The following is a 57,242-nucleotide window of genomic DNA, read 5'->3' as shown; positions in this document are numbered from 1 at the left end:
ATCGAGTATGCCAAGACCCTGTTCCCTTCCATCAAGGAAGTCTCCTGTGAATCGGATCCCCAACACTTGGACAGCCCCGGCTTTAAACAGCTCAAGGGATTGGTTGACCGCATGTCCATCGGGGTGCAGAGCTTTAATGATGACATCCTCAAGATGACAGACAGGTTGGAAAAGTTCGGCACCGGCCAGCAAACATTCGACAAGATCATGGCTGCCAAAGAGCTGTTTCCTATTATCAATGTCGATTTGATCTTCGGTTTCCGCGGTCAGACAGACGAAGTGATCCAGCATGACTTGGATATGGCTTCCAGACTGGATCCACGCCAAATCACCACTTATCCCCTGATGATCACCCACCAGACCCGCAAGAGCGTCAAAGGGAAACTGGCTGCGCCTCAGGCCGATATGGCCAACCAGTACCGGATGATCCTCAATACCCTCAATGGCCAGTACAACCAGTTGTCGGCCTGGGCCTTTGGTAAGGCCAACGATGAGGGCTTTGACGAGTACGTTATCGACTACGACGAATATCTGGGTGTGGGTTCAGGCTCATTCAGTTTCCTCAACGATACCCTGCATGTGAATACTTTCTCGCTGCGCAAGTATCAGGAGCGGATCGCCAGCGGCAAGATGGGTGTTGAGCAGCAAAAGCAGTACAGCAAGAAAGATGTGATGCAGTATCGTTTCCTGCTGGGGATGTTCTCCGGTCGTCTGTCGCGCAAGTATTTCCGCGACACCTTCGGCGTTAATCTGGACACAGCCCTGTTCAAGGAGATGAGCTCGATGAAGCTGATTGGCGCCATCAAGAATGATCCCAGCAACCCGGATGAGCTGATCATTACAGACAACGGCAAGATGATGGGTCTGCTGATGATGAAAGAGTTTTATGCCGGTATGGATAATGTCCGGGCGCAGCTGCGTAAGCCGCTGAAGCCTTGTGATATGTAATCTTTGGTTCAATGAATGATAAAAATCCGCCTCAGGGCGGATTTTTTATTGCGCAATAACGCTTCTGCCGTCGGCTAGTCGCCTTGACTGCGATTACCGGGATAACGGGGGTAGTCGTCGCTAATCTCCAGCCAGGCGGGTTTGTCGGCGCAGTAGATATGATATCTGGGTGCCACCCTGTCTGGGTCATCCAAAGAAGCAATACTCAAGCTGATAAATTCGGGATGGTCGAGACTGCGATAACTCAGGCTGGTGCCACAGTTGGGGCAAAAGCCGCGGCGGACCTTGGCCGAAGAGGCATATTCCCGCACGGCTTCACCCTGCCAAGTGAGTTGCTCCAGCTTGAAGTCCATCCAACTGCCCACCAGAGCCCCTGTGCTCTTACGGCATTGACTGCAGTAACAGTGGTCGGCATCGAACGGTTCACCCTCGAGGTGATAACGTATGGCGCCGCACAGGCAGCCTCCCTGTAACTCATCCTGCTGCTTCATCGCTCGACTCCTGGATAGCTTATTGTCAGGGCCTATCTGGCGCGATAGACGGGATAAGCCTGGTAAGCCTTGTCATAGTAAGGGCTGCGCTCGTAGAACCAACGTAACCTGGCCTTGGCATCGGCGGCAAAGGCCGGGTCTTTGAGCGCCTGGTCAAATTCGGCCTGGAGCGCTTTGGAGTTGGCCAGCATCTGTTGTGCCAAAGGTTCAACCGCGTAGTCCTCAATATACTCGGTGCGGGTGAATATGGTGTTGAACAGGCCCCACTGCAGCAATGAGTCGGGCGATTGCGGCTCCAGCAGTATCATCGCCAGATCGCCAAGCGGCTGCTCAGTGCTTATTTTGACGGTACCGGTGGGCAAGGTGAGTTCAACCTTTTCCAGTTTGGCTTTGGCACTGACTCTCTGGCGGCCTTCATAGTCACTGGCGGCAAACTGGGGTTCGCTGAGGCGATACTGTTGCAGCTTCAGTGTTTGAGGTTGCTCCAGGCGGCTCATACGAATGCCGTGCAGCGATAGCTTGGCAATCGCCTCCTGCCACTGGGGCGGAATATAGTAAGCGGCCGGGCGGCTGACACGGATATCCGCCTCTGTGTTGCCTATTACCGGCAGGTTGGGATAAAGCTTGGGCTCGCCGGTCCAGCGCACCACCTGTTTGCCCGAAATAGGGCTCTGTTCCAGTTGATAGTCTATGCCTTTGAAATCCCAGCCCTGCTCCTGCTTTTGTGACTTCCAGGTCAGGGTCACCAGCCGTGGATAGCGGTACTTGTCTTTCTCTATCGCTGCGCGCAGCTTGGTCGCTTTGGCCCCCACAGTCTTGAGGGTTTGCTCCAGCATCACATAAGTGCCCAGTACCCGTTGCCGAAACGGCTTGAGGCTGTGGTTTTCAATCAATATGGTCGGCAGGTGTCTGGCATCGCCGTAACCGTTGGAGTAGCGGGCCGAGGCATTCCACAGTGACATGCCCTTGCTCAAATCGGTATTGTCCAAGGCGAAGACCAGAGGCCCCGGGATATGACCTGCCTGGGTCAGCGCCTGTTCTATCGCCGGGCGATATTCCTGCTGCAGCCAGTTGTAGCCTGCGGGGCTCAGCCCCTGAGACAGGTTGTAACCAAAGGTCACATCATATTGGTAGTCGATACCGTCGGTGACATGCACATCGATATACAGCTGCGGCTGCCAGTCGTTGATGGCGGTCAGCATGTGTTGCATCTCCATGCTGTCGGCCTTGGCGTAGTCACGATTGAGGTTGATGTTTTGGCTGGTGGTTCGCCAGCCCATGTTCAGTGGGCCACGTTGATTAACCCGGTTGCTTTGGCTGGAGCGCTCGTGCGCATCGACACTGAAAATCGGCACAAACAGCAGGTTGACCTGTTCCAACAGCTCGGCCTTGTCGCCGACTATGATATCCCGCAATAACATCATGCCGGCATCTTTGCCGTCAATTTCACCCGAGTGGATCCCGGCTTGCACCAGAACATTGGGCTTGTGGTTACGTCTCAGCTGTGCCGGGGTGGCAGCACCTTCGGCGCTGGCTACTATCATCCAGATATCCCGCCCCTGGGGGCTCTTGCCCAGGCTCACCTTGTTAAGCTTGTTGCTTTGGGTCATCAGCCTATCCAGCCAGGCAAAGGTCTGCTGATAGCTTGGGCTTTCAATACCGCCGGATTGCTCAAAAGGCGTGGCCCAGCCGTCGTCGGCTGGACGCATTAAGGCCTCGCTGGCACCACTCCAGGGTTTGAGCGGCGGCAAAATGGCATCATTGATATAGGTGTTGGCTTGGGTGGCTGGTTCGGCAAGTGCGGCGCCGGGTAGCGTCGCGACAGCGAGCCAGAGCAGGGACAGCATGCGCATGAAAGGCTCCGGATACAGGATAATTGTTATTGTTGAAGCGCTCTATCTTTCACCAATTTGTCGAGTCCTGCAAGTCACCCGGAGTGACTCTCCCTTTCTGTTGTGGTTATAGCAATGAAAGCAAACTGCACCTCCCTAAATTTTGTTTTGTCAAAGTAATGTCAAAAAACGGCACTCAAGGGCAGTAATTTACATATTTGCAATCCAGTCTGAATAAATACCCAATCTCGCTTCTTAAGTTATTTTCTGTGTTGTAATTTCTTAACTGAGCTAATTAAAAATAATTTTATATTTATACCAGTTTTTATTAGCTGCTGGATAAATAACTTATATAAGTAAAGTAGTACTTTAATGTGGCAGCCATTTAAATTATCAATAGTGCTTTTGGCGTTCACTTTAATAAGTTCTGATTAAGTCGTTTTATTCTTGGAGAACAGTGTTGATGAGAGGCTTATCCAATATATTGATAGTTTCGGCAGTGGCTTTACCCCTGGGGTGCGCTTCTGCGGCAGAGGTGATTACCCTGGATGGTCAGTCACTCAAGATAGCGCAGCTACTGCAGCTGAAAGATAAACAAGTGCAGGTGGCTCTCAGCAAAGAAGCGCGAAAGACAATTCATGCAAGCCATGAACTCCTGATAGATTCTGCCCGTAAAGGCACGCCCGTATACGGGCTCACAGTTGGGGTGGGCAAGAACAAGGATACCCCGGTATTTGGTAAAGACGGTTCCCTGAGCGCCGAAGCTCGCAAACAGTCGGAAGACTTTAACCGCAATATGCTGTTTACCCACTCGGCGGCCAGTGGCCAACCCATAGCGCCGGAAACCGTGAAAATGGCGATGACGATCCGCCTGAATCAGATAGCCACGGGGCATGTGGGTGTGCAGCCGGACGTGGCCCGCATTTACCAGGAGTTTATCAACGAAGACATTATCCCCGTGGTGCCGGAAGATGGCTCTGTGGGGTTGAGTGATATCCTGTTGGCCTCACACATAGGCGCCGCCATGATGGGCGAGTGGGATGTGTTCTACAAAGGCCAGCGGATGTCTGCCGCCAAGGCGATGAAGCAGGCCGGGATCAAGCCGCTGGTGCCCTTTGGCAAGGACTCACTCTCGATTCTGTCCAACAACGCCCTGGCAACGGCACAGGTGGTCAACGCCATTGGTGATGCCCGCCAGATCATTCAATTCTCTCCCAGACTCATTGCCGCGGCCCTTGAGGGGATCAACGGCAATATCAGCCCTCTGCTACCTCATACCCTGGCGGCCAGACCTATGCCGAATGTCGAGAAGGTAGGTCAAGAGATTTTGGCCAATCTGGAGGGGGGATATCTATTCCAGCGTGACGAGAAGCGGCCGTTGCAGGATGCGCTATCCTATCGTGGTGCTCACTGGCCTGTGGCCCATGCCATGTCTCAGTTGCAGCAGTTGGAAACCTTGGTGAATATTCAGATTAACAGCTCTGATGATAATCCTACGGTTTACATCAATGCCAAACCCGGACGTTACGCCGATGCCCCTCAAGTGGCACAGTATTTTACCCAAGGGACGGTATCTGGGGCGATTAACTCCTCGGCCAACTTCGATACCATCCAATTGGCGTCCCAGACCGAGGCCTTTATCAATGCCATGGCGCAGTTGGGCAAATACTCCAGTAATCGCCAGATCAAGTTGATTGACCCTTACTTCACGGGTTTGCCAAGAGCCTTGGTCGACCCTGATGATGCCAATGGTCAGGCTTTCTATACCCTGCAGAATGGCTTCACCGCCCTGTTTGTCGAGATAGCCCATGCGGCCAATCCCGTGTCCTTCTATGGTATAGCCAACCAAGGCGGTATCGAGGATAACTTCAGCAACTACTTCCAGGCCGGCAAGAATCTCAGCAAGGTGGTGGATGGCGTGGCACGCATCTATGGCTTTGAGCTGATGCAGGTGGCCCAGGCGATGGACCTGCAGAAGAAAGTGAACCACAGGCAGTTGTCACCCCAGAATGAACAACTGTTAAAGGCGCTGCGCAAACAGGTGGCTTACTACGACAAGGACAGGTTGTTTACCCCGGATGTCGAGGCCTCGACTCAGTTCCTGATGAAGTTCTAAGAAAACCAAGCCCCGGTAGGATTAACCACCGGGGCTCTTTGTTTAGGGAATCGGGAATAGCCTTTGCTCACTGGGTTTTCGAGCCACACTCGCGGCTTGGACATGTCGTCTCGGCGGAAATGCTCCAGGCTCCGGAGAAGTCATTGTAGATAAATCTCTGCTCTGAACCGCGGGCGCTGAAGTGCACCACGAACGGAGTGAATTGGGGCACACCTGCCTGCGCCGCCAGTTGAGTAATGGCCAACTGGGCTATAGGTGAGTCTGGCTCTCCCAATTCAGCCAGCTGTTCTGTACTGAGTTCCAGATGTCTGGGGCTGTCACTGAGTGAGGCGTTTTGAACTACCTTGGCTATGGGGATCTCATGCAGCCTGGCATTCAGCCGTGAATAGGCAGCATATTGCGCAACCCTCTGTTGCAGCGCCGCTTCGCTCACCCCCAGGCTCTTGGCCATATTGGCTCTACGCGCCTGAACCAGCTCCCTGAGTTCGCTTCGTTGTTGACTGGAAAGAGCCGAGAAGGTCATTCCGGCCCCCAGAGTTTGACTGTAAGTGGCAGAAGACAGTATCGGCTCGCCCAGTGTCTTGTCACCGGCCATCAGCCGGTTCAGTTCGGCGGAGAAGTGAAGATAGGCTTGCGGATCTTGAAAGCCAAAATATTCCGCATGGGCTTCAATGCGTTGCAGCGTACCCGAGACGGGTTCTGCGATTGTGGCAGATGAAATGTAACCTGCTGAAAAGCATGCTAATAATATCCATTTGTTCATCTTGTATATCCTTATACTTTACTGAGTACGAATATAATTAACAGCCTTGGCTTTCAGGGTCAACGGTTTCATTGCTCGGAAATTCAGCGGCAGACAGACAGGGGTTCAGTGAGCTCGAGGCCACTATCGCTGCCATTGGCGGCAGGCATGCGCTATAAACAGCGGCTCGAAGCTGGCCTTATCAGCATAGAGGAGGTGACGTGAAAATAACGTCAAAAACTCCGTAGTTTTTACATGGGGTTACATTTTTGCAGCCTATTCTAAATATCTGTTTCAACTGTCTTTGTTCAATTCGTAGCCTGAGTTATGTTGGCTTTGATTCTTATTCTTGAGGAGTAATCGCATGAGTACAGTATTGAATCAGGCTGCACTCACGGAAACACAGAGCAGTTTCAGACAAGTACTGCAAACCGTCGGCCCGCTGATCGCCAGGCTGGGGTTCCAGGGGTTCTGGTTTCAGGGGCTGCCAAGCAATGCCAGGGAGTATTTGGAACACCCGGAAAATCAAGGCTTGTTCGCCCCAGTGTGGCTGCGAAGGCCAATAGCCTCACTGGCTTCCTCCGGTAGGATAGCGACCCTGCAACAGTACTATCTGGAACATTTTGCCCGCAGCGACAGTAACTTTGCCGAGTCTTTAAGCGCAGATAAAGCCTGGCGGTATCGCTGGCAAGAGCACGACCCGGTAAAAACTCTGTTTGCCAAACATGGTTACGACACTGTTCTGAGCTTTCCTGTCCCCAGCTATGCCAACCCGACCTGGTTTGGTCGTTTCATATTGCTGGCATCGGGCCGTCCCGAGCCGGATCCGGAACGGGTACAGCAGACCCTGATCTTGGTGCAAAGTCTGCTGTTTGAACATGACAGACAGAGGTTCAACCCCTTTCTGCAGAGCCGGATCTTCAAGGCCAATGCCAGAAAAGTGCTGCGAATGGCCGCAACCGGACTACAAAATCATGAGATCTCTGATCGACTGCACATTAGTGTTCGTGGGGTTGAATACCATATGGAGTCAATGCGCAAGAAACTGGGTGCCAGCAACAGGGCAAATCTGATCCATCTGGCCCATCAATTTGAGTTGATCTGACATGTTAATTCTGCTGGTCGAAGATAATCGTCTGTTGGCAAACAATATTATTCAGTACCTGGCGATAAAAGGCATTGAATGTGACTATGCCGAAACCCTGGCTCAGGCCAATGAACTGCTGAGACAGCAGCATTTCGATGTGGTGGTGCTGGATCTTAACTTGCCCGACGGGGACGGTGTGCGAGCATGCCAGGGCTGGAAGGCTCAGTGTATGACCACGCCGGTGATCATGCTGACCGCCCGCAGCGGTTTGGATGATAGGTTGAGCGGCTTCGATGCCGGCGCCGATGATTATCTGATCAAACCCTTCGCCATGGAGGAGCTGGTGGCCCGCCTAAGAGTCGTGGCTCAGCGCCGTCCGGCACCACCAAGATTACAACTGGGTGAGCTGGAGATGGACTTTGGCAAACACGAGGCCTATCGCCAAGGGCAGTTGTTGTCCCTGAGCCGCACCGGCTGGCAGATACTGGCCTTGCTGGCTCGCCGCAGCCCGGAAACCGTGGAGCGGGAAGAGATAGAGCGTATGCTCTGGCCCGACTGCCCACCTGACAGCGACAGCCTGCGCAGCCATCTGCATCTGTTGCGGCGGGTGGTGGATAAGCCGTTCGACAGTCAACTGATCTACACCATTCGCGGGGTAGGACTCTGCCTGAGGAGTGACTGAAGATGATGCCCAAGTTCAGCCTCAAGCGCAGCTATCAAATTTACGGGCTTATTTTTCTGGCGGTCACTCTGGCCATCAATAGCATCATCCCCCTTTGCATGATGTGCACCGGCATGTTTTCCATGCATGAGATCACTCTGCGTAACGCAGGGCAGGCGGCTGAAGCGGTGTTCCTTCAGGGCAGCACAGAGCTGGATACCGACAACATCAGTGTGTTTGCCGACTGGCAGCGGGTACCGGATAAGATCAAAGCTATCAATGACTTTCAGCCTCCCACTGCAGAAACGGGTATTCGTTATCAGCATCTTGATGGCCCCTATATCGATGCCCTGAGTGTGCATTACACGGCTTCAGGCCAGCCGCTGTATCTATGGCTACATTATGATGCCACCCATGATCTTGTTTTTGCGCCCAAGAACATGACCGCCATTTTATTGCTGATAGTGATGACCTTCGGGGTGGTGGCCAGCCTGGCGTTTCATATGCAAAAGCAAGTGATCACCCCGGTGCACAAAATCAGTCAGGCGATCAAACAGCACGACTGGCAAAGCATGAATGGCTTCAGTTTTCCCAAACAAGGCTATGCCGAGCTGCAATCGATAGTGGATGCGCTCAATACTTCGCTGCAGCAGCTACAAAAGGCCCAGCAGCGGGAACTCAACTTCCTGCGTTTTGCCAGCCACGAGCTGCGCACTCCTGTGGCTATCTGCCAGTCATCCTTTGAGCTGCTCACCTTGCAAAAGGGCAAGTTGACCGGGCCAGTACTGGCTGCCAGCCAGGCGACGGCGCAGATGAAGTCCATCATAGAAACCCTGTTGTGGCTCACCAACAAGAGCAGCACTCGGCTGGAAAAACAGCGCTTGGCTCCGGCCGAGTTGTTGCAGCAGCTGGCAACTGAGCAGGAGCACGCCCAAGGCAAGCAGGGGGTTATTCAATTGGATTGTGACGATACCCAACTACTGGTGCTGAAAGAGCCTCTGTGCATCATGCTCAATAATCTGCTGCGCAATGCGCTCGAGCATGGCACTGGCGAGGTCAAGGTGGAGCAGCGGGGCAAGTGCATCCGAGTCAGCAACTCAAGCTTACAGGATGGCATGGGAGGTTTTGGTCTGGGGCTGATGTTGGTCAAGCGACTGGCGAAACAGCTGGGTTGGCAGTTCAAGGAATATCGGCCACCGCAGATGTTTATTGCCGAGATAGAAATTACAGATTAAAGGAAAGTGTGAGCTTAGGCTTATATTTATAGATTGGCTATTAATATTTTAAAAAGAGATGGCTTGGTCTGTCTCTTTTTAATTTGTTTGACGGAATTTTCACTTAACTTGTGGTCTCCTGTTATCTACTTCCTTAAACCACAGAGTTTATTTTTTTAAGGATTGTAATCGACCAAGATCACAGCTGCTATTGGTGGCAATTAATTATTATTTTCTCGTCCAATTCATGTGTTTAAAGTTTTCAATTACTTGGCATTGTATTTGTCTGAGGAAATATTATGAGCTCAAAATGGTTGTTGAGTGGGGTGGTACTGGCTATGGCATTTTCTGCCAATGTGCAGGCCGATGTAACCAAAACAAGTCTGGATCTTGGTTATAAGTTTTATACCAGTGATACCAAGGATGATAACCCTGGCGTCTTTAACCAACCCTTTCTCAAGCTGAATCATTTGGGTTTGGCCGATTGGGGCAGTTATTTCGCCAATATCAAGCTGGAAAACCCGGGTGAAGTCGCGGAAAACCAGAAGAATGAAGATGGTAAAACCACTTTAAAATCATTGGCAATCATAGAGCATAAGCTGGGTGAAAGCGGTTTTAACTTTTGGGCCCAGAACTTTATCTCTGCCAGTGAGACTCTGGTCGAAGACAACCTGTATCTGGGGGTTACGCACAACAGTAAGTTTGGCGATTTGGCGCTGAACTACGGGGTTGGTTTCAACTATACCTTTGGTCATTTCTCACCAACAGATGAGAACTTCAATGACATTTCAGGTTATGCCCTGGTGCTCAATGCCAAATACCCGCTGAGTTTTGCCGGATTGAAGCACAACTTGTCCGTCAACTACGAAGCGCAGATAGACAGGGATGAAGACCACCAAAAGCTGTTCAGTTACGACAGCTATGGGCACCAGATCATTCTGGGTTGGCAGACCCAATTTACCGATGCCTTCTACGGCAAGTTGCACCTGACTCAGTACGACAGTTGGGGTGCACAGTACAACGACGGTATCGAGTATGGGTTGGCTTTTGGATACCAGTTTTAACAATGGAGCCAGGCTCCCTTTTTTAATCGACAGGAACTGAATATGCAGTTGAACAAATCCGTTTTGGGCGTGGCCGTATCCACTGCCGTGGTGATTACCGGCTGTCAGGTGACCCATGAGATCATCAAGAGTCAGGGGACTGCCCAGGGCAAGCATGGTGAGATCCAGGTAGAAACCAGCATTCAGGATGGCCGTATTGTGGCTATCGATGTGCTGAAGCAGAAAGAAAACCCTGTGTTGGCCGCCGCCGCATTCAAAGATGTGAAACAGGCCATCATAGACAACAACTCTGTAGATGTTGACGGGGTTTCCGGTGCGACCGTGACTTCCAATGCCCTCAAAAAAGCCGTGGCTGCCAGTGTTGAAGCCGCAGGTGTGACTCTGGTTGCCGCCACGGCCACCGCCAAGCATGGTGAAGCCCTGACGCCGGCCGAATACACCTATGATGTGGTTGTGATAGGTTCTGGTGGTGCCGGTTTCAGTGCCGGTCTGGAGGCCATGGAAGCCGGTGCTTCTGCCGTCATCATCGAAAAGATGCCCATCATAGGTGGTAACTCGCTGATCTCCGGCGCCGAGATGAACGTAGCCGGTAGCTGGGTACAGAAGAGCATGGGAATTACCGACTCCAAAGAGCTGTTTATCCAGGACACACTCAAAGGGGGCGACTTCAAGGGTGATCCTGAGATGGTCAAGGTGATGGTAGACAATGCCGTCGATGCCGCCGAATGGCTGCGTGACTATGTCAAGGTTGAGTACTACCCCAACCAGCTGTTCCAGTTTGGTGGTCACAGCGTCAAGCGCGCCCTGATCCCGAAAGGCCACACGGGTGCCGAAGTGATTGGCAAATTTGCCAAGAAGGCCGAAGAAGTCGGTCTGCCTATTCACACCAACACTACCGCCGAGCGTCTGCTGATGGACAACAATGGTCGGGTCGTCGGTGTTGAAGCGACCAAAAACGGCAAGAAGATCACTTATCATGCCAAGCGCGGTGTTGTTGTCGCTACCGGTGGTTTCTCTGCCAACGTGGCCATGCGTAAGCAATACAACCCAGAGCTGGATGAGCGTTACGGTACTACGGGTATTGCAGGTGGTACAGGTGACGGTATTGTCATGGGTGAGAAGATCCACGCCGACACCCGCAACCTGGGCTATATCCAAACCTATCCTATCTGTAACCCAGAGACTGGCGCAATTGCCCTGATCGCCGACTCCCGTTTCTTCGGTGCGATTCTGGTCAACCAAAACGGTGAGCGCTTTGTGGAAGAGTTGGAACGTCGCGACGTGATCTCCCATGCGATTCTGGAACAACCCGGTCGTTACACCTATGTGCTGTGGAACAAGGACATCGACGATGTGGCCGGTACCATTGGTATGCACCAAGGTGAATACAAAGACTTCACCAGCCGTGGTCTGATGTATGAAGTGAACAGCATTGAAGAAGCCGCCAAGGTGTTCAACATTCCGCTGGAAAACCTCAAGAAGACCATCAAGGATGTGAACCACTATGCGAAAACCGGTAAGGATGAAGCCTTCAATCACAGAGCCGGGCTGGTGGACTTGAGCAAGGGCCCATACTGGATCCTGAAAGCTACGCCATCGGTACACCACACCATGGGTGGTCTGGTAACAGATACCAAGACCCACGTACTGAATGAACAAGGCAAGGTGATCCCAGGTCTGTTTGCCGCCGGTGAAGTGACAGGTTTGACTCACGGTACCAACCGCCTGGGTGGCAACGCCTATACAGACATCATTGTCTTTGGCCGTATCGCCGGTCAGCAGGCTGCCGCCAACTAAGCCTCCGAGCTACTCATAATCTCCCCTGAAAACAAAAACGGCCCGCAAGGGCCGTTTTTTTTATCACCAATCTCTGGGGGAGATGGCTTGTTCGATATCCAGACTGTCGAAGCCATAAGCACGGCTGATGATGTAAAACTCATCGGCGAGGCAATCCCGGGCGACTGTCTCCAGTTCACTGCCGTTGGCTTCAAACTCATCTTGCAGCTCATTGATGGCCAGGGTAGCGGCGTGAGTCAGTTGCAGCAAGGCGCCTTCATCCTCGGGCTTAAGGGCTTCTATCTCGCTGCACAGTTGCAGCAATACGCCTTTGAGTTTATCAACCAGAAAATCCGGAAAATAGCCGTCCAGATACATAGGTGCCAACAATTGCCGCTGCTGGATGACGGGGTTGGTAACAGACATTAGTCTTCCTCATTACTTGCTCAATTGGCCTGCGCCAGTTGTTTCAGATGTTGATACAGGGAATCGCTGAAGCTTTGCTCGTAGGTGAGTCGCAATTGCTGCCTGCCGGCATCGAAATCAAAGGCGCGGTAAATATTCACTTCAATGAGTTGGTCACCTTGGATCAGATATTGGCTGGGCAGAACCTTGTCGGCCAGCTCTGGATTGTCCAGCAGCTCTGTGATCTGCAACAAAGGCGCACCACTCGGGCTTTGGATTAGCTGCCACTCGTAGCTTTCAGGGGTATCGCCAAAGTTCAGCGTGAAACGCTGCTCGCCATCCAGGGTAATTTCATCCTCTGTTGCTATAGGCCAGAAGAGGGTAATCAGCGCCCTGGAGTCGAGATCTTCGGCGTTGGCAACCGGCATCTCCCAGGAAACAAACTCTTCATTCCGGCACATTACATCGGCTTGCTGCGCCGTCCAGATGCGGTAAACCTGCCCAGGCCATTCTAGCTTGGCCAACTGCAGCGCGGCCGGGGTACCTGCCAGCAAGGTTTGCCAGTCTTCGGCGCCGGCCTGGTACTTGTCCACCTGCATAGTGATTGGTACCTGAGTACCATCATAGAAGGTATGTAGTTGATTGCCTTCGATAACCGGCGCGCTTGGGCTATAGCCCTGATCCTTGCGATCAGCATTTATCCAGCGCTCCATTTGAGTATTCCAGCACTCGTTGGCGACCTCATCTCCCAGAGTGACATCCTGGGCCAGGACCTTGCCTTGGTTGACACTTCCGGTCAGAAACTTGGAGGGGTCGCCATATTGCAGGGTGAACACCTCCGATCCGCCAGTCAGCCCCAGATCAAGCAGATGAGCTTGCTCATCATCTTCCATCAAGCCATTGAGTACTATCACCCAATCATTGTCGTTCATGGTTTTGTCATCAAGAGGTTCCAGGTAACCCAGGGCAACCATGGCGCTGTTTACCTTGTTACGCACCTCTTGGGGATCTGTGGCCAGGAATGTCTCCGCTGTTTGACCACTGGCGGCGATCAACTGTCGCAGCTCATTCAGGGTCATGGCGAGGGTCTGCTCGGCCGCCAGAATGGCCTCATGATTGCCTTCACCGAGTAGCTTTTCTATCTGAGCTTCAGTCAAAGCGTGAATGTGCTGCAGTAACCAAAATGCCTCGGCAAAGGCCGGCGCTGCTGTGACTTCGGCAGCAAGCTGGTAAGGGTTCTCGCTCTCCGGGGCGAACAGCTGGGAATATAGCTGCCTGAGTTCCTGAAGCAGGTTATCGCGCTGGGCGTCACCAATGCCCGCTTGCAACATCTGCTGTAAACGACTGAATTCCAAATGGGTCACTAGGTTGATGGTACCCGTATGCTGGTTCAGGGCAAAGAGCACCAGACTACCGTCATCAGCAGTCTGGGCAGCGACACTCTGCTTGTTGTGTTGCTGTTTGGCTGAGGTATTGTCACTGGCCTGCGGTAACCAGCTGGCCAGCAGATAATAGTCGGGCGTTGGGTCATCGCTGCGCCAATCGAGCTGATACTTGCCATCGTTGTCGGCAGTTGTTGTGGGCTCATCAGCATCGCAAGACAGGTTACGATTGAGATCGGCGCAGACATCGGCCCCCGGCACAGCACCCAAATAACTAACCTGGCCCTGAACACTAATATCAGTCGTAACAGGTGGTTGATTGTCATCTGAATCGGAGCCGCCACAGGCAGAGAGCAGCGTAGCACTGAGTGCTACCGACAGGAGGGAAAGTTTACGCATATTGATTCATCCTTGAGTTAAGTTCGTCAAAACGGGTTAAGGCAACTTGGAAAGAAACCAGCCTTTATCGGTTTGGAGAAATTTGCAGCTGACAGAAGAACGGTAGTTTTCTCCTTCTATCAGTAGCTTAACCCGCGCTTCCTGAAGCGCACCTTTCTGTTGCTTGCTTTTGCTGGGTTCGCTGTAACTCACATCTTGGGGCGTAATAGTGCCGAGAGTCTTATCTTGATACCAACGCTTGTGTGAACGGGCCAGTATTTGGGCCGCATGCTCTTGTTCCTTGGCACTCGCTTCGTAGGGCATTAGTGCCACAAAGGCTTGTACATCCTGGTTTTTGATGATTTCAAAACTATCCAAGCACTGTTGAGTCAGCTTCTCATTTGGTTTGGCCGCCACTGGCAGCGTGAAAAGGGTTACTCCAAGTGAAAGATATGCAAATGGAATTTTCATTGTTCAACTCCTTGAAACAGGGAAGAGCCTTACGGCTCTTCCCTTGATTTTATTCCTGCTGCAGATTGCGCAACGGCTGATATTGACTACGAGCCTTCTGTTGGGGAGTTCCGACTTCGACCTGGAATTGTTTGACGCTATCTTTCAATAGGTCACGGCCTTCCAATTCATCCCCCGAGACAGAGAGAACATCGCCTTCAAACTGGATGTAATAGGTGCCTATCTCATCTTCAGCCCGGATCCCTACCAGTTTTACTGTGTGGGTGCCTGAGGTAAGCGGTATTGATAAGGGGCCAACCTGGCGTTGCGGGCTACTGCCATCGGTCAGTACTTTATCATCGACAACCAGTTTAAAGATATCGTCGTTGAAGTTGCCGTTATCACCGAAAGTGATTTCCAGTAGATGGGGTACTTCAAACTTGAGTCCATTGCTGAGCTCGTTATCTACTTCCACAGTGACATTACCCGAGACAACATTATTGGGGACTTTCACCGTTAGTTTCCCTGGCTCGACCTTGTTGATAAAGGCAACGATACGTTCACCATTCTTACCGGCGAATGTGACTCTATTATTTGCTTTGGTTTGGCTGAATCCCAAGCCTTCGATGACGACTAAGTCACCGGGTTGGCCGCTACTTGCTTTCAAACGTATGATCTCAAGGCCATCACCAATCTTGATTTTTACAGGTGACTCAGCGCGCTGCCCTCTGTGCTCAACAGCAACGGCGATAGGACCGACAGCGTTTTTCAACATAGAGCCTGGAACGCTTATTTTCAGCAGAGTGCCATCCTCGGAGACAGATTCATATTCACGCTCTTCATAAGCATTGTTGCCCTCATCTTTCAGTTCGGTTAAGGGTTCTTCATCAAACCAATACCAACGTTCGTTAATGCCAAACCCTGTGCCGATGATAGACAACGGCTTGTCTATAGGCTCGGCTTTCATAATGGCAGGGTCTATGTCGACAATTTGCATCCCCCAAGTGAGGGTAAAGTCAGACTTCACCGGTACGCCGACCATATCTGTAATGGTCTTGAGCTGGTCGATCAGTATGTCTGCTACCTGGGCGCCAGTTTTTATCGCTTCCATTTGGCCAATAAAAGGAGCCCATTTGCGTAACGCGGCTCCGGCAGCCAAGGCTGCCAGGTCTTCGGGCTTTACTCCCATACTTTGCAGCACTGCTGTAGTGATGGGGCCCAATTTGCCTCTATTGGCAGGATCGTAGAAGACTTCTATTTCATTTTTATAGAATTCTATCGCAAGCTGTTCCAGGAAGTTGGCAAGGTCGGTTCCAGTAACATTGTCATCCTTATAAAGTTTTTCAGTTTCCTCTATCAGCTTGGGTGAGTACTGGATCACTAACTTGGTGATGACCACGGGGTCGAATCCTGCCGGTTCATAACCTACCCCGATTAAAATAAGGTCAAAAAACTTAAGCAAGATACCGTCTATGACGGTGCGAATTGCCAAGTATTGGCGAGCTTTGAGGTTGGCCTCATCATAGGCAGACTGATTACGAAAGCTAAATGGTGAAGGCCCCAAAGGAGTATCTACACCCGGAGCGAGAACTTGGTAAAGGCAATCTTGATAGGGACAAACATTGTAGTACTGATCTTTGGACCAAAACTCCAGACCAAAGTATGTTCCAGATTGCGGTCCTATTATATTGCCATCCCAAGCTGATTGAGCGTGCTTGCGCAGCGGACTATCCAGCTTGGACTCATCATACTGTCCATTTTCACCCAGAGGGATAATCATGGTACTCAAATAAAGCCGGGTACGATTTTGCAGCTCTGAGCAGCCATCGTACTGGAGTTTGTTTTTCTGTTCTTTGGTGATCTCGCTGTTATTGGGACAGCTTGGATCCGACGGTAGCCAATTATCGAGGAAGTTAGTGGCCGCAAGACTATAGTCAAAGTAAGCCGTACCATAATTGGTGATGTTTGGTTTAATGCTTCCGGTTGCTGAAGCCCGCTTGACCATGGCCATAGCCATTGGAGAAGCATTGAATGACTGGGCTTTGGCTGTCTTGCCAACCTGGTTCTGACTATAGCGCTGATATATCTTGTTGCTGTTGCTTATTAGCAACAGGTTTGTTGCTTGAGATAATTGCTCCAGTGCCATTGGAGAACTTTGCAGCATGCCAGCGAAGTGTTCCTGCAGTTCTATGAACTCAGGATAAGTCACTATGGTGTCGCGAAAATTAACCAACGAAGCTTGTGGGATCTTGTCAACGCCAATAAAGTCCAGCACGTACTTAAAAGTCGTACTGTTTATATCCAATGTCAGTTGTTGTTCGCCTGGTAACAAGTAACTGTTTAGATAAACATATCCCTGACTATTATCTGCAGTAGGAACAAAGGCTGTGACAGGAGTCAGCCGATTCTTAAAGACTTTAATGTTTGCCCGACCGTTGTAATCCAGTGTCGTTGTGGTATTCAGCAGTGTTTCTACACGTACTCCTAAGGGATCAACACCGCCTACAGAGGTGAGGGTAACTTCTGCTTCTTTGAGTACATAGTATTGTACTTGGTTGCTCTGTCCCTGGGCATTGTTGATTTGCAGCGTACCGTCGACAAGTCCTGTTGGGACGTTCACTCTCGCAGAATGGGCTGTATTTGAAATGACCTCTAAAGGTATTCCATTGGCTGTCACTGTGATATTGCCATTTAGGCTGTCACCATAGAGAGTCACCTGGGCGTTTTCGTCAAGCATCACTGCGCCGGCTGTGCTGATAACCGGGGTGCCTGCAGGCTGAAGTTTCAAGGCTCTCGCATTGGTGCGCAGAGCACCATCAGAGACAAAAACTTCACTGGCACCTTTGGGCAGTACTGTAGTGATAAGACCTGAGGCTTGAGTTAAAGGTAAGTTGATTGGAGGTAAGCCTTCCCGGGTGATAACCAAAAAGTGTTGACCGGCAGATAAGGGAGAATCCAATTCTACGTTCAGTGTATCGCCTTCGCGGAAAAACCTGACTTTGGTATCGTTATGGACTGTATAGGCCTGCCCCAGGATAGCTACGGAGCTGATACTGACGGCGGTCAGCCTGTCCTGATCATTGATATCCAGGACGCCATCATTGTCATCGTCCAAGTCCAGAAAATCAGGGACTCCATCAAGATCTCTGTCCAAAGGGTGCTTGGGATTGTCGCCGGCCTCAATGGCATCAGCGATGCCATTGCCATCGGAATCCAAATCGAGGAAGTTCCCCTGGCCATCGCCGTCTGCATCGGCGCCACCCTCAAATCCATCACTCAGGCCATCACCATCACTATCTGTGTCATACCAGTTGGGAATACCATCGCCATCTGGATCAAAGTCATCGGCTGCTAAACCATACAGATACTCCAGAGTATCGGGTATACCATCTTGGTCTGAGTCATCACTCTCTGGATCCATGCCCAATGCCAGTTCTTGCTGGTCATAAACTCCATCACTGTCACGATCAGCAAAAATACGGGCGCTGTAGCTGAAGCTAGGACGGCCATCAAAGTTAATATCGTTGATGCCAATGTGATAAAGGCCATCTTTGAGAATTTCAACGCTGATAGCGACTTTCTTGAGCACAGGATCTATTTCCAACTCACCAAAGTTGAGTGCATTACCCTGAGCATCAGAAAAGTAGATATTGGGTTTGAAATCCGGATCCTCATAGCTGAGCATCAAGGTATAGAATTGACCGGCTTCTCCTTCAAAGGAAAACAGATCGCCATTGTCTGATTTTTGAGAAATGGCTCCTCGCACCGTAAATGGGGGAGCCATTCCTGCCTGGGTTGCGATTGAGGGGTTATCGTTGGGTTCTTGCTCAATAATTTGAGGAAATTGATGTTTTGTTGGATCAAAAGGGTAATCATCCCTCTCATCCAGAATACCGTCATTGTCCTCATCACGTATTTCCCAGCTACCTTCATGGCTGGGTGGGTCAACCGGGTCTGGGTCAGTTGGATCCGTCGGGTCGGTTGGATCTGTTGGGTCAGTTGGAACTTCCTGACCCGGGCCTTCATCTGGCTCTAGCTCACCATTACAACCACCGGTCAGCATTATCCCGGCTATCAGCAGAGCCAGGTAAGTTTTTTTGGACATGATTTACTTCCCTATAAGTGTTGGTTACATCCTGAAAGGAGTTTGCATACGCATAAGGCCATCAGAGACCATAGCAAGATAAATATCCCCGGTAGCTCGGCTGAGCAGATTGCACTCCAGTTGCTCCTTGCTGGGCATGTATAGTGGCGAACTGACAATCTCTCTGAGTACATAGTTGGCAAAGGGAACGATTAACTTTTGGCACCAGCGAACTTCTATTTGTAGAAGATTCGCATCCTGGATGTTCAGTTGTCGGTTATTCCCAAGGTTTTGTAACGCCGGATTACGGTACATAAGGTTATTGTTGGGGATTTCATAGAGGCTCTTGCCCTGGTAGGTGGACCTTACTTTAAAGCGATCGAAGACCTTCTTATCCGGGCTGAGAATGGTTATCTTGGCTTGGGTTGTCACCGCAATCCTGGCTTTGGCTAACGCTCCCAAGGTACCTGTCAGGCTGGGATCCTGATTGTAAAGGGGCATCATACCTTCGCTCAGCCCTTTACGTATGGCACTCAAACTACCGTGATTGAGGGCTCCTGAGCGCACGGCTTTGACGGTTGCAGCATCCAAGGTGCTCTTGGCGGAATAGATAAATCCCCATTGAACGAGCAACATCATGGCAACCAATACCAGTGGCATCAGAAAGGGCAGAGCGAGGTTAAACTCCATCATCGCTTGGCCTGTTTGCGATGTTAACCGTTTCATCTCGCGGCCTGCTCCGGGCTGGGTTCACGTTGCAGTTCGTAGATGGCTTGGAGCAACGCTTTTATTTGCCTATGAACCACAGAACTAGTGTCACCATGCTGTTGGGCTATTTCCAATACCTGAGCAGATTGTTTCAAGCGTACCAGGCTCATGTTATACCAAGCTTTTTGATTGTCTGGCTCAAGCTCAATGCAACGTTGATAGGCCGCTATGGCAGCATCTTGACGTCCGGTTCGGGTATAAATGTTGCCCAGACGAAACCAACCGGGGGCGTAATTGGGAACAGATCTCAACACTTCGAGGTACAGACTTTCGGCCTGATCCATCATCGCCAGCTTGTAGGCATGTTCAGCTCTGGCTTGTATCTCCATGATAGCCTGGTTGCCCTGGTGCTGTGTTTGAGAAGCGCACCCTTGCATAATCAACATCAGGGTGCACATAAGCGTGATTAGGAACTTTTCCATCTGAGTGTTTCTCCTTCATGGATTTGGGCCTTGGCTGCTGTTCCATTTACCAGCTCAAGTGTGTGATGGGCGCCATGGCAAAAACTGCTGCGCCAGGGTTTGAGTTCGGAAACCACTTTGAGGACTGTGTGCTGGGCATCCAGATACACTATGTCCAGCGGATAACGCATTCCTATAGTGTGTACCGAGCTGCAGGGGCTGATTAACATTCCCTGAGAAGGTGTTAATTTTGGCCTTCCCAGTAACCCTCTTAGACGCAGCCAGGGATTGTTGGCCAGAAACACTTGCCCTAATTCATAGCCTGAGGCTGTAATAAGTGTCTTGGTTTCCATCTTCATAGCTCGTACATAAACTTCATAACTATCGGGAAAAGAAGAATCATGAAGGTGACAGGGAAGATGAACACTATGAGTGGGAATACCAGCTTTACTGGAGCCTCCAGGGCTTTCTTTTCGGCACGTTGGAAACGTTCTACTCGGCGCTGGTCTGCTTGAATTCTAAGTGTTTTACCCAGGCTTGCTCCGGTTCTTTCTGCTTGAGCCAAGGCACTTACCAAGCTGTTGATTTCGGTTATTTGTACCCGTTCGGCCATATTCCTAAAAGACTGAGCTCTGGACATCCCGGCGCGCATATCGCGGATAACCTTTTCAATTTCAATTTTTAAAGGCCCTTCTGGACCGCGTTCAACCGCTTGGGTCAGCGCACCAGTCATATTCAAACCGGCTTCGATGGACATGGTCAGATAGTCCAGATACACAGGTAGCACTTTAACAATGTCTAGCTGACGCTTCTTACGCAGATCGTTCAGTGTCATCACGGGGAGGAAATAGCCAACAATGGCAGCAAAGAGCAGGTAGCGGCTGTTGACCTCTCCCAGCATCGCGGTTGCTGCCAGCATCAGTCCCACTGCAAATAGCGTGCTGAGGATCCTGATGGCGAAGTATTGCTCGGCACTCATGATGTATGACAGGCCGGATATCTGTAGTTTCTTGGAAACCCGTTCCAGATAGTCGACACTGAGCTTCTCACTGATGTAGAAAGCCAATACTTGCACCAGTGGCCAAATTATTTTTAACCCTGGTGAAAGCGGATCCATGAACTCCCTGTTATCGGGAGGAACCCGGCGATAAATCCTTGCGCAACTGATAATGGTGAAGCCCAAAGCACAGGCGTAGCAGAGGATGATCAGATTAATCATGATTGCGGCTCCTACTACACATCGATAGTGACTATCTTACGAATGGATATGTAACCGCAGAACAGCATCAATACGACGACTGCGATGGTGAGCCAGCCCAAGGGCTCGGTAAAAATGCGTCCCATGGCATCCGGCTCCATGTGATTGAGTACTACCCCGATAAACACTGGTAGCAAGGTCATCACTAATCCCTGAAGCTTACCTTGTGATGTTAGCGCGTCTATCTTGCCTTCCATCTCCAGCTTTTTTCGCAGTGTACTGGACAGCCTTGACAGTACTTCAGCCAGGTTTCCCCCTACTTCTCGGGATATTTGCATACCGGCAATCACTAACTGAAATTCGGGTTCAGGAATTCGAGCATACATGTTGTTCAGAGCGGTATTGAACTCTACCCCCAAGCGTTGCTCCCGCAGAAACAACTGAAATTCCTGCCGTATGGGGGCATCCATTTCCTCAGCCATAAATTCAATGGCTGAGGTGGTATTGGCGCCGGACTGCATTGAAGAGGCGATCATATTAAGTGCATCAGGCAACTGTTCGACAAACTTACGTTGGCGACGCTTACGTAGATAGCGATATGCAAAGCGTGGCAGCAGAGCCAATATTATGCTGAGGACAATACCCAGTATCAAAGAACCAAACAGCAACCAAACTAGAAATGGCACTGATACCAAAGTAATAATGTTCATCAAAAACAGTTGCTGCGGTTCGATGAACATGAACATATCGGCAAGGTTTGTACTGGCTGATGTGGTGAATTTGTCCTGATATTCTCTGGCCCAATTAGACGACAGGTGCCTCAATGACCACACCAGCAGCACCGCACTGATACCAATGCAACCTATGATGAACAACGGACTACTCATGGCGAGACTCCCGCTCAAAAATATCCAGTTTGACCTTGATACCTTGTTGCCTTAAGCGCTCATAAAACTCCGGGACAGAACCGGTTGCCGTATAGTAACCCTGTACTTTGCCGTGCTCGTTGAAACCCGTCTGTTGAAAACGGAATATCTCCGAGAGTTGCACTATGGAGCCTTCAATGCCGGTAACCTCGCAAATGCTGGTAACGCGACGAGAACCATCGGCGAAACGTGATTGCTGGACTATGATATTGACGGCTGAAGATATCTGTTCACGAATGGCTTGTACCGGTAATTCCATGCCAGCCATCATCACCATGACTTCCAGCCTTGAGATACAGTCTCGTGGTGAGTTTGAGTGGGCTGTAGTCAGCGAGCCGTCATGCCCCGTATTCATGGCCTGAAGCATGTCCAGTGCCTCACCTCCACGGCATTCACCGATAACGACTCTGTCAGGACGCATCCGAAGACAGTTTTTGACCAGATCACGGATCTCTATGGCGCCTTTACCTTCCTGGTTGGCTGGACGAGCTTCCAGTGAAACCAGATTTGGTTGATAGAGTTGCAACTCGGCGGCATCTTCAACTGTGATAATGCGTTCGCTTTCCGGAATAAAGTTGGAGAGAACATTCAACAGGGTTGTTTTCCCTGAACCTGTACCACCAGAGATAACGACATTTCGCTTCTGCTTAACCGCAATCTCCAGAAAGTCAGCCATTGCCTGACTCATAGAACCAAAGCGCACCAGATCACTACAGTTCAGTCGCTGCTGCATAAATTTACGTATGGTGATGCATGGGCCTTTAAGAGCCAAAGGTGGTATTACTGCATTAACCCGGGAACCATCTTTAAGACGCGCATCCACCATGGGTGAGCTTTCATCTATGCGTCTGCCTATTGGTGTAACTATTCGCTCTATGGCGCCCAATACGGCCTGATCATCTGAAAAGGCAACGTCTGAAAGAAACAGCTGGCCGGCTTTTTCATAAAAGATCTGATCATGACTATTAACCATGATTTCAGACACTTCAGGGTCTGCAACCAAGCCTTCCAAGGGGCCAAGCCCTATGGTTTCATCCAGAACTTCTTCTATTAGAGAGTTGACTTCAATCTCTGCAGGAAGCTGCATTTGGCTAATGATTTGCTGGATAAGAGACTCACTCTGCTGGCGTAGCTCCTGGTCGCTCATCTCGTTGACGTTGACCCTGCGAAGATCCATCTGTTTCAGCAGTTCTCTGTGTACCCGTCGGCGCCACTCATTTCTGAATTGAATATGATCCAGCTTGGCATTGGTCATAGCCAGTGGTTTCATGTTCCTAGTGCTTTCAACGTCTGCAACCTGCTTGTCAGCAGGATTCTCCGGTGGGCATTCTGCTGACGAATCTTTATTGTCGAACTGGTATTCGGGATCTTGATTAATCACGCGAAGCTGATAATCCCCTACCTGTATCCTGTCTGTTGTCTTGAGTGGACCGAAACGCTGCCGCTTTTCGTCATTCACCCTGATACCGGTGCGGCTCTTGTTGTCTTCCACGAAGATGCCTTCTTCATCCTGTATGAGCGTGGCGTGCAAGCGTGAAACTTTGAATCCTCTCAAGACGATAAGGTTGTCTGGATCTTTGCCTATTTGGCACTGGGAATGAATACATTGAAACTCACCGACCCGGGTACCTTTATTGGTGCTCACCATAATACTGAACATATACCGCTCCTAGTCCAGGATGTAGAAGGCTTCTAGCTGGTCAGCTTCTGCCGCCAGTTCTTTACCCCGGGCCAACTGTGCTTCGTGCTCTTCATGACCCGGATAAACTATTGTAGGGGTAACGAAAATAACCAGTTCGGTCTTGTTTTCCCTAAAATTACGTGACTTGAATAGTTCTCCCAGGATGGGAATATCACCAAGCAGTGGAAAACGGGAAACGGACTTTGACATTTCGCTGTTGACCAGCCCTGAAATCACCATGGTTTCTTTGTTTTTGACGTTGATTACGGACTCTGCTTTACGGGTGAGTAGGCCGGGAACATCATCAATAGCAACTGAAGGGTCAATCGCACTGACTTCGGCTCGCACTCGGCTAATGATGTTTTGATGTTCGTCCACCTCAGGTTCGATATCCAACTTGATCCCATATTCCTTGAATTCTACGGTGACGACGCCCAGGGCTGAGGTCATAGGAATGGGGAACTCGCCTCCGGCCAGGAAGCTGGCAGCCTCACCACTTCGAGTGGTGAGGTTGGGTTGCGCCAGCATGCGGGCATCCCCCTTTTCGGCCATCAACTGAATCTTGGATCCAATTCCGGTAACTATGCCGAAATAACTCCATCCTCTGGTATCCAGAACACCAATGCTGTCTGAAATAGCCTCACTGATGGTGCCGACATAATTGCCAGGAGATGTCACACTGAAAATGGGGTTGGCAGTAAAGGCTTTAGCTGCACCAAAGGCTGGGCCTGACATAACTGAATCCCATTGAATACCAATGTTGTTAAGACGAGATTTATTGAACTCGACTATCTGCACCTGCATTTTCACCATGGGAACCATGTCCGGGGCATATTGTTTGAACTCAACAAGTGAAATCAGGTTTGGGTGACTGGCCAGTATTTTTTCAACGACGCCTTTATGTTTCTCATCGACTTCTCCCTGAACGACCAGTAGCTCATTGGATTGAGTCACGCTTAGCTTGGGGAAAGAAGCCAGTAGGTGCTGGATATTCTGGATGCTGGTCAGTTGGTTTTTGGCATAAACAGTGACACTGCGCTTGATGAGTTTCCCATTTTTTTGCCACAGCTGAAGGTCTGAGACACCTTCAGACTCACCTATTAACAATACTCCTTTATCATCAATGACTTTGGCACTGAGAATTGCACCATTTCCGACCACAACGCGTTCAACATTGTTGACCTTATAGAGCTCCACTGCGCCGACATAAAGCGAGAGAGGAGGGTTGTTATGGGCAAAGGTCTGCCATGGCAACAGCAAGGCTGCCAGAAAGAGGATGAAACTTCTCATAATGCGGTTCTTGTCTCTTGTTGGGTGATTTGCAGCTTAGGCTCGGCTACATCTGGATTTGGGTATTCTTGATATTGGGTTTGAACGCCGCCGCCACCGACAATAATCTCTACCAGGCGACTATTGTCAGAAGCTGATTTTTCAAATATTTCATCCTGATAAAGGGAAGCAAACTCCAGTGGCAAAGTTTCCTGTTGATTACGCAATAGAGTGACAAATGAACCTTTGTTGCGGGCCAAGGACACCCTGGCTGCATCATCCACGGATAAAGCCAAGGTCACAGTATTGTAGGAGGCGGGATCTTCAAATAGGGTGTCTGCCAGTTCATCAGGTACTTCCTGGCTGCGTCTGCCGGTTGCCAATACAGTGACGTCTTCCAGAAGTAGCTGTAACTTCTTGCGATTGTTGTTGTTGTCACCCAGCGGTTCGTCATACGCCAACAATAGATCGATATGATCAGATGGAACCAACATTCCGGCCGTTGAGTTAATGACATCAATCTCGATAGTCACTGCACGTTGGCCTTCATCAAGCATGTCGGAAAATTTACTGACACCATGGCCGGGTACATAAGCAGTAAGCAGGGGTCTGCCGGGAGCCATCGGGTGTAATAGCATCTTGCCGACCACCTCACCGAATTGACTGGGATGGTAGGCTTCCAAGGGGACTATATCGGCTCGTATTTGCCGTACGGTCATATTCTGCTCAGAAATGATCATACCTTTTTCAAGAGGTTGATTGGCTACAAGCACGTCAGCCATCACGACATCACTGTCACTGAGTTCAGCTCTGAGCTCGGCTTCCCGCTGCTCGAAATATGATTTGGTTGCAAAGGCTGCGACACCACCCAAGGCGATGGCAACCAGCAGCAGGATCCAGTTAAAGTCTATCGATTTCAGTTTCATCTTTTGTCTCAATACTAAAGAGGTAATGCAGGCAGTGATTTGGCATAGGCGAATGCGGTATACCAAGCTCTGAGAGCCTCCAGGCACAGCTCGACCACATTCTGGTCGCCTTGAGATTCTATTGGGGTCAAGAGTGCGGCGACCAAGGCTCCGCACACCACGAGATACTCAAAGCTTGCTTGTCCTTTTTGGTTTTTGTTTAACACCTTAAATCCCTTCCATAACTTGGTTAGCGACCACGTAAACCAAGCCATTTTTTCGGTTTATGCTAATGTCCAGAGTGTTGCTTCCCTGGGTGAGCATCAGGGTGCCGATTTCGCTATCCAGATAGGTACCAACTTCGCTCCAACCCTGACGTTGAAAGTGACGTTGGTAATAATGGAAGGTATCTGCCAGTGTGCGGTTGCTGTTGAAAACCAAGGTTCGGCCACTCTTGAAGAGATCCTTTGAACTGACATCAGACAACACAGTGCTACCGCTCGGCATTGGAAATGCCAACTTACTATGGACTGGGCTACCGGGATCTTTACTTATGCCTATGTAAGCTAGAACACCATCAAAGTCTTTCCTTATTCGGGCCGTTAACAGGAAAGGTGGTTGCAAGCTATTGATGATGTAGTCCTGGCCAAACATCTGTTCATCAAAGCGTTCACTTTTGCCCTGCCATTGGCGTTTGAAGAAGGCTGCGGTCATCATCTGATTGCTTTTATCCCGCATCACCCAAGTTGCCATGGGAGTGCCTTGATAAACCATTTCTTCAGCTACCACTTCCACGGTGGCGGAATCGGGAAACTGTATTTCAGGCCATTCAGCGGCCAGCAGAGGAAGGCTGAGAAACCAACAGCCCAAAAGGAGTTGTTTCATAGTTAACCTCCACATCCTTTAGAACCATAATTACAAAGACGGTTGGCAGGCAGTACTTCAGTTTCCACATGGCCCAGTTTCAGGGAGTTGGGGTGCAGTTCTTTACCAAAGGGAATGAAGCTGGCAACCTTTTGGGCGGTTCTCACCCAACTGACATCTGCGTAGTTGGTTGGTACCAGGCGTTCGGCTCTACGACGCAGATGCTCAGGGCCAGCTGCATTCCATCCTGAGGCGAGTAAGGCGCTGTTGCCCTTATAAGTCAGCTGCATACTGTCGAATGGCTCGAGGTGCATCTGTACCAGGTCAGTTTCCACGCGAGTGCGGTAGAACTGATCTTGCTCAAGGGAGAAGCCGGTATAGGCCAGCACCCCAAGTGCTTTGCCTATCAAAGAGTTCACCGTACCCGGTATCTTGGAGCTCGGCTCGGCGAAGCTTAGACGGTTCTTTCCTTCCCCCTTATCCTTGATCAAGCCAGATAGAGAACCATCATGGCGAGTCTGGTGTTTCAGCAAGGGGTGAACATTCTGTTCCCAGTTCCATTGTTTAGGTGGACGACTATCTATTACCTGGCCTTTTCCTTGATAAAAGCGCCATGGGAGTTGGGCTGATAACTGTTGTTCCGTTTTTTTTGCCAGGAAAATTCCCTTGCCAGTGACCATACGTGACGGTGCCTGCTCCTTCCATACCGTGCGTTCCCAAGCAGCATATTGAGCCGCCTGATTAGCTCTGTGTTGGACCCCGGTTATTTTTGAGACGAAAGGTAGCAACAGTAGCAATGGGATTATCACAAAGCTCATCCCTATGATTGATTCAGCCAGGGCCTGGCCCCGTTGTCGATGAATGAACTGCATTAGAGTAACCTTGTCAGAGCCTGAACTGCGGCCCTCTCCCCTTGAGTAGATTGGCTCAGGCGCACTTGCCAGAATGGGTTATAGAGGTTGCCGTACTCATGCTTACTATCTTTTCTGGCCCAGGCAGAACCTGATTTCATCAGATCTCTCGGCCGCGAGTAGTAGACTTGTGCCGCGGCCAATGCGGTCATTCTGTCACCCAGCATTTTTTCATTGGTCGCAGGGTCAACCATGTCCCCTCCGAGAGGTACGCTGTTGCTGGTTCTCACTTTGTCTTGTTTTTTGGATACCACGACCAGAATATTGCTGGTTTCACTTTTCCCTTTTGCGGAATTCGACAGGGAATAGAAAGGTTGTACGCCATCATAGCTGCCACGGGTCACTTGATCGGCGGCTGCAAAGTTGGATGCGCTTCTATTATGTCCTCTGCTGCTTCCCCAGTAAGTTCTATCGTTCAACCTGCTGAGAATGGCTCTATTGTCGGACACGGTTCCACCCCAACCGGCAGGAATTTCTCTGGTACGCCATTTGCAGCGCCAACGTTTACATCTGAACTTGGAAAAGTGCACACTCAAGGTATCCATGGATGTCCATGATTCTGGACGATTCCCGTTGCTGACAAGCTCGCTGCCGCCGGCTTTATAAGTCTTGGCTTTGATCGGAAAAAAGTGGAATGACCAAGGGAAAGGCAGTTTGTAGGTGCGTTTGTTGCTGAAAGGATCTCGGGATTTAAGAGTGACACCTATAAAGTCCTTATACTGACTGCCACCCTTATTTCTGTTTTGTCTTTTTTGAAGAGTTTGAAAGTCTACCCATACATTCTTTAGATCTTGTATCAATAGCGGGTTTTGCATCAAATCCATACGAGCATTTGGATCATTGGCTTTGACTATATCGCCAGCGCTATCGAACGCTGCCGTTACCCCTGCATAGTGCATGGATTGCTGAGCGATACTTATGGCTTTAAGTACGGTATTTTCTACATTGACCAGTACTTTGATGGCAGGCTGCACACCTTGATTCAGCCCCTTTACCACTTGCGCGATACCGTTGACCACTTGGCCAACGTAGGGAACTGCACACAATACCCGGCAAGCATTCTGTGAAAATACTTCAGCCATATTGAACCAAGACGAAAGGCCAACGAGTTGGGCTACTGCTACCTGATTGGCAACCGCAGCTCTATTGGTGTACGCCTTGAAATTCATGTCCCTGGCAGCAAGAGTGGCAACACTGTAGGCTGTATTATCTGCGGTATTTTGTAATTTAGTGCCCTTGATATTCAGTTGGGACACATTGAAACTAAAGAGGATTACCATTAGTGCAAATGCCATAAGAATCAATGACATTATCATGGCTTGCCCCTGTTGACGGGAAGGCATCATTCCTTTGCTCCTGCCTGCTCTCTTGTCTTGGTATTGGTTTAGTCGATTCCGCTGTCGCCACCGCCTTGACCTGAACCACCGGCAGCCTTATTGGCCCCTTCGTTATAGTTGCTCAGGTTGTAGTTGCTATCGGCTGTATTGCTGGCATCGTCGGCAGCTGTCTTGGCATTGGATATTTGTCCAGAGGAGTCTTGCCCCGAAACTTCACTTGAAAGTCCGGCGACTTGGTTGCGTATTGTTTTTCCAAAAAAACTGTATACGCCAATTGCAGTAATCGCGATCAGAGCCACTATGATGATATATTCCGTCATCCCTTGGCCCATCTGTTTATTAGATGCCATGAGTTAATCCTTTAACGAATGAGAAGGGGAATCACCAGACGTATTCCCCATTTTATAGGTAAGAGAGGTATTAATTACCGCCTGAACCACCAGAAGAACCACCCTCCGCAGCCTTATTTGCAGCAGCGTTATAGTTACCCAAGTTATAATCACCGTTGGCAACAGTAGAGGTTGTCCCCGCAGCAGTTTTGGCAGCACCAATCTGAGCTGACGAATCAACACCAGACATCTCTGTTGCCAGACCAGCCACTTGATTTCGAATGGTTTTACCGAAGAAGCTGTATACGCCAATGGCGGAGACAGCAATAAGCGCTACTATAATGATATATTCGGTCATACCTTGACCGCGAATTTTACCCTTGTACATTATCACTCCTTGATGCATTTGCTTGAGACAAAATTGTCGCGTAATTTTCCCGTTACATATTAGTCATAACAATTACCCAAAAGTGTATATTTGTATCGTCGTACGGTAACTGGTTATACCCTTATTTTTATATGGGAATTGTTTAATGATTAATCAGGAGTGAGCAACTTAAAGTATATATATGACAGTAATAAGACAGGCTGATTAACTTGATAACTCAACTGATGCTGATACTAAGTTAATGCCTAATGGATGATGAAACGATTAATGTATTGTGGCTCTTAGGTTTGGTATTGAACATATAATTCTCGGAAAAGAAAACGGCTCCTTAATGGAGCCGTTTTTATCATCAACTGTCGTTAGCAGGCCTTAGGGCCAGCGGCCTTGATGGCATCAGACACCTGATACTTGGCGAAGTTGCTTTGGAAGGATTCTGCCAGCTGCTTGGCGTACTTGGCATATTCTTCCTTATCGGTCCAAGTGTTGACCGGATTCAGCAACGTGCTGTCGACGCCGGGGACGGCAACCGGGATATCCAGGTTCAACTGCTCGATATGTTCGGTCGGCACTTCTTTGAGTTCACCGCTGACGATGGCATCAACAATGGCGCGGGTGACCGGAATGTCGAAACGCTTACCCACGCCGTAAGGGCCACCGGTCCAGCCTGTGTTCACCAGGTAAACCTGGCTGCCGAAGGCTTGGATACGCTTCATCAGCAGTTCGGCGTATACCCCGGCAGGGCGAGGGAAGAAGGGGGCACCGAAACAGGTGGAGAAGGTTGACTGAATCGCGGCGGTTGAGCCCACTTCGGTGGAACCCACCTTGGCGGTATAACCTGAGAGGAAGTGATAGGCCGCCTGCTCCTTGCTGAGTTTGGCTACCGGGGGCAGGACGCCGGAAACGTCACAGGTGAGGAACACCACGGCGTGCGGCTCGTTGCCACGGTTGTCTTCCTTGCGCTGGGCGATGTGCTCCAGTGGGTAAGCGGCACGGGTGTTTTCGGTCAGGCTGGCATCCTTGTAGTCGGGCACGCGCTGCGCGTCCAGTACCACGTTTTCCAGCACAGTACCAAAGCGAATGGCATCCCAGATCACCGGCTCATTCTTCTGGCTGAGATCGATACACTTGGCATAACAGCCACCTTCAATATTGAAGACGCCGCCTTCGGCCCAGCCGTGCTCGTCATCACCGATAAGGAAGCGCTTGGGATCGGCAGACAGTGTGGTCTTGCCTGTGCCTGAGAGGCCGAAGAAGAGGGTAGTGTCACCATCTTTACCGACGTTGGCCGAGCAGTGCATCGGCAGTACGTCTCTAGCCGGCAGCAGGAAGTTCTGTACCGAGAACATGGATTTTTTCATTTCACCGGCATAGCGCATACCGGCCAGCAGTACCTTACGCTCGGCGAAGTTGATGATGACTGTGCCGTCTGAGTTGGTGCCATCGCGCTCGGGTGAGCAGACAAAGCCTGGGGCATTGATAATCTGCCACTCGGGTTTCTGGCTCTGGTTATAGTGCTCTGGCACGATAAACAGGTTACGGGCAAACAATTGGTGCCAAGCGTATTCAGTCGTGACTCTGATAGGCAGGTAGTGATCGGCGTCGGCGCCGACTTCCAGCTCAGAGACAAATACTTGCTTGTCGGCCATATAGGCCTCGACCCTTTCCCATAGGGCAGCAAATTTTTGCGGTTCAAACGCTTGGTTGACCGCGCCCCACTCGATATCGGCCTCGGTACCCGGCTCCTTGACAATAAAACGGTCGGCGGGTGAACGGCCGGTGCGCTCGCCGGTCTGGGCCACCAGGGCGCCGTTGGCTGTCAGAGTGCCTTCGCCGCGCAGAATAGCCTGCTCGACCAGTTGGGCACTGCTGAGATTGAGTTGGATGCGGTTTGCTTCTGCCGCCATAAGTAAGGTCTCCATCTATTGTGAGGTCTGGTATGGTCCCGGTCTGCTGCCGGGTTGGCGCGATTGTAACTTAAGCGCTGGCTGAAGTGTGAGCAAGATCTGGAAAATGGTGAAAAAAAGAGGGCGATCACTCGCCCTCTTGAAAAACGACAGATTTATCGCCCCATTATTGGGGAGTATCCGGTGCCTGAGCGTTGGCAAAGATGGCTTCGATATCGATAGCGTCGAAGCGATAGTGGCTGTTGCAGTATTCACAGCCCATCTCCACCAGGCCTTTTTCCTGGATAATGGCGTCTATCTCTTCTTTTGCCAGGGTGCGGATGGCTGCAGCGCTGCGCTCTCGGGAGCAGGTACACTTGAAGCTGACGCTCACCGGATCGAACAGCCGCACCTGCTCCTGATGGTAGAGGCGATGCAAGACTTCGGTGGCCGGCAGGCTGAACAGTTCTTCGGCCTTAATAGTCGCAGTCAGCTGAGTCAGGTGTTCAAACTCGGTATTTTCACTCTGCTCACTCGGCAATACTTGCAGCAGCATACCGGCGGCATGTTCGCCATCGGCAAATAACCAGATGCCAGTGGGCAATTGCTCAGATTGGGCAAAGTAGCTCTCCAGACATTCGGCGATGCTGGGCTTATCCAGAGCCACTACGCCCTGATAACGCTCACCTTCTGTCGGGGTAAGGGTGATAACCATATAGCCTTGACCAAAGAGCTGTTCCAGTGGCGTATCGGCGGCAATCTCGCCCTGCCAACGGGCAACGCCCCTCAATTCCTGACGGTTGTTACCATTGATCACTGCCAGTGACACGGGGCCGCCCTGACCCTGGAGTTGCACACTGATATCTCCTTCAAATTTCAGGGTGGCTGTCAGCAACGAGGTGGCGGCCAGCAATTCACCCAGCAGTACCTTAAGGCGCTCCGGGTAATCGTGGGTGTTAACTATCTGGCGGTAGCTATCACTGAGCTGGGCCAGTTCACCCCTTACATCGGCGTTATCAAACAGATAGCGATGGAGAGTATCTTGGTTCATTGGGTTTCTCACAGTTAATTCAGGTCTCGCGGAAGCGGATGATTTGCCGCCGCTGTTTCTTGTCCGGCTTGGTATCGGGCGCCGGATTATGCAGTATGTTGAGCCTTCTGGCTTCAGCATTACTTTCCCGCTTTTGTATGCTCTGCGGTGTTTCTTCGTACAGGCTCTGGGCGATAGCTGCCCCCTGACGGACACCGGAAACTTTTTTTATGACGATCTCTTTTTCGTCATATCCCTGGCGTAACCTAATGCGCGCACCGACTTCTGCCAGTTTGCTGGATTTGGTCCTTTGGCCGTTGTAATGTACTTTACCGCCGTTGATCATCTCTTTGGCCAGGGCGCGGGTCTTGTAAAAACGCGCTGCCCAGAGCCATTTATCGAGCCGGATCGCCTCGGCGTTGTCATTGCTATTGGCCATGGATACTCCTGTCATAAATGAAAAAGGGGATGAGCTCACAACTCGGGGATAAATCCCTTGTCCAAGCCGTCGATACGGGGTTAAACAGTGGAGCGCTTCACACCCTTTCCAGGCGCGCAAAGGTAGCATAATCGTACAATTTTCGCCAATCTACTCCCTGTTATGGTCTTGTTGCAAACAAGAGTGTGGGTTAGCATGGCGAAGGGTTCAGTCACTATCATAATCAGAACAGAGACCTGATTAGAGGGTCCGGAAAATATGGATTTATTGGATAAGATTATCGCCAAGACGGGCAGCATACCGCAAAAACCCGCCAGCTCTGCCGTGTTTTGGCTACTGATGCTGTTGGTTCTGTATTTGATGGCACAGATCAGCTGGAAGCTGATCCCAACAGGTAAACCGACAGCCAACTGGACACCAACCCCGGTTTCTGGCACCCAATCCCAGAATGTCGATATCGGCACTATCAACGGCTTGGCACTATTCGGCAAGAAAGATGCCAGCAGCACCAAGCCCAAGTCTGAGCCTGCCGCCGAAATGATCACAGATGCCCCAAAAACTTCACTGTCGATTTTGTTGACCGGGGTGGTGGCATCCAGTGCCGAGCAGAAAGGCCTGGCTATTATTGAGTCTCAAGGCAGTCAGGAAACCTACAGCCTGGGCGACAAGATCAAGGGTACCTCGGCATCGCTGAAAGAGGTGTATGCCGACCGCATCATTATTACCAATGCCGGCCGTTACGAGACTCTGATGCTCGACGGTCTGCAATATACCACTCAGTCACAAGCCAACGCCCAACTGCAACAGGCCCGCAGTGGTGGTGATGTGACCAAGGTTGACCGCCGTGATGCCGATATTGGCCGCGAGTTGGTGGCCTCCCGCGATGAGTTGCTGGCCGATCCCAGCAAGATTACCGATTACCTGGCGATCTCTCCGGTACAAAAGGATGGTGAAGTACAAGGGTACAGACTCAACCCGGGTAAAGATGCCGGATTATTCAAGGATGCCGGGTTCCAGCCCAATGACCTGGCAAAATCCATCAATGGTTATGATTTAACTGATATGAGCCAGGCGCTGGAGGTGATGGGCCAGCTGCCGGATCTGACCGAGGTCTCTGTGATGGTAGAGCGCGAAGGTCAGTTGGTTGAAATCATGTTCAGTTTGCCGCAATAAAGCAGGTTTAGGGGAAAGTACAATAATGAACAACAAACGGATTCGAACCAAGCTTATCGCTGGTCTGGTAGCCACAGCGGCCTTGCTGACCCAACAAAGCGCTTGGTCTGAGCAATATGCGGCGAACTTTAAAGGCACTGATATTCAGGAGTTTATCAACATAGTTGGTAAGAACCTCAATAAGACCATCATTGTCGATCCTACTATTCGCGGCAAAATCAATGTCCGCAGCTATGACATGCTCAACGATGAGCAATATTACCAGTTCTTCCTCAACGTGTTGCAGGTCTACGGTTATGCCGTGGTCGAGCTGGAAAACAATGTCATCAAGGTAATTAAAGACAAAGACGCCAAGACCTCTTCCATTCGGGTTGCCGATGACAATACCCCGGGACTTGGCGATGAGATGGTGACCCGCATTGTGGCGCTGTACAACACAGAAGCCAAACAGTTGGCGCCTTTGCTGCGTCAGCTCAATGACAACGCCGGTGGCGGCAACGTGGTCAACTATGATCCTTCCAACGTTTTGATGATCACCGGCCGCGCCAATGTGGTCAACAAGCTGGTGGAGATTGTACGCCGGGTGGACAAACAGGGTGACACCGAAGTGCAGGTGGTGCCTTTGGAATACGCCTCTGCCGGTGAAATGGTACGTATTATAGATACCCTCTATCGCGCTAGTGCCAACCAGGCACAACTGCCGGGCCAGGCGCCCAAAGTGGTGGCCGACGAGCGTATCAACGCCGTGGTGGTCAGTGGCGATGAACGCAGCCGTCAGCGGGTGGTGGAGCTTATTCATCGTCTCGACGCCGAGCAGGCCAGCACGGGTAACACCAAGGTGCGTTATCTACGTTATGCCAAGGCCGAAGACCTGGTGGAAGTCCTGACCGGCTTTGCCCAAAAACTGGAAGGTAAAGACGGTGCCGCACCAGCCCCCGGCAGCGCCGGTGGCAAACGCCGCAACGAAATCAATATCATGGCCCATGAAGACACCAATGCTTTGGTGATCAGCGCCGAGCCGGATCAGATGCGCACCCTGGAGAGTGTGATCAACCAGTTGGATATCCGCCGAGCCCAGGTGCTGGTGGAAGCCATCATAGTCGAGGTAGCTGAAGGGGATGACGTGGGCTTCGGCATTCAGTGGGCCACCGAGGCAGGTGGCGGTACTCAGTTCAATAACCTTGGCCCCACCATAGGTGAAATTGGCGCGGGTATCTGGGCGGCGCAGGATCAGAAGGCTTCCCAGACCTGTACCGGTTCGGGTGACAACCTGACCTGTACCCAAAACCCTGACACCAAGGGTGATATCACCCTGTTGGCTCAGGCGCTCGGTAAGGTGAACGGTATGGCCTGGGGCGTGACCATGGGCGACTTTGGCGCCCTGGTGCAGGCTGTGTCCAGCGATACCAACTCCAACGTGTTGGCGACGCCTTCTATTACCACCCTGGATAACCAGGAAGCCTCCTTCATTGTTGGTGACGAAGTGCCTATCCTCACAGGTGCGCAAAACTCGACCAATGGCAACAGTAACCCGTTCCAAACCGTTGAACGTAAGGAAGTCGGGGTCAAGCTCAAGGTGGTGCCACAGATCAACGAAGGCAACGCGGTCAAGCTCACCATTGAGCAGGAAGTGTCCGGTATCAACGGCAAGACCAATGTGGACGTGACCTTTGCCACCCGTCGTCTGACCACTACTGTGATGGCCGACTCGGGCCAAATCGTGGTGCTGGGTGGACTGATCAATGAAGAGGTGCAGGAGAGCGTACAGAAAGTGCCTTTCCTGGGTGATATTCCAATTCTGGGACACTTGTTCAAATCGTCCAGCAGCGGCAAGAAGAAAAAGAACCTGATGGTGTTTATCAAGCCGACCATTATCCGTGACGGTGTCACCATGGAAGGCATTGCCGGCCGTAAGTATAACTACTTCCGTGCCTTGCAGCTGGAGCAACAGAAGCGCGGCATTAACCTGATGCCAAACACCAATGTGCCTATGTTGGAAGAATGGAGCCAGGAAGAGTATCTGCCACCCGAGGTCAATGAGATCCTCGAGCGCTATAAGCAAGGTAAGGGGCTGGATACCAAGATGCGCAAGACGGACTCCACCCTGAAGACATTGGATGAGAACAAACAGGGCGAAGCCGATGAGTGAAGTCCAGCCGCCAACAGAAGAGCTGGCTCAGGTTTCCAGTGAGCTGGCGCTGGTCGCCGAGGCCGAGAGTGACGAGCTGTTTCATTCAAACAGCCGTGAGCGGCTGCCGTTTGCCTTTGCCCACAGATACAACCTGGTGCTCAGCAAAGACCCGGAGGAACGGCTGACTCTGTATTACACCCAGGCAACACCTTTGTCTGTGCTGTTTGAGGTGCGTCGTTATGCCGGTCAGGAGTTACCGCTGCACAAGCTGGAAGCCAATGAGTTTGAGCGCTACCTGACCCAGGCCTATCAGAGTAACTCTTCCGAGGCGCAGCAGCTGATGGAAGACATAGGCAATGAGATGGATCTCTTTACCCTGGCAGAAGAGATGCCGCAGACCGAAGATCTGCTGGAAGGGGAAGATGATGCACCTATCATCAAGCTGATCAACGCCTTATTGTCTGAAGCCATCAAAGAAGAGGCTTCGGATATTCATATTGAAACCTACGAGAAGCAGCTTGTGGTGCGTTTCCGGGTCGATGGTGTGCTCAAGGAAGTGCTCAAGCCGAACCGTAAGCTTTCCTCACTCCTGGTATCGCGGATCAAGGTAATGGCCCGTTTGGATATCGCCGAGAAGCGGGTGCCGCAGGACGGCCGGATCTCGCTGCGTATCGGTGGTCGCGCCGTGGATGTGCGGGTATCGACCATGCCATCGAGCCACGGCGAGCGGGTCGTGCTGCGTCTGTTGGACAAGAACGCCGGTAATCTGGATTTGGCACAGCTGGGGATGAAAGACAGCATCCGCCGCCAGTTTGATGAGCTGATCCGTAAACCCCACGGCATTATTCTGGTTACCGGCCCTACGGGTTCGGGCAAGAGTACTACCCTCTATGCCGGTCTAACCGAAATCAATCACAACGACATCAACATACTCACAGTTGAAGACCCGATAGAGTACGAACTGGAAGGCATAGGCCAAACCCAGGTCAACACCAAGGTGGACATGACTTTCGCCCGCGGCTTGCGGGCCATTCTGCGTCAGGATCCTGATGTGGTGATGATAGGGGAAATCCGTGATCTGGAAACAGCCCAGATTGCGGTGCAGGCCTCACTCACAGGCCACCTGGTGATCTCTACCTTGCACACCAACACGGCTTCTGGTGCCATTACCCGTTTGCAGGACATGGGCGTTGAGCCTTTCCTGGTGTCTTCCAGTCTGCTGGGGGTGCTGGCCCAGCGCCTGGTGCGGACTCTATGCAACGAATGTAAGGAAGCCCACGCCCCGGATGCCCGCGAACGTGAACTCCTGGGCATAGGCGATGAGGAAGCGGTGATCTATCGCGCCAAGGGTTGCAAGAGCTGTGGCCATAACGGCTATCGTGGCCGTACCGGGATCCATGAACTACTGCTGGTGGACGACAACGTCCGCGAACTCATTCACGGCGGCCGTGGCGAACTGGCGATTGAAAAATATATTCGTCAGCACAGCCCCAGCATTCGCCATGACGGCATGGTCAAGGTGCTGGCGGGGATCACTACCCTGGAAGAAGTGCTGCGCGTGACCCGCGAGGAGTAATTCATGGCGGCATTCGAGTACAAGGCGCTCAATCAAGCCGGTAAGCAGGTCAAAGGGGTTATCGAAGCCGATACCGCCAGACAGGCCCGCAGTCAGCTGCGTGAACAGAAGCTGATGCCGTTGGATATCGCTCCGGTTACCGAAAAGGAAGCCAAGGCCAGTAGTGGCAGTTGGTTGAACCGGCGCAAGAAGATCTCCGTGGCCGAACTGGCACTGATCACCCGCCAGATAGCGACCCTGGTCGCTGCCGGTTTGCCGGTGGAAGAGGCCCTCAAGGCCGTGGGCCAACAGTGCGAAAAAGACCGTCTCGCCTCCATGGTGATGGCGGTGCGCTCGCGGGTGGTGGAAGGCTACTCGCTGGCCGACTCCATGGCTGAGTTTCCCCATGTATTTGATGATCTCTACCGCGCCATGGTGGCCTCGGGCGAAAAGTCCGGCCATCTGGAAATCGTACTCAATCGCCTGGCGGACTACACGGAGCGGCGCCAGCAACTCAAGACCAAGCTGACCCAGGCGATGATCTATCCCATAGTGCTGACCACAGTGGCTATCGGTGTTATCGCCGTGCTGCTGGCGGCCGTGGTGCCCAAGGTGGTTGGCCAATTTGAACACATGGGCCAGGAGTTACCCGGTACCACTCAGTTTTTGATCGCCGCCTCTGACTTTGTTCAGCATTACGGCTTGTTCGTCCTGGGCGCCATAGTATTGCTGGCACTGCTGTTTCAGAAGATGCTCACCAAGCCCGCCTTCAAACTCAAGTATCACAAGCTGTTGCTGCGTTTGCCTGTGGTGGGCAAGGTCAGCAAGGGGCTGAATACTTCACGCTTTGCCCGAACCTTGAGTATCCTCAGTGCCAGCTCAGTGCCGCTGCTTGATGGCATGCGGATTGCCAGTGAGGTCTTGCTGAATGTGCGGGTGCGTCAGGCGGTGGAAGAGGCCACGGCCAGAGTGCGTGAGGGAACCAGTCTGGGGGCGGCACTGACTAATACCAAGCTGTTCCCGCCCATGATGTTGTATATGATAGCCTCGGGCGAGAAGAGTGGTGAGCTGGAGCAGATGCTCGAGCGCGCCGCAGATAACCAGGACAGGGAGTTCGAGTCCAACGTCAATATCGCCTTGGGGGTGTTTGAACCCCTGTTGGTGGTGAGTATGGCCGGGATAGTGTTGTTTATTGTTCTGGCGATTTTGCAACCGATATTGGCGCTCAACAATATGATTAGTGGCTGAGTCTCATTTCACCGCAGCCATTTGAGGTTTTTTAGGAGGAAGTAAGTTAATGCAAAGCAACAACAGACAGAAAGGTTTTACCCTGCTGGAAGTGATGGTGGTGATAGTGATCCTGGGGATCCTGGCCTCCATGGTGGTGCCCAATCTGATGGGTAACAAGGACAAGGCCGACCAGCAAAAGGCGGTGTCTGACATAGTCGCGCTGGAAAACCAGCTGGATATGTACAAGCTGGACAACAGCGTGTACCCCACAACCGAACAGGGGCTGGAAGCTCTGGTCGAGAAGCCCAATATTTCTCCTGAGCCACGCAACTATCGTGACGGTGGTTACGTTAAGCGCTTGCCTATGGATCCCTGGGGCAACCCTTACCTGCTGATGAGCCCGGGTGAACACGGCAAGATCGACGTCTTCAGCTCAGGCCCTGACGGCCAACCCGGCACAGAAGACGACATAGGCAACTGGAATCTGCAAGACTTCCAATAAAATGCAAATCAGGCACTCACGGGGTTTTACCCTGCTGGAAGTGATGTTGGTGGTGCTGCTGATGGGGCTGGCAGCTACGGCTGTGACCATGACCATGGGTAATAGTGGCCCCAAGCAGCAGTTAACTCGTGAGGCGCAGAGGTTTATGGCGGCCACCGAGACAGTGCTGGATGAAACTGTGCTCAGTGGTCAGTTTATCGGCATAGTGGTGGACAAGGACAAGTACCACTTCGTGCTGTTTAAAGAGAACAAATGGCAACCGCTGGAACAGGACCGACTGCTGGCCGAAAAGCAGTTGCCGGAAGGCATCTCGTTGTCGGTCGAGCTCGAAGGCCTGCCTTTGGTGCAGGAAGATGAAGAGCAGGACTCCTGGTTCGACGAGCCCTTTATTGAGGAATCGGACGCGGACAAAAAGAAGTTTCCCGAGCCGCAGATCATGCTGTTGCCAAGTGGCGAAATGACCGCTTTCGAGCTGAGCTTTATCGCCCGCGATAGCCAAGGCGAAACCGTAGAGGTACTGGTCAGCGGTGATAGCCTGGGTCGCCTCAAACTGGGGAGGTTCGATGATTTTGAATAAACCTGCCCGGCAAAAGGGGATGACGCTGCTGGAAGTCATCGTCGCCTTGGCTGTGTTTGCCATTGCGGCCGTGGCAATTACCAAAAGCATAGGCGATCAGATTGCCAATATGCCGATACTGGAAGAACGCACCCTGGCGCAGTGGGTAGCAGATAACCAGATGGTAGATGCCAGGTTGGAAAAGGGTTTTCCGGCCCTTGGGCGTAAAGATGGTCGCAGCGAACTGGCCGGCCAAACCTGGTATTGGCGCAAAGAAGTGGTCAAGACCACAGATGATAATTTTCGGATGATCCGTATCAGTGTCAGTGATGATGACAGATTCGGGCGGATCATCGCTCAGGTGAATTCATATGTACTCAAGCAGGAATAGCGGTTTTACCCTGCTGGAGATGCTGATCGCCATAGCGATCTTCGCCATGCTGGGCCTGGCGGCTAACGCCGTATTGCAAACTGTGCTGAAAAATGACGAGGTCACCCGCGACTTTTCAAAACAGCTCAAGTACCTGCAGCAGGGCTTTGGGGTGTTGGAGCGGGATCTGGGGCAGATGGTTGCCCGTACTCCCAGGCTGTTGGAAGGCGGCCGCGGCAGCACAGTGTTTCAGACCGGGACAGATATTCTGGACTCTGAGTCCGAGGCGCTGGTGTTTTTTCGCCTGGGGTGGCTCAATCCGGGTGGCTTGCTGCCAAGAGGCAGTCTGCAGTCTGTGGCCTATGTAGTGCAGGAGGGGCGGCTCGAGCGTTGGTACTACCCTTACCCCGAGCCGGAGTTTGGTGCCGAACCGATTAAAACCGTATTGATGGATAAGGTGTTATCAGTCAAATACGCGTTTTTTGTCGAGGATAAGTGGCAACGCAAGGTTGAGGCCAGCAAGTTGCCCAAGGCGATCGCCATAGAGATAGAGACAGAGGACAGAGGTATTATCACCCGCAAATTCCTGTTGCCTGTTGGGGCACCTGCGGCCGACAAACAGGACGACAATGGTGGCGACACCAACAAGGGTGACAACAACGGCAATCAGAACGACGACAAGCAGGACTCCGACGGCCAGGACGGCAATAACTCAGGCCAAGGCAAGGAGGAGTTCTGATGGGAGGCAAGCAAAGAGGCGTCGCCCTGATAGTGGTATTGCTGATAGTGGCGATTGTGGCCGTGCTGGCTACCAGTATTACCGGGCGCAACCAGTTGTCGGTGCGCAGAACCTTGAATCTGGCGCAGTATGACCAGGCTTACTGGTACGCTATTTCGGCCGAAGAATTGGCGCGTAAGGTATTGAAGCAGGATTTGGATGACTCGGAAGGTCGGGTGCATCTGCAGCAATACTGGGCCATGGCGGATGTGGTTTTTCCGGCGGAGAACGGCGAGATTGGTGGCACCATTTCCGACCTTCGCAGCTGCTTTAACCTCAATGCCTTGAGTGTCAGCAGCAAAGAGGCGGCAGATGGTCAGCCGCAAAAGATGCCGCTGGCCGTCAGACAGTTCAAGGGATTGTTGGAATCCTTGGGGATGGATGAGTTCGGCGCCGAGCGTCTGACCCATACCTTGAAAGATTATCTGGACGAGGACTCGATAGCCTCGCCCTTCGGTGCCGAAGATGCCGAGTATGAAGCAAGGGTGGTCCCTTATCGGGCGGCCAATACCTTAATGAGTCACAGCAGTGAGTTACGGGCCGTTTTTGGCTTTAACCAAGAGACTTATCGCATTTTAAGGCCCTATGTTTGCGCCATACCGGGAAATGACCGACAGTTGCTGAACGTCAACACCATCAAGGTCGAGCAGGCAGCACTGCTGGCGGGAATGCTGGAAAATCAAATCTCGGTAGGCGAGGCCGAAAGTATTATTAACCAGCGCCCTGCGGGGGGCTTCGACAAGATAGAAGATTTCTGGGCGCTGGGATCGCTGACCACTATTGCCAGTAAGAATGATCAGCTCAAGTCCAGTTTCGTGGTCGACAGTAAGTTTTTCAAACTGGAGGCCAAGGCCAGGGTGGATGATGCCCTGTTCCGATTGGAGAGCATGCTGCACATAGTGGGTGGTAATCAGCTCGAAGTGTTGACCCGGCAATATGGCGGACAAGAATAACAGGACAAGCCCCTAAGCCACCAAGGCCAGGGATTGTGGAGAACAATAGTGAGTGAACGCTTATTTATCCGTTTAGGCAAAAACCTGGGCTCGCCCTGCGCCTGGGTCGTATGGTCTGAGCAGGAACAGGAGATTATTGCCTCGGGAGAGCTGGCTGATGCGCGGTCACTGGAGACTCTGGCGCAGCGAGCCGGTAATCGCCCGGTCGACGTACTGGTGCCGGCCAGTGCCCTTCAGCTCACTTCGGTTAATCTGCCGGAGAAGGGGCAACGCCAGGCTCTAAAGGCATTGCCTTTCCTGCTTGAAGACACCCTGGCCCAAAATGTTGATGAACTGCACTTTGTGGTTGGTCCCCGCGATGGCGAGAGCCTGAGTGTGGCTGTGGTTGCTCATGAGCAGATGCAAAACTGGCTCTCCTGGTTGGATGAGGCCGGGCTCAAGGTGCGTAAAATGGTGCCGGATTGTCTGGCACTGGAACGGGAATACTGTGACTGGGCCCTGATGGCCTATGAAGATCAGCTGTTGTTGCGTACCGGCGAAGGCATGGGTATGAGTATGCCCAAAGACTGGCTGCAGCCCTTGCTGCCCGGGTTGCTCGAAGAGCAGCAAACGGCGCCGAGTCTGGCCTGCTATACCGAATTTCAATGGCCAGAGCTTGAGTGTCGGCAGATGCCACTGGAAATGCCCATGCTGGTGTTGGCCAAGGGGCTACACAAGTCGCCTATCAATCTGCTGTCCGGCCCCTATGTTCCCAAGCGTGAATACAGCAAGCACCTGCTGTTATGGAAGCGGGTGGCTATCGTCGCCGCTGTCGCGCTGCTGCTCGGTTTGGTCAACAAGGGACTCAATATCCATCAGATGCAGACAGAGGCCGATGAACTGAGGGCCCAGAGCGAAAGTATTTATCGTCAGGTGGTTCCCGGCAGTTCGCGGATAGTTAACTTGCGCTCGCAGCTGGAATCTCAACTCAGAACCCTGCAGGGCAGTGGTTCGGGTGGTGAGTTCTTTGCCATGCTGGATGGGCTCGAAGGTGCTTTCAAACAAGTGCCGGATCTCAAGCCCAACAGCCTGAGGTTTGATGCCGGACGCAGTGAAATTCGTATGCAGGTGACGGCCAAGAGCTATGCCCAGATAGAGCAGTTTAAAGAGCTGGCCGGGCGTAAATTCCGTCTCGAGGGCGGGGCGATGAACAGTACTGAAAATGCGGTCACCAGTACCCTGACCCTAAGGAGCAAATAAATGGAAAATTTGCGTAACTGGTGGGAATCACTGGCACAGAGGGAGCAACAGCTGGTCGCTGCCATGGCGGTGATAGTGGCTGTTGGTATCCTTTACTGGGGGATCTGGACACCGATAAGCAATGCCGAGCAGAAGGCGCAGAATAGCCTCAATGCTCAGACCCAGATGCTCAGCTTTGTGAAACAGACGGCCAATAAGATTGCCGGTATTAAACAGAGCGGTAATAGACCGGCTCTCAAGGGGAGTCTCAGCACAGTGGTGACCCAGAGCGCCGCCAGCTATGACCTGGAGATCACCCGCATGGCACCGCAGGGAAAACAGATCCAGATCTGGATGGATGAAGTGCCCTTCGATAGCCTGATCTCCTATCTTGGTGATCTGGTACAGAAACAGGGCTTGTCGCTGGATAGCCTGGATCTGGCCGAAGGTGATAGCCCTGGCATGGTGAAAGTCAGACGAATCCAGTTATCTCAGTCGTAAGGTGTTGTCTTGAAACTGATTAGTAAAATAATACTCTGTGTGCTGATCTACCTGGCGTTTATGCTGGCACTCTTCCCTGCACGCTTGGCGGTTTCGCTGGCCCCCCTGCCGGCCAATTTGCAGCTTGGCGGTGTCAGCGGCACCATCTGGAGTGGCAGTATTGATGTGATTAAGTTGCAGCAACGTCAGTTGGAGCAACTGAGTTGGGAGCTCAGCCCCTGGGCGCTGCTGACCGGCAGAGCCAAACTGGACTTCCAACTGGGCAGCCGCGCCAGTGCCGTCAATGCCAAGGGCCAAGTCACCTTAGCTGCCGGCGGTATCAGCGCCGAGAAGCTGCGTTTTGAAGCTCCGGTCGAGTTTTTAATGGCCGGCAGTCGTCTGCCATTTCGCACTCAGGTAAGCGGTGATATCTCAGTGTTGCTGGACACTTTGGTGCAGGGGCAGCCTTGGTGTGAGGCGCTCAGTGGCAAAGTCTTTCTCAACCGGGTCGGCATCAGGAATCAGTTTGGCCAGTATCCTTTGGGAGACATAGAACTCAGCCTGCAGTGTGTTGCCGGTCAGGTGCAACTGGCGACCGATGAAGAGAAAAACGCCATAGGCGTGGCCGGCACCTTGCTGCTCAAAGCCAATGAACAACTTGAGGTCAAGGCCCGCATTCGTGAGACTCAGGCTCAGTCTGAAGATCTGAAAAAAGCTTTGCCATTTCTGGGCAAGCGAGATGCCCAGGGATATTTCCCTATCAATTACAACGGCAAGATCCCGGGCCTTTAAAGAGGCTGGCAGCCGGGGTTCTCTCGGCTGCCGTTTGTTCAGTTGAGCTTTCCCGTTTAAAACCACTGCGGTAACCCGCCAGCGCTTGCATCCAAGTCAACTAATCTGAAAATTCCCACCGCCCAGACAAACTCCGCGGCTCTGTTATTTCGTGTGAATTGGTATAACATTGTAGCCTGAGTCACATTTTCAGTTTGTCAGCGTCAGAGGCCTCTATGACAGAGCGGCAGAAGAAGCCGGAAATATTGCACACCGAAGTTGTTGCCCGCAGTCGTCTGTTTCAAATAGAACAGGTACATCTGCGTTTCTCCAATCAAGAGGAACGCCACTACGAACGGATGAAAGGCGCCAGCCGCGGCGCCGTGATGGTGGTGCCGGTTCTCAATGGTGAATGGTTACTGCTGGGCAGCGAGTATGCCGCGGGTACCCATAACTATGAGCTGGGATTCCCCAAGGGACTGATCGACCCGGGAGAGACAGCCGCCGAAGCCGCCAACCGTGAGTTGCAGGAAGAGATAGGCTATGGCGCCCGCAAACTGACTAAACTGAAAGAGTTAAGCCTGGCTCCCGGGTATTTCGCCAGTAAGATGCAGATTTTCCTGGCCGAAGATCTCTACGAGAGTCGCCTGGAAGGCGATGAGCCTGAACCGATAGAACTGGTTCCCTGGCCCCTGGAGCGTTGGCAAGAACTGCTGGATATGAATGATTTTTCAGAAGGACGCAGCGTCAGCGCCTTGTTTTTGGCGATGAAACAGCTGAAACTGACTGAGTCACCCTAAAAAATTGGCCACACCCGGCCACTGACTTTTGCTTATCCGATGGAAGGCGTTTGGAGTAGTTATGAAGCCAGAAGAGTTGATAGATCACGTTATTGTCATTGCAACGGAAGCGGGACAGAAAATTCGCCAGATCTACCAACAAGGCAGTTTCAGCAAGGAAACCAAGGAAGACAACACCCCTGTCACTTCGGCCGACATCGCGGCCCATGAGATTATCTGCAGCAGCTTAAAGGCGCTGACCCCGGAGATCCCGGTTTTGTCCGAGGAAGCCGCCGATATTCCCCTCTCTGAGCGTAGCCAGTGGCGCCGCTACTGGCTGGTAGATCCCTTGGATGGTACCGGAGAGTTCATCGCCGGCAGCGGCGACTTCTCGGTCATCATTGCCCTGGTTGAGCATAACCGCCCCATTATGGGTGTGGTTTATGTGCCCATGACTGAAGTATGTTACTACGCCATAGCAGGTCTTGGCGCTTACAAACGTACCCTCCAGGCAGAGCTGAGAATTCACAGTAAGCAGTTGCCGAAAGAGCAGGACAATTCGTTGCGCCTGGCGGTCAGTCGGCGTCAGGACCCTCAGTCTGTGCTCAAGCTGTTCAACCAACCCAAGCATTGTGAACTCGTGGTGCTCGGCGGTGCGGCACTCAAGAGCTGCCTGGTCGCAGAGGGCAGGGCAGATTGCTATGTGCGGGTGGGCCCCACGGGTGAATGGGACACAGGCGCGGCGCAGATTATCATAGAAGAAGCCGGTGGCCAGTTGATGGATACCGAGCTGCAGCCCTTGACCTACAACGAGCGCGAATCGCTGGAAAACCCCAACTTTATCGTGGTCGGCTCCCCTAACCTCGAGTGGGACAAGATACTGGCCGGAGATTAATCGGATGCAGATAAGACCAATATCCAGAGCCGATCTGGATGCCGTATTGGCCTTGGAGTTGGCAACCTTCGGTGAGCACTGCTACCCGGACTTCTTCTTCCGTCAAGCACTGGATGCCTGGCCCACAAGTTTTCTGGGGGCCTTTATCGACGGGAAACTGGCCGGTTATCTGCTGCGGGTGAGCGCTGAACAGCCGGGGCGACACTGGTTGCTGTCACTGGCCGTGTCTCCTGCACAACAGGGCCGAGGGATAGGCAAAAGCTTGCTCAGTACGTGCCTGGAAGACTGCCGCCATGGTGTCGATGAACTGCTACTGACGGTAGCGCCGGATAATCCCGCCCGCCATCTCTACAGCCGCATGGGGTTTGAAAACCTGGGGCTGGAAGCCGACTATTTCGGCGTCGGTGAGCACAGGTTACTGCTGCGCTGGCAGGGTCAATAGGCGCTGGCACTTGTGGTTTGAGTGAACGCGCCTGGGCCGTGGTTGAAAACGCCCTTCGATTCAATATAGAGCCATATTCCCGAACCTTTGAATCTGTTTTGCACAGTGCGCCTTTGTGCCGGAGCCCTGATACGCTTGGGGCTCTTATGCTCCAGAGGCTGATCGCCCGATTTTTGTTAGCTTTTTTTGAAGATATTTTCCAAGGTTAATTAATGGTATTCAGCACGGGTGTCTAAAAAATATCATATTGTGAACATTGTTTTTTATTTTGAAGGCTGTTAGTCTGCTGCCATCTCTTCTCAGGAATGGACACTATGGCAAGACGCAAGGAACACAGTCATCAAGAGATCCGCCTCATGGCACTGGATGCCGTTGAACAGTTGTTGACGCAGGAGGAATATACCAGCCTGAGTCTTAGGCGGATCGCCTCCCAAGTGGGCTATGCCCCCAGTACCCTAATCAACCTCTTTGGTAGCTATAACTATCTGCTCTTGAGTGTATCCGCCAGGGTCTTGGGGCGTCTGCTTGAGCAAATGCAGTTGGTGTGCCAACAAACATTCACATCCGGTGAGCAGCAGCTGTTGGCGTTAGGTAAGGCCTATGCTGAGTTTGCCCATATCCAACCACAGGCATTTCGCTTGGTGTTTGCCTTACATCTGGGGCCGGAAGAACCTCTGCCCGAATCGCAACAACAGTTGATTGCCGAGCTGATAGGCTTACTCGAGCAGCAACTCGGTGACTTGTTGCCAAACTTGTCCTCATCCAAGCTGGCACTCGCCAGTCGCAGCTTCTGGAGCAGTATCCATGGGCTGACCGGCCTGGCGCTGGACGATAAGCTTTTCAGTCAGGCTTCTTGGTTGCAGTTACTGACATTTCAGGTGCACTTGTGGTGGACGGCAATGCAACAGGAGGAGGGAGCATGTTCCTGAGCAAACGATTTTTACCCTATTTTGCCACTCAATGTTTGGGGGCGCTCAACGACAACATCTACAAGAATGTGTTGCTGTTGCTGGTGACCTACAGCCAGGTCGATAACCTGCCGATGAGTGTCGATCTGTTTGTTAATCTGGCGGCGGGGATCTTCATCCTGCCTTTCTTTCTGTTTTCCGCCCATGCGGGCATGGTGGCAGACAATATGGACAAGGCGCTGATGATCCGCAGGTTAAAGCTGCTGGAGCTTATCATCATGTCCTGCGCCGCCGCGGCGATTATGGCGCAAAGCTATCTGTTGATGTTGCTGCTGTTGTTTCTTACCGGCACCCAATCGGCCTACTTTGGTCCGGTAAAATACTCGCTGCTGCCGCAGGCGCTTAGAGAGGATGAGTTGGTAACCGGTAATGCCTGGGTGGAAATGGGCACCTTCCTGTCTATTTTGATAGGTACCCTGAGTGCCGGGCTGCTGGTAACCAGTGACAACGGCCTGATGTGGGCGGCGATAACTGTATGTATGCTGGCCTTGGCCGGTTTCCTCTCCAGCCGGGCGATTCCATCACTGCCGGCGCCGTCGCCGATAGACAAGGTACGCTTTGCCCCCTTGTCCGGTACTTTGGCCAGTATCAAGCGGGTACGGCAAACGCCGTCAATCTGGATGGCGATTCTGGCGATCAGCTGGTTCTGGTTTTTGGGTGCCACCTACCTGACCCAGTTCCCCAATTTTGCCAGAGGCTCGCTGCACTCGGACGCCACTGTGGTGTCGCTGCTGTTGGCGCTGTTTTCCATAGGTATTGCGGTCGGCTCTTTTGTCTGCGAACGCTTCTCCTTTGGCCATGTAGAGCTGGGGTTGCTGCCTTTCGGGGTAGCAGGGTTAACCTTCTTTGGCCTGGATCTGCTGTGGGCCATTCCTGACTACAGCCAACTGCCGGCGGGATATCTCTACGACATAGCCGAGTTTGTCGGCCGCAGTGAACACTTCAGGCTGATGTTCGCACTGTTTATGGTAGGGGTCAGTGGCGGCCTGTTTATTGTGCCTCTGTATGCCTTTATTCAGTCGCGCTCGGCCCCCGGTGAATGTGCCCAGGCCATAGCCGCCAATAATATAGTCAATGCCCTGTTTATGGTGTGCTCGGCGATATTGTCGATAATATTGCTGGAGCTGGTCGGCCTATCGATTCCTCAGTTATTTACTCTGTTGGCGGTATTCAACGCCGTGGTGGCGTTGTATGTCTATAGCCAGGTGCCTGAGTTTACGCTGAGGTTTATCAGTTACCTGCTGAGCCATTTGTTGTATCGTCTCAAGGTTGAAGGCCGGGAAAACATTCCCAAGCAGGGGGCCGCCGTGCTGGTGTGTAACCATGTCAGCTACGTCGATGCCTTGGTGCTGCTGGGAGCATCCACTCGTCCGGTGCGCTTTGTGATGGACAAGAGCATAAGTGAAATGCCCTTGCTCAAGTATCTGTTCCGCCATGCCGGGGTGATCCCTATCTGCTCACCGAAAAAGTGCATTGATACCTATACCCGGGCCTTCGAGCGTATCCACCAGGCGCTGGCCAATGAAGAGTTGGTGTGTATTTTCCCTGAGGGCAGGTTGTCTCCCGATGGTGAGTTGCATGAGTTTCGGCCCGGTATCGAACAGATACTGGCAAAGGATCCTGTGCCTGTGGTGCCTATGGCGCTCAAAGGTTTGTGGGGATCTTTCTTTAGCCACAAAGATGGACATGCCCTGACGACCCGACCAAGACGTTTCTGGTCAAGGCTTAAGGTCAATATCGCATCTCAGGTACCCGGCACGGAGGAGAGCCGTCACTCACTGCAGCAGCGGGTAGCCGATCTGCTGGCCAAACCCGACAGCTGAGCGGTATTGCTGTTGAGGAAGGTAGGAGATAACGGACAGAGCCCGGCAGTTGCCGGGCTCTTCGGATTGAATCTCTCTTGCTTTTGAATTCATTCGGAGCGGTTTGACCGCCTCTCATCCAGCCACTGATGAATGGCCTGGCGGTCACCGCGGAAGATGATCCGCTCGGCCTTTTTCTCCAGCTGGTACTGATACATGGGGTCGTAATACTTCTCCAGCAGCAGTGAGATCCACTCCAGATGTTGCTCTGTAGTGTTGCGCTGCAGCTGGGTCTGCAAGCTTGAGTCGACCAACTGCAACAGTTGATCAGTTTGCTGGTGCCCAAGGCGCTTACGTATGCCCTCGACACTCTGACGCAGATAGGCGCCGAACACCGCCATGCCTTCTTCGGTGCCATAATGCTGTTCAAAACCTCGCTGCATCTTGTGCACATACTCATCCAGAAGGCGAGGGAGTCTGGCCTCCAATGGCTCTTCCAGCACCAATACCTGGGCCTGTTGCATGGCACTGAAGAAGACTTTGGGTATGGCGCGGCGGCCAATCAGGAAGCTTTCATCTTCCAGCAGCAGGCAGGACTCTTGCCTCTCTTGATGCCTCAACAGTTCCCGAGCCAAGCTGTTTTCAAAATTGATCTGACTGGGCTGCGGCGTGACATTCTTGCCAAAGCTCGACCCTCTGTGATTGGCAGTGCCCTCCAGATCCACTGACTCGCTGCGACTGAGAATAAACTCTGTCTTGCCTGAGCCGGTAATACCGCTGAGGATCAACAGCTGTTGCTGCTGCGGGGTGTTATCTATGGTATCGATAAGGTATTGGCGCATCGCCTTGTAGCCGCCCTGAATATAGGGCACTTCAAGACCGGCCTCGCGGATCCATTGCTGGGTCAGCTGAGATCTCAGACCACCCCGAAAACAGTAGAGGTTGGCATCAGGGTGGGCGCTGAAGAAATCCAGCCAGGCTTGAATACGTGCGGCCTTGATCTTGCCTTTGACCAGCGAATGGCCGAGCTCTATGGCGGCAGCCTGTCCATGCTCTTTATAACAGGTGCCCACCTTCTGCCTTTCGCTGTCGTTCATCAATGGCAGGTTGGTGCTGGCAGGAAAGGCACCCTTGGCAAACTCAACCGGCGCCCGCAGATCGACCAGGGGACGATCGGATAGGAAGATCTCCCGGTACTCTGCAGGCGCGATTATCTGTCGACTCATATAAGCTCCACCCACTGCTGACTATCGTCGCGGCAGTCGAGCGCACCTATGCAGTGTAGCTCCAGCCCTTGACCGGTCAGCAGTTGCTGCAGTTCTGCCTCACCCTCGGCGCCGACGGCGATAAGTAAGCCGCCGCTGGTTTGCGGATCGCACAGTAAGGCTTTTTGTTGCTCGGAAACCTCGGGGAGGTGCTCACCGTAGCTGTCAAAGTTTCTGTGGGTGCCGCCCGGGATACAGCCCATAGCCAGATACTCGGAGGCTTTTTCCAGCAACGGCAGTTTGGCAGTATCTATGCTGGCCTTGAGGTTGGAACCCTGACACATTTCCAGCAGGTGGCCTGCCAGACCAAAGCCTGTCACATCTGTCATGGCGTGAACCGCGCTTATCTTGGCGACTTCGGCACCTATCTTATTGAGTTGGCACATAGCTTCGGGGGCGATATTGACGTCCTGTGGCGCCAGCTTCTTCTGCTTTTGTGCCGTGGTCAGTATGCCAATTCCCAGAGGTTTGGTGAGATAGAGCTTGTCACCCGCCTTGGCGGTATCGTTCTGCTTGAGGTGCTCCAGCGCCACTGTGCCGGTGACTGCCAGGCCGAAAATAGGCTCAGGCGCGTCTATGCTATGGCCTCCGGCCAGCATGATCCCGGCATCCATGCAGGCTTGGCGTCCGCCATCCACTACCTGCTGGGCAATCTCGGGTGACAGCTTGTTCACCGGCCAGCCGAGAATGGCAATTGCCATAATAGGCTTGCCGCCCATGGCATAGATATCGCTGATGGCATTGGTGGCAGCGATACGGCCGAAAGTGAAAGGGTCATCGACTATCGGCATAAAGAAGTCTGTGGTGCTGATAATGCCCGTGTGATCATCCAACTGATACACGGCCGCATCATCCCGGCTCTGGTTGCCGACCAACAGGCGGGGATCTTTAAAGTCCGGCAGTTGAGACGCCAAAATGGTGCTGAGGACTTTGGGAGAAATCTTGCAACCGCAACCTGCGCCGTGGCTGTATTCCGTGAGTTTTACTGACTGATCTGACATAGCCGGGTCCCTGAGTGATTGAAATAACCCCTGATCATAAACAGAAACGGCCGCAGTACAAGCCGACCGTTTCACAACTCAGGTAAATTCTGTTAAGCCGATCGCCAGGCCTTGGGAGGCTACGACAAGGTTTTAGGCTATGCTGGCTCGCAGTTGGCGCCATTGTTTTCGTTGGGCGCGAAAACGTAAACGCATTTCCGCCACCTGAGACAGCAGATGCTTATCCGCCAACTGCTGCTTGCGGGCCTCAAGCAGCGCCTTCTTGGCTTCAAAGTAGGCCAGCAAGTGGCTCTTCAATTCCTCGTATTCTGCCTGCAGCTTTTCCAGGATTTCCTCGCAATTGGGCAGATGGGCCACCTTATTCTGGGCGCGCTTGAGTTGCATCTGCAGTTTGGCGGCTTCGATGCGCTCCTGAGGGCTCTTGCGCAGCTCTTTGGTCAGGCCAAACCAGGACAGGAAACGGATCAACCACTTGGTGGGGTCGTAATGCCACCAGTGGATACCATTGCGGTAATCGTTTTCAAAGATATGGTGGAAGTTATGGTAACCCTCACCATAAGTAAACAGTGCCAGCACACCGTTGTCTCGGGCGGTGTTACGGTCTGTATAGGGTTGCTTACCCCAGATATGCGCCAACGAGTTTATAAAAAAGGTGCAGTGATGCACTACCACCAAGCGGAGCAGCCCAGCCAGCAGCAACATCGACAGGATATCGCCGTTCAACCAACCAAGCAGAGCGGGGAGGCCCACATTCATCAATAGCGCCAGCAGCAGATAATGCTTATGCTGCCACATGACTATGGCATCGTTTTGCAGGTCTCTGACGTTGTTATAGTCGTGATAACGTTGTGCCTGATATTCCCTGAGCATCCAACCAATATGGCTGTACCAGAAACCCATGTTCGCTGAGTAGGGATCCTTGTCATTGTCATCCACATGCTTGTGATGGATACGGTGATCCGAAGCCCAATGCAAGGCACTGTTCTGCAACGCCAGCGCACCGCCCAAGGCAAACAGGAAACGCACGGCCGGGTGAGCCTTATAAGCCTTATGTGACCACAACCTATGGTAACCGGCGGTGATAGACAAACCACTGGCGAAGGCCAACAGTACGAAGGTGAACCACTCGCTGAGCTCAAAGCCATGGCTGATGCCTCGCCAAGGCACCAGAATACAGGCACCGGCAAACGTCAGCAGGAAGAGGATCAGGTTGGTCCAGATGAGGGGAGGTTTTTTCATTATGATGACTTCCAAAACGCTTTAAGCTAACAAGTGTACGCTAAGTTGCTATTGGAGCACAATCACAGTGACACCAGCCGAGGATGTGATTATTGAGTAAAGCCTGTATTATTTGCGCAACAGATCCAGTGAATGGAATAAAGATGGGTATCAGAGCACAGCAGAAAGAGAAAACCCGCCGCGCCTTGGTGGATGCAGCATTCAATCAACTGAGTGCCGAGCGCAGTTTTTCCAGCCTGAGTCTTAGGGAAGTGGCCAGGGAAGCCAATATAGCGCCAACTTCTTTCTACCGTCATTTCAAGGATATGAATGAACTGGGGCTGACCATGGTCGATGAAGGTGGCCTGACGCTGAGACAGATGATGCGTAAGGGACGTCAGCGCGCCGAAGCCGGCGGCAGTGTTATCCGTATCTCGGTCGACACCTTTATGGAAGTACTGGAATCCAATCCCAACGTATTCAGGATCCTGCTGCATGAGCGCTCAGGCACCTCGGCCGCCTTTCGTGCCGCCGTGGCGCGGGAGATTGAACACTTTATCTCGGAACTGGCGCACTACACCGAGGACACAGCCGGCCGCAGCCCTGAGTTGGCCAGGGCACAGGCCGAGGCATTGGTGACTCTGGTGTTCAATGCCGGCGCCGCCGCCCTGGATATGAAACGTGCCGATCGCAAGATTCTGGCCGACCGACTGGTGACTCAGCTGCGAATGGTGGCAACGGGCGCAGAAGCGTTGCAGCAAAAGCGTGATAGCCGCTGATAAACATTTGCCAAAACAAAAGGGCCTTTCGGGGCCCTTTTGTTTGGTTCATCGCGGATCTCTGGGGAATGCCACTCTGACTTCCAGAAAGGAGTATTCGGTATCCCGGTAGCCATAGCCCATTCGCTTCCGTAGTTTGATTTGTTGTTCATACCTTCCAGTTGGCAGGTGTGTAACGGATGAACCGCAGAAGCAACTATGCCATGAAGATGGTTTTTAAGACACTGGCCAAATTGGAGTAACGGCCTGATACCGCTCTTTCTGACTTGTTGCCTCCAGAGGTTCCATTGAGCTAGGCGTCAGCTTCATCTGTGCTGTCCCACATCTCTTTGAGTTGCTTTGGTAGTCCTCCCCTATTTAACTGCAGTTAAAAAGGAGAGGAGAACTGGAAGGTGACGCTTATGTAGAGCCAGCAAAGCCGTTTTGCTAGTAGCTTTGCAGGTTCTGGAGTCTTTTTTCCTATCGGTTAGTGTCTTATTGGGCTTGCTACACCAGTCTCATCCTAATCTATAGGCTTTTCCTGGAAAGCAATACGCCCGCTTCCATGTGGTCGGTATAAGGGAACTGATCAAACAGGGCAAAGCGTTTGATCTCGTGAGTTTGACTCAACTGTTCGAGATTGTCGGCCAGGGTTTGCGGGTTGCAGGAAATATAGAGAATGGACTCATAGCCCTGCACCAGATTGACTGTATCGGGATCCAAGCCGGCTCGCGGTGGATCAACGAAGATGGTGTTGCAGTCGTAACTCTTGAGGTCAATTCCTTCCAGACGCCTGAAGCTACGCTCCCCCGTCATGGCCTGGGTAAACTCCTCCGCCGACATACGAATGATCTGCAGGTTCTCAGTGCCATTTTGCTCAATATTGTATTGAGCGGAATCGACCGAGGGTTTAGCTAACTCGGTTGCCAGCACCTTGTTGAAGTTTTGTGCTAGGGCGATAGAGAAGTTACCGTTGCCACAATAAAGCTCAAGCAGATCGCGACTACTGTGACGGGTACAGTCTATCGCCCACTCCAACATCTTGGTTGCCACTTGGGCATTGGGCTGGGTGAAGCTGTTTTCCACTTGTTTATAGATGTATTCCTGCTGGTTGACTTGCAGACGTTCGATGACGAAATCTCTGTCCAACACAAACTTTTGCTTGCGGGCTCGACCTATGATGTCGACCTTGAACGCTTTCTCGAGTCTCTGTTTCAACGCCTTGGCTTCATTGAGCCAGTTATCATCCAACTGCTTGTGATACAGCAGTGACACCAAAATCTCGCCAGACAGAGTAGAGAGGAAGTCTACTTGAAACAGCTTGTGTCTCAGTATGCTGTTGGGGCGCAGCTCGGCCATCAGTGCCGGCATCATCTGATTGATTAAAGCGCTGGCGGGCAGAAACTGATCGCAACGAACCTTGGCTTTTTGCTGTTGGTCAAACATATAGTAGTAGAGATCTTCCCCGTCATGCCAAACCCGAAATTCTGCTCTCATGCGGTAGTGTTGCTGCGCTGAGGGAAACACTTCGAGTGCCGGTGGAGTGAAGCGGGCAAAGGCCTGTTCCAGTTTGAGGCGCTTTTGTTCCAGCTGCGCATCATATTGACTTGGGTCCATTGCTTCTAAATTCATAATATTCACTCTTGGCTTCAAACGGGGCGCAAATATTATACTACGTGGCGCTGATGTCCAGTTTCGCACCTTTGTGCTTTTGTCCAAGCTATGAAAAAATAGCGTTTCATCCGCCGTTGTGGCTTCCAGCCGCGACATCCTTTGTATATCGCTTAGAGGCTCAATTTGTCGCGACCCATACTGGTTTTTGACTCAGGCATAGGTGGCTTGTCTGTGCTTGGGGAGATCCGCAAGCTATTACCACAGAGACAGTATTGCTATCTGTTTGATAACGCGCGCTTGCCTTATGGTGAGTTGGCGGAAGCCGAGTTGATAAGCGGATGCGTGGATTTAGTTGTGACCATGGCCAAGCAGATAGATGCCGCGATAGTGGTCATTGCCTGTAATACAGCCAGTACCTTGGTACTTCCCGAGTTGAGAGCTCAGCTGACAATCCCGGTTGTAGGTGTTGTCCCGGCTATTAAACCGGCGGCAGCCATCTCCAAACGCAAACATATAGGTTTGTTGGCCACACCTGGCACGGTCAAAAGGGCTTACACCAAAGAGTTGATCAACCACTTTGCCTGTGATTGCCAGGTAGAGCTCTTTGGCTGTTCTGAACTGGTGCTGCTTGCGGAGGCCAAGGCTGCTGGGCTGGCTATAGATGTCGCAGCAATAAAGAAGTTACTGCAACCTGTTATCTACAGTGAACTGGATGTGCTTGTGCTTGGTTGTACGCACTTCCCTATGCTGAAGCCTGAGCTACAACAAATACTGGGTGATGATGTTGAACTATTGGACTCCGGCGAGGCGATAGCGAAACGGGTAAAGAGTCTGCTGCAATATCAGCAGGAGCCGACTGCCTCACAACAAGCAGATAGTGAGTGGGCCTTTTACACCAGTGAGAAAATTACCGAAGGATTGAAATCAACGCTGGCCGAGTATGGTTTTACTCAAACGGCCAAGGCCTCGACCAGCGTGATGACATAGAACTATTATTCCTGCTTATCTGAATCTTGTGATTTGGCTTCACGAACTTTCAGGGTGCGCTCCTGAAAGATGAAGTCATTCAATTTGGTCATCGCTTTTTGAGCGCCGGACTCTGACATTTCCACAAAACCAAATCCTTTACGTCTGCCGGTCTTGCGATCTCTGACCAAGCGAACCGAATTCACCGGGCCATATTCCTCAAACAATGACTTAACTTCAGTATCGTGAGCTCTATAAGGCAGATTACCTACATAGAGAGTCATGGTTGGGCCATTGTAAGCTTCTTGTGTTTTAGCTTGAACCTGACTTGGGCTGGATGTGAAGGCATAAACTGCAGCGGCAAGGAGTGCGCCAACAGGGAAGGCCAAAAATGCAGGCAGTTGAGGCATGAGCTGGTATATCGCAAGCGCGCCCAGAATGGCGATGCCCAGCACAATCAAAAATGACTTTTGCATAAAAATGTTCTCTGTGAAGAAGAATTGATAAATTACTGTTAACAGCGGCAACTATGGTAATGAATTATTTACCTTTAAACCAGACTGATGCCGAAAAAATGACCTTTGCTCTCATTTTTCAACATAAGCAGGGCCTTTAAAGCAAGTTTTTAATGGGAAAAGACCAGTAAATAGCCGCTACGGTTAAAAGGTGGACGCTTGGCGCCGAAGCTGTCAAAAAGCACTTGCGCTATCGGCTGGCCTCCCTATAATGCGCATCCACTGACCGGGACGATGGAAGTTAACTCCCAGATAATCCAAGGTTGGCGTCAAAATGGTGATAAAAAACTTCTTGACGAACTTAAGGGAAAGCGTAGAATACGCAGCCCTGACCCGATGGGCT

55 protein-coding genes and 1 pseudogene (1 of these 56 running past the window's edge) are annotated in these 57,242 nt (G+C 51.9%); 27 read left to right on the top strand and 29 right to left on the bottom strand.

Annotated elements, in window-relative coordinates; all coding sequences use genetic code 11:
* Positions 1-948: the 3' portion of a coproporphyrinogen III oxidase family protein gene (locus ACF8D4_RS05820; protein WP_025010617.1), read on the top strand. It extends 390 nt beyond the left edge of the window; the window shows 948 of its 1,338 coding nt (coding positions 391-1,338); the start codon falls outside the window, past its left edge; its stop codon occupies positions 946-948.
* A gap of 74 nt (positions 949-1,022) precedes the next feature.
* On the opposite strand, the gene ACF8D4_RS05815 is transcribed toward ACF8D4_RS05820, so the two are convergent.
* Positions 1,023-1,439 (bottom strand): GFA family protein, encoded by a 417-nt coding sequence (locus ACF8D4_RS05815; RefSeq protein WP_107111846.1) that lies wholly within the window; start codon positions 1,437-1,439, stop codon positions 1,023-1,025.
* 32 nt (positions 1,440-1,471) lie between these two features.
* Positions 1,472-3,292: a M14 family metallopeptidase gene (locus tag ACF8D4_RS05810; RefSeq protein ID WP_335918802.1), complete on the bottom strand. Its 1,821-nt coding sequence runs from the start codon at positions 3,290-3,292 to the stop codon at positions 1,472-1,474.
* Between the two features lie 442 nt (positions 3,293-3,734).
* Here ACF8D4_RS05810 and hutH point away from each other — a divergent pair, with 442 nt between their 5' ends.
* On the top strand, positions 3,735-5,387 hold the full coding sequence (hutH, locus tag ACF8D4_RS05805) for a histidine ammonia-lyase (protein ID WP_392468520.1): 1,653 nt from the start codon (positions 3,735-3,737) through the stop codon (positions 5,385-5,387).
* 67 nt (positions 5,388-5,454) lie between these two features.
* On the opposite strand, the gene ACF8D4_RS05800 is transcribed toward hutH, so the two are convergent.
* Complete coding sequence (locus tag ACF8D4_RS05800) at positions 5,455-6,150, bottom strand: hypothetical protein (RefSeq protein ID WP_156020587.1); 696 nt, start codon at positions 6,148-6,150, stop codon at positions 5,455-5,457.
* Positions 6,151-6,493: 343 nt separating this feature from the next.
* Between ACF8D4_RS05800 and ACF8D4_RS05795 the strand changes: the two genes are divergently transcribed.
* The 5 genes from ACF8D4_RS05795 to urdA all read left to right on the top strand — a co-directional run bounded on the left by ACF8D4_RS05795 (position 6,494) and on the right by urdA (position 11,952).
* Complete coding sequence (locus ACF8D4_RS05795) at positions 6,494-7,234, top strand: helix-turn-helix transcriptional regulator (protein ID WP_156020585.1); 741 nt, start codon at positions 6,494-6,496, stop codon at positions 7,232-7,234.
* A gap of 1 nt (position 7,235) precedes the next feature.
* Positions 7,236-7,898 (top strand): response regulator transcription factor, encoded by a 663-nt coding sequence (locus ACF8D4_RS05790; protein ID WP_392464759.1) that lies wholly within the window; start codon positions 7,236-7,238, stop codon positions 7,896-7,898.
* Between the two features lie 2 nt (positions 7,899-7,900).
* Positions 7,901-9,112 (top strand): HAMP domain-containing sensor histidine kinase, encoded by a 1,212-nt coding sequence (locus tag ACF8D4_RS05785; protein WP_109248451.1) that lies wholly within the window; start codon positions 7,901-7,903, stop codon positions 9,110-9,112.
* A gap of 278 nt (positions 9,113-9,390) precedes the next feature.
* Positions 9,391-10,155, top strand: a complete 765-nt coding sequence (locus tag ACF8D4_RS05780) for an outer membrane protein OmpK (RefSeq protein ID WP_109248452.1) — start codon at positions 9,391-9,393, stop codon at positions 10,153-10,155.
* 42 nt (positions 10,156-10,197) lie between these two features.
* On the top strand, positions 10,198-11,952 hold the full coding sequence (gene urdA, locus ACF8D4_RS05775; protein ID WP_025010623.1) for a urocanate reductase: 1,755 nt from the start codon (positions 10,198-10,200) through the stop codon (positions 11,950-11,952).
* A 63-nt stretch (positions 11,953-12,015) separates the two neighbouring features.
* On the opposite strand, the gene ACF8D4_RS05770 is transcribed toward urdA, so the two are convergent.
* The 20 genes from ACF8D4_RS05770 to hslR all read right to left on the bottom strand — a co-directional run bounded on the left by ACF8D4_RS05770 (position 12,016) and on the right by hslR (position 32,959).
* Positions 12,016-12,357: a DUF5713 family protein gene (locus ACF8D4_RS05770; protein ID WP_025010624.1), complete on the bottom strand. Its 342-nt coding sequence runs from the start codon at positions 12,355-12,357 to the stop codon at positions 12,016-12,018.
* Positions 12,358-12,377: 20 nt separating this feature from the next.
* Positions 12,378-14,117 (bottom strand): hypothetical protein, encoded by a 1,740-nt coding sequence (locus tag ACF8D4_RS05765; protein WP_208137785.1) that lies wholly within the window; start codon positions 14,115-14,117, stop codon positions 12,378-12,380.
* A 36-nt stretch (positions 14,118-14,153) separates the two neighbouring features.
* Positions 14,154-14,567: a hypothetical protein gene (locus tag ACF8D4_RS05760; protein WP_025010627.1), complete on the bottom strand. Its 414-nt coding sequence runs from the start codon at positions 14,565-14,567 to the stop codon at positions 14,154-14,156.
* A gap of 49 nt (positions 14,568-14,616) precedes the next feature.
* Positions 14,617-18,651: an IPT/TIG domain-containing protein gene (locus tag ACF8D4_RS05755; protein WP_181881382.1), complete on the bottom strand. Its 4,035-nt coding sequence runs from the start codon at positions 18,649-18,651 to the stop codon at positions 14,617-14,619.
* A 24-nt stretch (positions 18,652-18,675) separates the two neighbouring features.
* Positions 18,676-19,356 (bottom strand): TadE family protein, encoded by a 681-nt coding sequence (locus tag ACF8D4_RS05750; protein WP_028780577.1) that lies wholly within the window; start codon positions 19,354-19,356, stop codon positions 18,676-18,678.
* Positions 19,353-19,820, bottom strand: coding sequence for a tetratricopeptide repeat protein (locus ACF8D4_RS05745; protein WP_025010629.1), 468 nt, complete (start codon positions 19,818-19,820; stop codon positions 19,353-19,355). Before ACF8D4_RS05745 ends, ACF8D4_RS05750 begins: the two co-directional genes overlap by 4 nt.
* The gene (locus ACF8D4_RS05740) at positions 19,805-20,152 is read right to left on the bottom strand and encodes a DUF192 domain-containing protein (protein ID WP_037437059.1); all 348 of its coding nucleotides are present in this window, start codon (positions 20,150-20,152) and stop codon (positions 19,805-19,807) included. Before ACF8D4_RS05740 ends, ACF8D4_RS05745 begins: the two co-directional genes overlap by 16 nt.
* Before the next feature lie 2 nt (positions 20,153-20,154).
* Positions 20,155-21,018 (bottom strand): type II secretion system F family protein, encoded by an 864-nt coding sequence (locus ACF8D4_RS05735; protein WP_025010631.1) that lies wholly within the window; start codon positions 21,016-21,018, stop codon positions 20,155-20,157.
* Positions 21,019-21,032: 14 nt separating this feature from the next.
* Positions 21,033-21,884 (bottom strand): type II secretion system F family protein, encoded by an 852-nt coding sequence (locus ACF8D4_RS05730; RefSeq protein ID WP_025010632.1) that lies wholly within the window; start codon positions 21,882-21,884, stop codon positions 21,033-21,035.
* Complete coding sequence (locus ACF8D4_RS05725; RefSeq protein WP_025010633.1) at positions 21,877-23,583, bottom strand: ATPase, T2SS/T4P/T4SS family; 1,707 nt, start codon at positions 23,581-23,583, stop codon at positions 21,877-21,879. The genes ACF8D4_RS05730 and ACF8D4_RS05725 overlap by 8 nt, the downstream gene beginning before the upstream one ends.
* A gap of 9 nt (positions 23,584-23,592) precedes the next feature.
* On the bottom strand, positions 23,593-24,894 hold the full coding sequence (locus tag ACF8D4_RS05720; protein ID WP_028780579.1) for a type II and III secretion system protein family protein: 1,302 nt from the start codon (positions 24,892-24,894) through the stop codon (positions 23,593-23,595).
* Positions 24,891-25,799 (bottom strand): Flp pilus assembly protein CpaB, encoded by a 909-nt coding sequence (gene cpaB, locus ACF8D4_RS05715; RefSeq protein WP_345856969.1) that lies wholly within the window; start codon positions 25,797-25,799, stop codon positions 24,891-24,893. Before cpaB ends, ACF8D4_RS05720 begins: the two co-directional genes overlap by 4 nt.
* 207 nt (positions 25,800-26,006) lie before the next feature.
* Entirely contained in the window at positions 26,007-26,663 is a 657-nt protein-coding gene (locus ACF8D4_RS05710) for a hypothetical protein (protein WP_025010637.1), read from the bottom strand.
* A 2-nt stretch (positions 26,664-26,665) separates the two neighbouring features.
* Positions 26,666-27,514: a hypothetical protein gene (locus ACF8D4_RS05705; protein WP_071238906.1), complete on the bottom strand. Its 849-nt coding sequence runs from the start codon at positions 27,512-27,514 to the stop codon at positions 26,666-26,668.
* A complete protein-coding gene (locus tag ACF8D4_RS05700) occupies positions 27,514-28,899 on the bottom strand; it encodes a Tad domain-containing protein (protein WP_037474985.1) in 1,386 nt (461 codons plus the stop codon). The genes ACF8D4_RS05705 and ACF8D4_RS05700 overlap by 1 nt, the downstream gene beginning before the upstream one ends.
* A 38-nt stretch (positions 28,900-28,937) precedes the next feature.
* Positions 28,938-29,240 (bottom strand): Flp family type IVb pilin, encoded by a 303-nt coding sequence (locus ACF8D4_RS05695; protein WP_025010639.1) that lies wholly within the window; start codon positions 29,238-29,240, stop codon positions 28,938-28,940.
* A gap of 70 nt (positions 29,241-29,310) precedes the next feature.
* The gene (locus ACF8D4_RS05690) at positions 29,311-29,607 is read right to left on the bottom strand and encodes a Flp family type IVb pilin (protein WP_144167962.1); all 297 of its coding nucleotides are present in this window, start codon (positions 29,605-29,607) and stop codon (positions 29,311-29,313) included.
* Positions 29,608-29,966: 359 nt separating this feature from the next.
* On the bottom strand, positions 29,967-31,511 hold the full coding sequence (locus ACF8D4_RS05685; protein ID WP_392468515.1) for a phosphoenolpyruvate carboxykinase: 1,545 nt from the start codon (positions 31,509-31,511) through the stop codon (positions 29,967-29,969).
* A gap of 166 nt (positions 31,512-31,677) precedes the next feature.
* Positions 31,678-32,541, bottom strand: coding sequence for an Hsp33 family molecular chaperone HslO (hslO, locus tag ACF8D4_RS05680; RefSeq protein WP_025010642.1), 864 nt, complete (start codon positions 32,539-32,541; stop codon positions 31,678-31,680).
* Between the two features lie 19 nt (positions 32,542-32,560).
* Positions 32,561-32,959, bottom strand: a complete 399-nt coding sequence (hslR, locus tag ACF8D4_RS05675; protein WP_045283928.1) for a ribosome-associated heat shock protein Hsp15 — start codon at positions 32,957-32,959, stop codon at positions 32,561-32,563.
* 258 nt (positions 32,960-33,217) lie between these two features.
* Here hslR and gspC point away from each other — a divergent pair, with 258 nt between their 5' ends.
* From gspC to ACF8D4_RS05590, 17 genes are all read left to right on the top strand, one after another.
* Entirely contained in the window at positions 33,218-34,132 is a 915-nt protein-coding gene (gene gspC / locus ACF8D4_RS05670; RefSeq protein ID WP_025010644.1) for a type II secretion system protein GspC, read from the top strand.
* A 25-nt stretch (positions 34,133-34,157) separates the two neighbouring features.
* Positions 34,158-36,281, top strand: a complete 2,124-nt coding sequence (gspD, locus tag ACF8D4_RS05665) for a type II secretion system secretin GspD (protein WP_025010645.1) — start codon at positions 34,158-34,160, stop codon at positions 36,279-36,281.
* Positions 36,274-37,839, top strand: coding sequence for a type II secretion system ATPase GspE (gene gspE / locus ACF8D4_RS05660; RefSeq protein WP_044733376.1), 1,566 nt, complete (start codon positions 36,274-36,276; stop codon positions 37,837-37,839). The genes gspD and gspE overlap by 8 nt, the downstream gene beginning before the upstream one ends.
* Before the next feature lie 3 nt (positions 37,840-37,842).
* Positions 37,843-39,066, top strand: a complete 1,224-nt coding sequence (gspF, locus tag ACF8D4_RS05655; RefSeq protein ID WP_025010646.1) for a type II secretion system inner membrane protein GspF — start codon at positions 37,843-37,845, stop codon at positions 39,064-39,066.
* Between the two features lie 49 nt (positions 39,067-39,115).
* On the top strand, positions 39,116-39,550 hold the full coding sequence (gene gspG / locus ACF8D4_RS05650) for a type II secretion system major pseudopilin GspG (protein WP_025010647.1): 435 nt from the start codon (positions 39,116-39,118) through the stop codon (positions 39,548-39,550).
* A gap of 1 nt (position 39,551) precedes the next feature.
* Positions 39,552-40,127, top strand: a complete 576-nt coding sequence (gene gspH / locus ACF8D4_RS05645; protein WP_025010648.1) for a type II secretion system minor pseudopilin GspH — start codon at positions 39,552-39,554, stop codon at positions 40,125-40,127.
* The gene (gene gspI, locus ACF8D4_RS05640) at positions 40,114-40,497 is read left to right on the top strand and encodes a type II secretion system minor pseudopilin GspI (RefSeq protein WP_037467875.1); all 384 of its coding nucleotides are present in this window, start codon (positions 40,114-40,116) and stop codon (positions 40,495-40,497) included. The genes gspH and gspI overlap by 14 nt, the downstream gene beginning before the upstream one ends.
* Positions 40,478-41,215: a type II secretion system minor pseudopilin GspJ gene (gene gspJ / locus ACF8D4_RS05635; protein WP_025889490.1), complete on the top strand. Its 738-nt coding sequence runs from the start codon at positions 40,478-40,480 to the stop codon at positions 41,213-41,215. Before gspI ends, gspJ begins: the two co-directional genes overlap by 20 nt.
* Positions 41,215-42,207: a type II secretion system minor pseudopilin GspK gene (gene gspK / locus ACF8D4_RS05630; protein WP_071238911.1), complete on the top strand. Its 993-nt coding sequence runs from the start codon at positions 41,215-41,217 to the stop codon at positions 42,205-42,207. The genes gspJ and gspK overlap by 1 nt, the downstream gene beginning before the upstream one ends.
* Positions 42,208-42,255: 48 nt before the next feature.
* A complete protein-coding gene (gene gspL / locus ACF8D4_RS05625; protein WP_071238912.1) occupies positions 42,256-43,446 on the top strand; it encodes a type II secretion system protein GspL in 1,191 nt (396 codons plus the stop codon).
* Entirely contained in the window at positions 43,447-43,926 is a 480-nt protein-coding gene (locus ACF8D4_RS05620) for a type II secretion system protein M (protein ID WP_025010651.1), read from the top strand.
* 9 nt (positions 43,927-43,935) lie between these two features.
* On the top strand, positions 43,936-44,697 hold the full coding sequence (locus ACF8D4_RS05615) for a type II secretion system protein N (protein ID WP_221060473.1): 762 nt from the start codon (positions 43,936-43,938) through the stop codon (positions 44,695-44,697).
* A gap of 215 nt (positions 44,698-44,912) precedes the next feature.
* Complete coding sequence (gene nudE, locus ACF8D4_RS05610; protein WP_025010652.1) at positions 44,913-45,476, top strand: ADP compounds hydrolase NudE; 564 nt, start codon at positions 44,913-44,915, stop codon at positions 45,474-45,476.
* Positions 45,477-45,537: 61 nt separating this feature from the next.
* Positions 45,538-46,350, top strand: a complete 813-nt coding sequence (gene cysQ, locus ACF8D4_RS05605; RefSeq protein ID WP_025010653.1) for a 3'(2'),5'-bisphosphate nucleotidase CysQ — start codon at positions 45,538-45,540, stop codon at positions 46,348-46,350.
* Positions 46,351-46,354: 4 nt separating this feature from the next.
* Positions 46,355-46,792 carry a GNAT family N-acetyltransferase gene (locus ACF8D4_RS05600; RefSeq protein WP_117200098.1) on the top strand — a complete coding sequence of 146 codons (438 nt, stop codon included), beginning with the start codon at positions 46,355-46,357 and terminating at the stop codon, positions 46,790-46,792.
* Positions 46,793-47,106: 314 nt separating this feature from the next.
* Positions 47,107-47,721, top strand: a complete 615-nt coding sequence (locus ACF8D4_RS05595; protein WP_028780596.1) for a TetR/AcrR family transcriptional regulator — start codon at positions 47,107-47,109, stop codon at positions 47,719-47,721.
* The gene (locus tag ACF8D4_RS05590) at positions 47,712-49,583 is read left to right on the top strand and encodes an MFS transporter (protein ID WP_392464747.1); all 1,872 of its coding nucleotides are present in this window, start codon (positions 47,712-47,714) and stop codon (positions 49,581-49,583) included. Before ACF8D4_RS05595 ends, ACF8D4_RS05590 begins: the two co-directional genes overlap by 10 nt.
* Positions 49,584-49,672: 89 nt before the next feature.
* Here the strand turns inward: ACF8D4_RS05590 and mnmH are convergent, their stop codons facing one another.
* The 3 genes from mnmH to ACF8D4_RS05575 all read right to left on the bottom strand — a co-directional run bounded on the left by mnmH (position 49,673) and on the right by ACF8D4_RS05575 (position 53,067).
* A complete protein-coding gene (mnmH, locus tag ACF8D4_RS05585) occupies positions 49,673-50,788 on the bottom strand; it encodes a tRNA 2-selenouridine(34) synthase MnmH (RefSeq protein ID WP_071238917.1) in 1,116 nt (371 codons plus the stop codon).
* The gene (selD, locus tag ACF8D4_RS05580; RefSeq protein ID WP_045283933.1) at positions 50,785-51,828 is read right to left on the bottom strand and encodes a selenide, water dikinase SelD; all 1,044 of its coding nucleotides are present in this window, start codon (positions 51,826-51,828) and stop codon (positions 50,785-50,787) included. The genes mnmH and selD overlap by 4 nt, the downstream gene beginning before the upstream one ends.
* A 132-nt stretch (positions 51,829-51,960) precedes the next feature.
* Positions 51,961-53,067 carry a fatty acid desaturase gene (locus ACF8D4_RS05575; protein WP_392464744.1) on the bottom strand — a complete coding sequence of 369 codons (1,107 nt, stop codon included), beginning with the start codon at positions 53,065-53,067 and terminating at the stop codon, positions 51,961-51,963.
* Between the two features lie 143 nt (positions 53,068-53,210).
* On the opposite strand from ACF8D4_RS05575, the gene fabR reads away from it, so the two are divergent.
* Complete coding sequence (gene fabR, locus ACF8D4_RS05570) at positions 53,211-53,825, top strand: HTH-type transcriptional repressor FabR (protein ID WP_025010659.1); 615 nt, start codon at positions 53,211-53,213, stop codon at positions 53,823-53,825.
* Here the strand turns inward: fabR and ACF8D4_RS05565 are convergent.
* Together ACF8D4_RS05565 and trmA are read right to left on the bottom strand one after the other, a co-directional pair.
* Positions 53,765-54,103 (bottom strand): annotated as a pseudogene (locus tag ACF8D4_RS05565) (transposase); the annotation flags it as partial. The gene fabR and the pseudogene ACF8D4_RS05565 sit on opposite strands and share 61 nt — an antisense overlap.
* Positions 54,104-54,332: 229 nt before the next feature.
* Positions 54,333-55,436: a tRNA (uridine(54)-C5)-methyltransferase TrmA gene (gene trmA, locus ACF8D4_RS05560; protein ID WP_392468512.1), complete on the bottom strand. Its 1,104-nt coding sequence runs from the start codon at positions 55,434-55,436 to the stop codon at positions 54,333-54,335.
* Positions 55,437-55,601: 165 nt separating this feature from the next.
* Here trmA and murI point away from each other — a divergent pair, with 165 nt between their 5' ends.
* Positions 55,602-56,405, top strand: coding sequence for a glutamate racemase (murI, locus tag ACF8D4_RS05555; RefSeq protein ID WP_096142453.1), 804 nt, complete (start codon positions 55,602-55,604; stop codon positions 56,403-56,405).
* Positions 56,406-56,410: 5 nt separating this feature from the next.
* Here murI and ACF8D4_RS05550 read toward each other — a convergent pair whose 3' ends face one another.
* Positions 56,411-56,860: an RNA-binding protein gene (locus ACF8D4_RS05550; RefSeq protein WP_025010662.1), complete on the bottom strand. Its 450-nt coding sequence runs from the start codon at positions 56,858-56,860 to the stop codon at positions 56,411-56,413.
* Between the two features lie 198 nt (positions 56,861-57,058).
* Between ACF8D4_RS05550 and ACF8D4_RS05545 the strand changes: the two genes are divergently transcribed.
* The coding region (locus ACF8D4_RS05545) for a hypothetical protein (RefSeq protein WP_392464742.1) at positions 57,059-57,242 on the top strand (184 nt) is incomplete at its 3' end.

The sequence above is a fragment of the Shewanella sp. YQ_9 genome (assembly GCF_043103185.1).
GTDB lineage: Bacteria > Pseudomonadota > Gammaproteobacteria > Enterobacterales > Shewanellaceae > Shewanella > Shewanella algae.
Note: the sequence above shows the minus strand (reverse complement) of the source record. Positions and strands in the feature narration are given on the sequence as shown.

Bases quoted from the DNA above. Each gene is read 5' to 3' on its own strand.
- ACF8D4_RS05815 (WP_107111846.1), bottom strand. From the start codon at position 1,439: ATGAAGCAGCAGGATGAGTTACAGGGAGGCTGCCTGTGCGGCGCCATA.
- ACF8D4_RS05810 (WP_335918802.1), bottom strand. From the start codon at position 3,292: ATGCGCATGCTGTCCCTGCTCTGGCTCGCTGTCGCGACGCTACCCGGC.
- hutH (WP_392468520.1), top strand. From the start codon at position 3,735: ATGAGAGGCTTATCCAATATATTGATAGTTTCGGCAGTGGCTTTACCC.
- ACF8D4_RS05800 (WP_156020587.1), bottom strand. From the start codon at position 6,150: ATGAACAAATGGATATTATTAGCATGCTTTTCAGCAGGTTACATTTCA.
- ACF8D4_RS05795 (WP_156020585.1), top strand. From the start codon at position 6,494: ATGAGTACAGTATTGAATCAGGCTGCACTCACGGAAACACAGAGCAGT.
- ACF8D4_RS05790 (WP_392464759.1), top strand. From the start codon at position 7,236: ATGTTAATTCTGCTGGTCGAAGATAATCGTCTGTTGGCAAACAATATT.
- ACF8D4_RS05785 (WP_109248451.1), top strand. From the start codon at position 7,901: ATGATGCCCAAGTTCAGCCTCAAGCGCAGCTATCAAATTTACGGGCTT.
- ACF8D4_RS05780 (WP_109248452.1), top strand. From the start codon at position 9,391: ATGAGCTCAAAATGGTTGTTGAGTGGGGTGGTACTGGCTATGGCATTT.
- urdA (WP_025010623.1), top strand. From the start codon at position 10,198: ATGCAGTTGAACAAATCCGTTTTGGGCGTGGCCGTATCCACTGCCGTG.
- ACF8D4_RS05770 (WP_025010624.1), bottom strand. From the start codon at position 12,357: ATGTCTGTTACCAACCCCGTCATCCAGCAGCGGCAATTGTTGGCACCT.
- ACF8D4_RS05765 (WP_208137785.1), bottom strand. From the start codon at position 14,117: ATGCGTAAACTTTCCCTCCTGTCGGTAGCACTCAGTGCTACGCTGCTC.
- ACF8D4_RS05760 (WP_025010627.1), bottom strand. From the start codon at position 14,567: ATGAAAATTCCATTTGCATATCTTTCACTTGGAGTAACCCTTTTCACG.
- ACF8D4_RS05755 (WP_181881382.1), bottom strand. From the start codon at position 18,651: ATGTCCAAAAAAACTTACCTGGCTCTGCTGATAGCCGGGATAATGCTG.
- ACF8D4_RS05750 (WP_028780577.1), bottom strand. From the start codon at position 19,356: ATGAAACGGTTAACATCGCAAACAGGCCAAGCGATGATGGAGTTTAAC.
- ACF8D4_RS05745 (WP_025010629.1), bottom strand. From the start codon at position 19,820: ATGGAAAAGTTCCTAATCACGCTTATGTGCACCCTGATGTTGATTATG.
- ACF8D4_RS05740 (WP_037437059.1), bottom strand. From the start codon at position 20,152: ATGGAAACCAAGACACTTATTACAGCCTCAGGCTATGAATTAGGGCAA.
- ACF8D4_RS05735 (WP_025010631.1), bottom strand. From the start codon at position 21,018: ATGATTAATCTGATCATCCTCTGCTACGCCTGTGCTTTGGGCTTCACC.
- ACF8D4_RS05730 (WP_025010632.1), bottom strand. From the start codon at position 21,884: ATGAGTAGTCCGTTGTTCATCATAGGTTGCATTGGTATCAGTGCGGTG.
- ACF8D4_RS05725 (WP_025010633.1), bottom strand. From the start codon at position 23,583: ATGTTCAGTATTATGGTGAGCACCAATAAAGGTACCCGGGTCGGTGAG.
- ACF8D4_RS05720 (WP_028780579.1), bottom strand. From the start codon at position 24,894: ATGAGAAGTTTCATCCTCTTTCTGGCAGCCTTGCTGTTGCCATGGCAG.
- cpaB (WP_345856969.1), bottom strand. From the start codon at position 25,799: ATGAAACTGAAATCGATAGACTTTAACTGGATCCTGCTGCTGGTTGCC.
- ACF8D4_RS05710 (WP_025010637.1), bottom strand. From the start codon at position 26,663: ATGAAACAACTCCTTTTGGGCTGTTGGTTTCTCAGCCTTCCTCTGCTG.
- ACF8D4_RS05705 (WP_071238906.1), bottom strand. From the start codon at position 27,514: ATGCAGTTCATTCATCGACAACGGGGCCAGGCCCTGGCTGAATCAATC.
- ACF8D4_RS05700 (WP_037474985.1), bottom strand. From the start codon at position 28,899: ATGATGCCTTCCCGTCAACAGGGGCAAGCCATGATAATGTCATTGATT.
- ACF8D4_RS05695 (WP_025010639.1), bottom strand. From the start codon at position 29,240: ATGGCATCTAATAAACAGATGGGCCAAGGGATGACGGAATATATCATC.
- ACF8D4_RS05690 (WP_144167962.1), bottom strand. From the start codon at position 29,607: ATGTACAAGGGTAAAATTCGCGGTCAAGGTATGACCGAATATATCATT.
- ACF8D4_RS05685 (WP_392468515.1), bottom strand. From the start codon at position 31,511: ATGGCGGCAGAAGCAAACCGCATCCAACTCAATCTCAGCAGTGCCCAA.
- hslO (WP_025010642.1), bottom strand. From the start codon at position 32,541: ATGAACCAAGATACTCTCCATCGCTATCTGTTTGATAACGCCGATGTA.
- hslR (WP_045283928.1), bottom strand. From the start codon at position 32,959: ATGGCCAATAGCAATGACAACGCCGAGGCGATCCGGCTCGATAAATGG.
- gspC (WP_025010644.1), top strand. From the start codon at position 33,218: ATGGATTTATTGGATAAGATTATCGCCAAGACGGGCAGCATACCGCAA.
- gspD (WP_025010645.1), top strand. From the start codon at position 34,158: ATGAACAACAAACGGATTCGAACCAAGCTTATCGCTGGTCTGGTAGCC.
- gspE (WP_044733376.1), top strand. From the start codon at position 36,274: ATGAGTGAAGTCCAGCCGCCAACAGAAGAGCTGGCTCAGGTTTCCAGT.
- gspF (WP_025010646.1), top strand. From the start codon at position 37,843: ATGGCGGCATTCGAGTACAAGGCGCTCAATCAAGCCGGTAAGCAGGTC.
- gspG (WP_025010647.1), top strand. From the start codon at position 39,116: ATGCAAAGCAACAACAGACAGAAAGGTTTTACCCTGCTGGAAGTGATG.
- gspH (WP_025010648.1), top strand. From the start codon at position 39,552: ATGCAAATCAGGCACTCACGGGGTTTTACCCTGCTGGAAGTGATGTTG.
- gspI (WP_037467875.1), top strand. From the start codon at position 40,114: ATGATTTTGAATAAACCTGCCCGGCAAAAGGGGATGACGCTGCTGGAA.
- gspJ (WP_025889490.1), top strand. From the start codon at position 40,478: ATGTACTCAAGCAGGAATAGCGGTTTTACCCTGCTGGAGATGCTGATC.
- gspK (WP_071238911.1), top strand. From the start codon at position 41,215: ATGGGAGGCAAGCAAAGAGGCGTCGCCCTGATAGTGGTATTGCTGATA.
- ACF8D4_RS05620 (WP_025010651.1), top strand. From the start codon at position 43,447: ATGGAAAATTTGCGTAACTGGTGGGAATCACTGGCACAGAGGGAGCAA.
- nudE (WP_025010652.1), top strand. From the start codon at position 44,913: ATGACAGAGCGGCAGAAGAAGCCGGAAATATTGCACACCGAAGTTGTT.
- cysQ (WP_025010653.1), top strand. From the start codon at position 45,538: ATGAAGCCAGAAGAGTTGATAGATCACGTTATTGTCATTGCAACGGAA.
- ACF8D4_RS05600 (WP_117200098.1), top strand. From the start codon at position 46,355: ATGCAGATAAGACCAATATCCAGAGCCGATCTGGATGCCGTATTGGCC.
- ACF8D4_RS05595 (WP_028780596.1), top strand. From the start codon at position 47,107: ATGGCAAGACGCAAGGAACACAGTCATCAAGAGATCCGCCTCATGGCA.
- ACF8D4_RS05590 (WP_392464747.1), top strand. From the start codon at position 47,712: ATGTTCCTGAGCAAACGATTTTTACCCTATTTTGCCACTCAATGTTTG.
- mnmH (WP_071238917.1), bottom strand. From the start codon at position 50,788: ATGAGTCGACAGATAATCGCGCCTGCAGAGTACCGGGAGATCTTCCTA.
- selD (WP_045283933.1), bottom strand. From the start codon at position 51,828: ATGTCAGATCAGTCAGTAAAACTCACGGAATACAGCCACGGCGCAGGT.
- ACF8D4_RS05575 (WP_392464744.1), bottom strand. From the start codon at position 53,067: ATGAAAAAACCTCCCCTCATCTGGACCAACCTGATCCTCTTCCTGCTG.
- fabR (WP_025010659.1), top strand. From the start codon at position 53,211: ATGGGTATCAGAGCACAGCAGAAAGAGAAAACCCGCCGCGCCTTGGTG.
- trmA (WP_392468512.1), bottom strand. From the start codon at position 55,436: ATGAATTTAGAAGCAATGGACCCAAGTCAATATGATGCGCAGCTGGAA.
- ACF8D4_RS05550 (WP_025010662.1), bottom strand. From the start codon at position 56,860: ATGCAAAAGTCATTTTTGATTGTGCTGGGCATCGCCATTCTGGGCGCG.